The organism is Shouchella oshimensis (assembly GCF_004375095.1).
GTDB classification, from domain to species: domain Bacteria; phylum Bacillota; class Bacilli; order Bacillales; family Bacillaceae_D; genus Shouchella; species Shouchella oshimensis.
Genome location: NZ_SNUX01000004.1, coordinates 575,918 through 633,588 on the forward strand (window position 1 = coordinate 575,918; position 57,671 = coordinate 633,588).

55 protein-coding genes (2 of these 55 running past the window's edge) are annotated in these 57,671 nt (G+C 40.6%); 19 read left to right on the forward strand and 36 right to left on the reverse strand.

From position 1 onward, the window contains the following. On the forward strand, positions 1-96 hold the end of the coding sequence (locus E2L03_RS18405; RefSeq protein ID WP_124742837.1) for a hypothetical protein. It extends 732 nt beyond the left edge of the window; the window shows 96 of its 828 coding nt (coding positions 733-828); its start codon lies off the left edge, out of view; its stop codon occupies positions 94-96. 40 nt (positions 97-136) lie between these two features. Here E2L03_RS18405 and glnA read toward each other — a convergent pair whose 3' ends face one another. The 5 genes from glnA to E2L03_RS18430 all read right to left on the reverse strand — a co-directional run bounded on the left by glnA (position 137) and on the right by E2L03_RS18430 (position 5,253). Further along, positions 137-1,495, reverse strand: coding sequence for a type I glutamate--ammonia ligase (gene glnA, locus E2L03_RS18410; protein ID WP_038484251.1), 1,359 nt, complete (start codon positions 1,493-1,495; stop codon positions 137-139). A gap of 370 nt (positions 1,496-1,865) precedes the next feature. Continuing rightward, positions 1,866-2,345 (reverse strand): DUF4064 domain-containing protein, encoded by a 480-nt coding sequence (locus tag E2L03_RS18415; RefSeq protein WP_166740370.1) that lies wholly within the window; start codon positions 2,343-2,345, stop codon positions 1,866-1,868. A 121-nt stretch (positions 2,346-2,466) separates the two neighbouring features. Continuing rightward, positions 2,467-3,954 (reverse strand): degradosome RNA helicase CshA, encoded by a 1,488-nt coding sequence (cshA, locus tag E2L03_RS18420; protein ID WP_038484257.1) that lies wholly within the window; start codon positions 3,952-3,954, stop codon positions 2,467-2,469. Between the two features lie 400 nt (positions 3,955-4,354). Then, positions 4,355-4,828 (reverse strand): thioredoxin family protein, encoded by a 474-nt coding sequence (locus E2L03_RS18425; protein ID WP_038484260.1) that lies wholly within the window; start codon positions 4,826-4,828, stop codon positions 4,355-4,357. Then, entirely contained in the window at positions 4,825-5,253 is a 429-nt protein-coding gene (locus tag E2L03_RS18430; protein WP_038486311.1) for a disulfide oxidoreductase, read from the reverse strand. Before E2L03_RS18430 ends, E2L03_RS18425 begins: the two co-directional genes overlap by 4 nt. A gap of 186 nt (positions 5,254-5,439) precedes the next feature. On the opposite strand from E2L03_RS18430, the gene E2L03_RS18435 reads away from it, so the two are divergent. From E2L03_RS18435 to E2L03_RS18455, 5 genes are all read left to right on the forward strand, one after another. Continuing rightward, the gene (locus E2L03_RS18435) at positions 5,440-6,957 is read left to right on the forward strand and encodes an FAD-dependent oxidoreductase (protein WP_095150981.1); all 1,518 of its coding nucleotides are present in this window, start codon (positions 5,440-5,442) and stop codon (positions 6,955-6,957) included. A gap of 97 nt (positions 6,958-7,054) precedes the next feature. Then, positions 7,055-7,234, forward strand: a complete 180-nt coding sequence (locus tag E2L03_RS18440; RefSeq protein ID WP_038484267.1) for a hypothetical protein — start codon at positions 7,055-7,057, stop codon at positions 7,232-7,234. Positions 7,235-7,504: 270 nt separating this feature from the next. After that, positions 7,505-8,080: a histidine phosphatase family protein gene (locus E2L03_RS18445; RefSeq protein WP_134260033.1), complete on the forward strand. Its 576-nt coding sequence runs from the start codon at positions 7,505-7,507 to the stop codon at positions 8,078-8,080. A gap of 126 nt (positions 8,081-8,206) precedes the next feature. Then, positions 8,207-9,136 (forward strand): hypothetical protein, encoded by a 930-nt coding sequence (locus tag E2L03_RS18450; RefSeq protein WP_134260035.1) that lies wholly within the window; start codon positions 8,207-8,209, stop codon positions 9,134-9,136. Positions 9,137-9,234: 98 nt separating this feature from the next. Next, positions 9,235-10,248 carry a serine hydrolase domain-containing protein gene (locus tag E2L03_RS18455; RefSeq protein WP_134260037.1) on the forward strand — a complete coding sequence of 338 codons (1,014 nt, stop codon included), beginning with the start codon at positions 9,235-9,237 and terminating at the stop codon, positions 10,246-10,248. Between the two features lie 160 nt (positions 10,249-10,408). Here E2L03_RS18455 and E2L03_RS18460 read toward each other — a convergent pair whose 3' ends face one another. Continuing rightward, entirely contained in the window at positions 10,409-11,101 is a 693-nt protein-coding gene (locus E2L03_RS18460; RefSeq protein WP_166740371.1) for an RraA family protein, read from the reverse strand. Positions 11,102-11,115: 14 nt separating this feature from the next. Continuing rightward, complete coding sequence (locus E2L03_RS18465) at positions 11,116-12,045, reverse strand: hydroxyacid dehydrogenase (RefSeq protein ID WP_134260041.1); 930 nt, start codon at positions 12,043-12,045, stop codon at positions 11,116-11,118. Between the two features lie 121 nt (positions 12,046-12,166). On the opposite strand from E2L03_RS18465, the gene E2L03_RS18470 reads away from it, so the two are divergent. Continuing rightward, the gene (locus E2L03_RS18470; RefSeq protein WP_055735486.1) at positions 12,167-13,057 is read left to right on the forward strand and encodes a LysR family transcriptional regulator; all 891 of its coding nucleotides are present in this window, start codon (positions 12,167-12,169) and stop codon (positions 13,055-13,057) included. A gap of 40 nt (positions 13,058-13,097) precedes the next feature. Here E2L03_RS18470 and E2L03_RS18475 read toward each other — a convergent pair whose 3' ends face one another. Together E2L03_RS18475 and E2L03_RS18480 are read right to left on the reverse strand one after the other, a co-directional pair. Then, on the reverse strand, positions 13,098-14,417 hold the full coding sequence (locus E2L03_RS18475) for a 2-hydroxycarboxylate transporter family protein (protein WP_051667688.1): 1,320 nt from the start codon (positions 14,415-14,417) through the stop codon (positions 13,098-13,100). 740 nt (positions 14,418-15,157) lie between these two features. After that, on the reverse strand, positions 15,158-16,258 hold the full coding sequence (locus tag E2L03_RS18480; protein ID WP_134260043.1) for a response regulator aspartate phosphatase: 1,101 nt from the start codon (positions 16,256-16,258) through the stop codon (positions 15,158-15,160). Positions 16,259-16,723: 465 nt separating this feature from the next. Here E2L03_RS18480 and E2L03_RS18485 point away from each other — a divergent pair, with 465 nt between their 5' ends. Next, a complete protein-coding gene (locus E2L03_RS18485; protein ID WP_134260045.1) occupies positions 16,724-17,242 on the forward strand; it encodes an NfeD family membrane protein in 519 nt (172 codons plus the stop codon). A gap of 19 nt (positions 17,243-17,261) precedes the next feature. Then, positions 17,262-18,716 carry a flotillin lipid rafts scaffold protein FloT gene (gene floT / locus E2L03_RS18490; RefSeq protein ID WP_038484289.1) on the forward strand — a complete coding sequence of 485 codons (1,455 nt, stop codon included), beginning with the start codon at positions 17,262-17,264 and terminating at the stop codon, positions 18,714-18,716. A gap of 46 nt (positions 18,717-18,762) precedes the next feature. Here floT and E2L03_RS18495 read toward each other — a convergent pair whose 3' ends face one another. From E2L03_RS18495 to E2L03_RS18505, 3 genes are all read right to left on the reverse strand, one after another. After that, complete coding sequence (locus E2L03_RS18495) at positions 18,763-20,094, reverse strand: alkaline phosphatase (protein WP_134260047.1); 1,332 nt, start codon at positions 20,092-20,094, stop codon at positions 18,763-18,765. A 145-nt stretch (positions 20,095-20,239) separates the two neighbouring features. After that, complete coding sequence (locus tag E2L03_RS18500) at positions 20,240-22,420, reverse strand: DNA topoisomerase III (RefSeq protein WP_134260049.1); 2,181 nt, start codon at positions 22,418-22,420, stop codon at positions 20,240-20,242. 14 nt (positions 22,421-22,434) lie between these two features. Then, positions 22,435-23,631 carry a class I SAM-dependent rRNA methyltransferase gene (locus E2L03_RS18505; RefSeq protein ID WP_124742848.1) on the reverse strand — a complete coding sequence of 399 codons (1,197 nt, stop codon included), beginning with the start codon at positions 23,629-23,631 and terminating at the stop codon, positions 22,435-22,437. Positions 23,632-23,780: 149 nt separating this feature from the next. Between E2L03_RS18505 and E2L03_RS18510 the strand changes: the two genes are divergently transcribed. The 4 genes from E2L03_RS18510 (at position 23,781) to E2L03_RS18525 (ending at position 25,459) form a co-directional block, all read left to right on the forward strand. Beyond that, a complete protein-coding gene (locus E2L03_RS18510) occupies positions 23,781-23,960 on the forward strand; it encodes a hypothetical protein (RefSeq protein ID WP_055736452.1) in 180 nt (59 codons plus the stop codon). Positions 23,961-24,059: 99 nt separating this feature from the next. Beyond that, a complete protein-coding gene (locus E2L03_RS18515) occupies positions 24,060-24,347 on the forward strand; it encodes a DUF3817 domain-containing protein (RefSeq protein ID WP_038484299.1) in 288 nt (95 codons plus the stop codon). Positions 24,348-24,484: 137 nt separating this feature from the next. Continuing rightward, positions 24,485-24,829, forward strand: coding sequence for a YflT domain-containing protein (locus E2L03_RS18520; protein ID WP_038484302.1), 345 nt, complete (start codon positions 24,485-24,487; stop codon positions 24,827-24,829). A gap of 84 nt (positions 24,830-24,913) precedes the next feature. After that, positions 24,914-25,459 carry a YpiB family protein gene (locus E2L03_RS18525; protein WP_166740372.1) on the forward strand — a complete coding sequence of 182 codons (546 nt, stop codon included), beginning with the start codon at positions 24,914-24,916 and terminating at the stop codon, positions 25,457-25,459. A 17-nt stretch (positions 25,460-25,476) separates the two neighbouring features. Here the strand turns inward: E2L03_RS18525 and E2L03_RS18530 are convergent, their stop codons facing one another. The 6 genes from E2L03_RS18530 to E2L03_RS18555 form a co-directional block, all read right to left on the reverse strand. Next, positions 25,477-26,367, reverse strand: a complete 891-nt coding sequence (locus E2L03_RS18530) for a metal ABC transporter permease (protein ID WP_038486323.1) — start codon at positions 26,365-26,367, stop codon at positions 25,477-25,479. Further along, positions 26,367-27,290 (reverse strand): metal ABC transporter permease, encoded by a 924-nt coding sequence (locus E2L03_RS18535; protein WP_038484307.1) that lies wholly within the window; start codon positions 27,288-27,290, stop codon positions 26,367-26,369. The genes E2L03_RS18530 and E2L03_RS18535 overlap by 1 nt, the downstream gene beginning before the upstream one ends. Beyond that, positions 27,268-28,026, reverse strand: a complete 759-nt coding sequence (locus E2L03_RS18540) for a metal ABC transporter ATP-binding protein (RefSeq protein ID WP_095150993.1) — start codon at positions 28,024-28,026, stop codon at positions 27,268-27,270. The genes E2L03_RS18535 and E2L03_RS18540 overlap by 23 nt, the downstream gene beginning before the upstream one ends. A 40-nt stretch (positions 28,027-28,066) precedes the next feature. Next, a complete protein-coding gene (locus E2L03_RS18545; protein ID WP_095150994.1) occupies positions 28,067-29,008 on the reverse strand; it encodes a metal ABC transporter solute-binding protein, Zn/Mn family in 942 nt (313 codons plus the stop codon). A gap of 235 nt (positions 29,009-29,243) precedes the next feature. Continuing rightward, positions 29,244-30,038, reverse strand: coding sequence for a Cof-type HAD-IIB family hydrolase (locus E2L03_RS18550; protein ID WP_055736455.1), 795 nt, complete (start codon positions 30,036-30,038; stop codon positions 29,244-29,246). A gap of 143 nt (positions 30,039-30,181) precedes the next feature. Continuing rightward, positions 30,182-31,558, reverse strand: coding sequence for a dipeptidase (locus tag E2L03_RS18555; protein ID WP_124742851.1), 1,377 nt, complete (start codon positions 31,556-31,558; stop codon positions 30,182-30,184). Positions 31,559-31,654: 96 nt separating this feature from the next. On the opposite strand from E2L03_RS18555, the gene E2L03_RS18560 reads away from it, so the two are divergent. Further along, positions 31,655-32,809: a GNAT family N-acetyltransferase gene (locus tag E2L03_RS18560; RefSeq protein WP_166740373.1), complete on the forward strand. Its 1,155-nt coding sequence runs from the start codon at positions 31,655-31,657 to the stop codon at positions 32,807-32,809. A gap of 294 nt (positions 32,810-33,103) precedes the next feature. On the opposite strand, the gene E2L03_RS18565 is transcribed toward E2L03_RS18560, so the two are convergent. Both E2L03_RS18565 and E2L03_RS18570 read right to left on the reverse strand, forming a co-directional pair. Next, positions 33,104-33,388: a hypothetical protein gene (locus E2L03_RS18565; protein ID WP_124742852.1), complete on the reverse strand. Its 285-nt coding sequence runs from the start codon at positions 33,386-33,388 to the stop codon at positions 33,104-33,106. A gap of 84 nt (positions 33,389-33,472) precedes the next feature. Next, positions 33,473-35,473 (reverse strand): methyl-accepting chemotaxis protein, encoded by a 2,001-nt coding sequence (locus tag E2L03_RS18570; protein WP_038484327.1) that lies wholly within the window; start codon positions 35,471-35,473, stop codon positions 33,473-33,475. 136 nt (positions 35,474-35,609) lie between these two features. On the opposite strand from E2L03_RS18570, the gene E2L03_RS18575 reads away from it, so the two are divergent. Continuing rightward, entirely contained in the window at positions 35,610-37,373 is a 1,764-nt protein-coding gene (locus E2L03_RS18575; RefSeq protein WP_134260053.1) for a S9 family peptidase, read from the forward strand. A gap of 44 nt (positions 37,374-37,417) precedes the next feature. Here E2L03_RS18575 and E2L03_RS18580 read toward each other — a convergent pair whose 3' ends face one another. Then, the gene (locus E2L03_RS18580) at positions 37,418-39,085 is read right to left on the reverse strand and encodes a nicotinate phosphoribosyltransferase (RefSeq protein WP_241742063.1); all 1,668 of its coding nucleotides are present in this window, start codon (positions 39,083-39,085) and stop codon (positions 37,418-37,420) included. Between the two features lie 139 nt (positions 39,086-39,224). Then, positions 39,225-40,418: an ornithine--oxo-acid transaminase gene (locus tag E2L03_RS18585; protein WP_095150998.1), complete on the reverse strand. Its 1,194-nt coding sequence runs from the start codon at positions 40,416-40,418 to the stop codon at positions 39,225-39,227. Between the two features lie 118 nt (positions 40,419-40,536). Between E2L03_RS18585 and E2L03_RS18590 the strand changes: the two genes are divergently transcribed. Next, positions 40,537-41,760 carry an MFS transporter gene (locus E2L03_RS18590; protein ID WP_095150999.1) on the forward strand — a complete coding sequence of 408 codons (1,224 nt, stop codon included), beginning with the start codon at positions 40,537-40,539 and terminating at the stop codon, positions 41,758-41,760. A gap of 20 nt (positions 41,761-41,780) precedes the next feature. Here E2L03_RS18590 and E2L03_RS18595 read toward each other — a convergent pair whose 3' ends face one another. From E2L03_RS18595 to E2L03_RS18640, 10 genes are all read right to left on the reverse strand, one after another. Further along, a complete protein-coding gene (locus tag E2L03_RS18595; RefSeq protein ID WP_038484339.1) occupies positions 41,781-42,833 on the reverse strand; it encodes a hypothetical protein in 1,053 nt (350 codons plus the stop codon). 24 nt (positions 42,834-42,857) lie between these two features. Continuing rightward, positions 42,858-45,707 (reverse strand): glycosyl hydrolase family 18 protein, encoded by a 2,850-nt coding sequence (locus tag E2L03_RS18600; RefSeq protein ID WP_241742065.1) that lies wholly within the window; start codon positions 45,705-45,707, stop codon positions 42,858-42,860. Continuing rightward, positions 45,704-46,603, reverse strand: a complete 900-nt coding sequence (locus E2L03_RS18605; protein WP_243839549.1) for a hypothetical protein — start codon at positions 46,601-46,603, stop codon at positions 45,704-45,706. The genes E2L03_RS18600 and E2L03_RS18605 overlap by 4 nt, the downstream gene beginning before the upstream one ends. After that, complete coding sequence (locus tag E2L03_RS18610; protein WP_035398992.1) at positions 46,542-46,727, reverse strand: hypothetical protein; 186 nt, start codon at positions 46,725-46,727, stop codon at positions 46,542-46,544. Before E2L03_RS18610 ends, E2L03_RS18605 begins: the two co-directional genes overlap by 62 nt. 31 nt (positions 46,728-46,758) lie before the next feature. Beyond that, the gene (locus E2L03_RS18615; protein ID WP_038484346.1) at positions 46,759-48,252 is read right to left on the reverse strand and encodes a phage tail spike protein; all 1,494 of its coding nucleotides are present in this window, start codon (positions 48,250-48,252) and stop codon (positions 46,759-46,761) included. Between the two features lie 9 nt (positions 48,253-48,261). Further along, positions 48,262-49,011: a distal tail protein Dit gene (locus E2L03_RS18620; protein WP_038484349.1), complete on the reverse strand. Its 750-nt coding sequence runs from the start codon at positions 49,009-49,011 to the stop codon at positions 48,262-48,264. Position 49,012: 1 nt separating this feature from the next. Further along, positions 49,013-50,800 carry a phage tail protein gene (locus tag E2L03_RS18625; protein ID WP_134260059.1) on the reverse strand — a complete coding sequence of 596 codons (1,788 nt, stop codon included), beginning with the start codon at positions 50,798-50,800 and terminating at the stop codon, positions 49,013-49,015. Continuing rightward, on the reverse strand, positions 50,800-50,931 hold the full coding sequence (locus E2L03_RS20930) for a hypothetical protein (RefSeq protein ID WP_307188675.1): 132 nt from the start codon (positions 50,929-50,931) through the stop codon (positions 50,800-50,802). The genes E2L03_RS18625 and E2L03_RS20930 overlap by 1 nt, the downstream gene beginning before the upstream one ends. 104 nt (positions 50,932-51,035) lie before the next feature. Then, entirely contained in the window at positions 51,036-51,485 is a 450-nt protein-coding gene (locus tag E2L03_RS18635) for a hypothetical protein (protein ID WP_038484355.1), read from the reverse strand. Beyond that, a complete protein-coding gene (locus E2L03_RS18640; RefSeq protein ID WP_055736180.1) occupies positions 51,475-51,903 on the reverse strand; it encodes a hypothetical protein in 429 nt (142 codons plus the stop codon). Before E2L03_RS18640 ends, E2L03_RS18635 begins: the two co-directional genes overlap by 11 nt. 216 nt (positions 51,904-52,119) lie before the next feature. On the opposite strand from E2L03_RS18640, the gene E2L03_RS18645 reads away from it, so the two are divergent. From E2L03_RS18645 to E2L03_RS20795, 3 genes are all read left to right on the forward strand, one after another. Continuing rightward, the gene (locus E2L03_RS18645; RefSeq protein ID WP_124742859.1) at positions 52,120-52,980 is read left to right on the forward strand and encodes an SHOCT domain-containing protein; all 861 of its coding nucleotides are present in this window, start codon (positions 52,120-52,122) and stop codon (positions 52,978-52,980) included. Between the two features lie 135 nt (positions 52,981-53,115). Then, entirely contained in the window at positions 53,116-53,967 is an 852-nt protein-coding gene (locus E2L03_RS18650; RefSeq protein WP_241742068.1) for an SHOCT domain-containing protein, read from the forward strand. A gap of 25 nt (positions 53,968-53,992) precedes the next feature. Further along, positions 53,993-54,826 (forward strand): SHOCT domain-containing protein, encoded by an 834-nt coding sequence (locus E2L03_RS20795; RefSeq protein ID WP_055736177.1) that lies wholly within the window; start codon positions 53,993-53,995, stop codon positions 54,824-54,826. A 39-nt stretch (positions 54,827-54,865) separates the two neighbouring features. Here the strand turns inward: E2L03_RS20795 and E2L03_RS18660 are convergent, their stop codons facing one another. The 4 genes from E2L03_RS18660 to E2L03_RS18675 form a co-directional block, all read right to left on the reverse strand. Continuing rightward, entirely contained in the window at positions 54,866-55,258 is a 393-nt protein-coding gene (locus E2L03_RS18660) for an ArpU family phage packaging/lysis transcriptional regulator (protein WP_166740374.1), read from the reverse strand. A 78-nt stretch (positions 55,259-55,336) separates the two neighbouring features. Continuing rightward, positions 55,337-56,110, reverse strand: coding sequence for an N-acetylmuramoyl-L-alanine amidase (locus tag E2L03_RS18665; RefSeq protein ID WP_038484372.1), 774 nt, complete (start codon positions 56,108-56,110; stop codon positions 55,337-55,339). Between the two features lie 168 nt (positions 56,111-56,278). Beyond that, on the reverse strand, positions 56,279-57,442 hold the full coding sequence (locus E2L03_RS18670) for an NAD(P)-dependent malic enzyme (RefSeq protein WP_134260061.1): 1,164 nt from the start codon (positions 57,440-57,442) through the stop codon (positions 56,279-56,281). A 20-nt stretch (positions 57,443-57,462) separates the two neighbouring features. Further along, a protein-coding gene (locus tag E2L03_RS18675) for a 2-hydroxycarboxylate transporter family protein (RefSeq protein WP_095151005.1) crosses the window boundary here: on the reverse strand, positions 57,463-57,671 show its final stretch. The gene runs 1,150 nt beyond the window's last position; the window shows 209 of its 1,359 coding nt (coding positions 1,151-1,359); its start codon lies off the right edge, out of view — the gene reads right to left on this strand; the stop codon is at positions 57,463-57,465.

Below are 57,671 nucleotides of genomic sequence, written 5' to 3' on the forward strand. Positions count from 1 at the left end.
GAATACACCATTGTTCCGTATAACGGCGTATCAGCATCTTTGTATTCGTTTGATCCTGTCTCCTTAACTTCCGGAATTAAACCTCAGAGCGAATGAAAAAACCACTGACTCGGGTCAGTGGTTTTGTTACGCTGTCTTAAAACTTGCTTTGGTAAGCTGTAAGCTCCCATGCATGAACACTTGTGCGGAAATCATCCCACTCGCCACGTTTTAGCTCAATGTACTCACCAAACGCATGCTCACCAAATGTTTCCCGCCCAATGGAACCTGCTTCAAAACGATCAATAGCGGATTCAAGGCTTGTTGGTAGATTCTCAATTCCACGCTCACTAATTTCCGCCTCTGTCATGTTGAAAATATCTGCGTCAACAGAAGCAGGACACTCTTTTTCATTTTCCACACCATCTAAACCAGCTGCAGCTACAACAGCAAACGCAAGATACGGATTTGCAGATGGATCTGGACAACGAATTTCTACTCGCGTTCCCGCTCCTCTTGTCGCCGGGATACGCACTAACGCTGAACGGTTTGAAGCAGACCAAGCGATATAACAAGGCGCTTCGTAGCCAGGAACAAGACGTTTGTACGAGTTAACAAGCGGATTTGTTACCGCAACAAAATCTTTTACGTTGTCCAGCAATCCAGCAATAAAGTGATACGCTGTTTTGGATAGCGCAATTTTGTCGTCTTCGTTATAGAAGCTGTTCTCTTGCTTCTCGATATCAAATAGAGACATGTTCACGTGCATGCCGTTTCCATTTTCCCCACCAAGTGGTTTAGGCATAAACGTTGCATGTAAGCCGAACTGCTTTGCTACAGTTTTTACGACCCATTTATAAGTTGTCGCTGCATCGGCAGAGCCAAGAGCGTCAGAATATTTAAAATTAATTTCGTGCTGTCCAATCGCTACTTCGTGGTGAGACGCTTCAATTGTGAAGCCCATCATACGTAGAGCTTTATAAATGGCTAAACGAACTTTCTCCCCATCATCTTTAGGTGACGGTTCAAAATAACCACCGACATCCTGTGTGCGAAGCGTTGGTTGACCAAATTCATCTGTATCAAATAAGAAAAACTCTAGCTCAGGCCCGACACTGATTGAATATCCTTTGTCTGCTGCACGCTTAACCGTCTTCTTTAAAATGTTACGAGGATCTCCATCAAAGTCAGAGCCATCAGGCTTTTTTACACTACACAAAAATCTCGCTTCTGAATAGCCTTCTTCCTCTGTCCAAGGTAACACAGCAAATGTCGATAAATCAGGGTTTAAATAAAGATCTGACTGATTGATTGGTGTGAAACCCGTAATAGAAGAACCATCAAACATGGTTTGCCCATTTACAGCTTGGTCCAACTGATCCGCTGTAATGGTTACATGCTTTAGCATGCCTTCAATATCAACGAATTGCATATGAAGTAGCTCAACATTCTTCTTTTCAATTGTCTCCCGAATCGTCTCTAACAAACTTTCTCTCGTCGGCGCTTGAGTTGCCATCTCGAAACACTCCCCTAGATTAGTAGATGTTATGCTCATCTTTTTCTTACTACTACTCTATGACGGATATGACATGCGCGCAATCGTTTTGTTAGATAATCTGACACACTATTCGCTCTGTTAAGGTAAAGGATCGCTATTTAAAAAATTTATTCAATGCCCGTCATTACCGTTTTATTTAGACAATTTTATAGCTCGTGAACCTATGAATAAAGCCGAACGTTTCAAAAGGAAGAAATAAATATAAATAATCGTTCGTTCAAATCAGTTTTATGACTACTTATAAAGTTGACTCCTTTGCATTCAAAAAACGCTATAAGCCATTGGATTTTCAAAAAATCACCCGAGCTTATAGCGCTTTTTTCAAATATTAAACTTGATCTACTGGCTCTAACGGTTCTTTCGGCTTACGTACAAGCGCCATAATGCCGGCAATTAAATAAAGGATTAAAGGAATTGCTGGAAGAATTAACGCGATTAATAAGAAGCTCGTCGCTCCATAAAAAATTGCCGATCCTAAGAACAAAATACTGGCAACGATGGGCTTTTTCTTCACCATCACAACCGCTACGATACCAGCGATTGCTGGGATAAGAGATCCTGCCGTTAACAATCCGAAATTCACCATTTCAATCATTTCTAACATTTCATTTGCTTGCTCTTCATTTAATGGATCTTGACCAGGTTCTAGTAACTCACTATTTTCATTTGTTGCTTCTAAAACAATTTCCTCAAATAATCCCTGATCAGCTCCAACTGCTAAAACACCTAAAAACAATGTACCTAGAAAAAATAAAACGATCCCTATAATACCAAGAACTCTTTCACCTGTTCGTTTAATCACTGTCATCTCTCCTTTTTCGATCCCCATGCTTATGTATGATATAAATTATGCTTTTATGATCGTATCATAATTCTCTATTCCTATACAGAAAAAACCTGCCGAAAAGCGACAGGTTATTTTCATACTGTTAAGACGAGCGCTTTGCCCATTGGCGCTTTTGACCGCCTTTTGGCTGATCGCTTCTGCTACGCTTCTGGTTAAAAGCGTTACGACGATCTTTGCTACGTCCATCACGACGACGGTTTCCACCGTTTCCGCCATTTCCACCACGGCCATCATGACGCTTTTTCGAACGAAGTGGTGCTTCACTTGTTAGTGCAACAGGCGTTTCATTCGGCTCTTTTGTTAAAAGCTTTAATGCTGCTGATAAGGCAGTAACTGCGTCTGTTTCTTGTAATATTTCTTTTGCTTCCACACGGTAATGGTCCTGATCGCCTTCCGTTGTTAACTCACGAAGCTGGTTGAGTACAAGTTGTTTCTGTCCAGCTAACGCTTCATCATACGTAGGTTTCGGACGTGCCGTCATACGCTTTTTGGAAACTTTTTCAATTAATTTTACGTGGTCACGCTCTGGCTTCGTTGAAAGAGTAATCGCAATACCTGATCTTCCAGCACGACCTGTACGTCCAATTCTGTGTACGTAACTCTCAGGATCCTGTGGTAAATCAAAGTTAAATACGTGGGTTACACCGCTAATATCTAATCCACGGGCAGCCACATCTGTTGCAACTAAGATGTCAATTAAGCCACTCTTAAATTTACGCAAGACGCTGTTACGCTTCGCTTGATTTAAGTCACCATGTAAGCCCTCTGCACGGTAGCCACGCTTGATAAGTGCTTCTGAAAGCTCATCTACACGACGCTTCGTACGACCAAAAACGATTGAAAGTTCAGGTGTTTCTAAGTCAAGTAAACGACAGAACACATCAAACTTCTCACGCTCATGCACTTCAACATATTGCTGAGCAATATTTTCCATTGTTACTTCTTTTGCTTTAACCGCAATACGTTTCGGGTTTTTCATAAATTTGCTTGCTAGTGACTCCATACGGCGAGGCATTGTCGCTGAAAACAAAAGCGTTTGTCTTGTATCTTGTGGCGTTTCCGCTAAGATTGTTTCGATATCTTCAATGAAGCCCATGTTTAGCATTTCGTCTGCTTCGTCAAGCACAACCGTCTCAATCGTTTGCAAACGAACCGTACCTCTGCGCATATGGTCCATTAAACGACCTGGCGTTGCAACAATGACATGCGGCTTTGCTTTTAATGCGCGAATTTGCTTCCCAAAGTCTTCTCCACCGTATACAACAACGGTACGAACCCCTTTTTCACGTCCAAACTGACGAATCGACTGCTCTACTTGATTCGCAAGTTCACGAGTAGGTGCTAGCACAAGCCCTTGTAAAACTGGTTGCGATGCATCAATACGATCCACCATTGGAATACCGAATGCGCCTGTCTTTCCTGTTCCGGTTTGCGCTTGCCCGATGACATCCTCACCGTCTTTTACAAGTTCTATTGTTTGCTGTTGGATAGGCGTAGGCTCTGTAAAGCCCATATTTGTGATGGCTTGAACAACACGTGTGTCCAGACCAAATTGATCAAACTGTGTCAAGTGTTAAAAACTCCTCATTTTTTTATATTTAAGCGCCTTAAACGCATCGAAAAGGCTGTCTTGATGCAAAAAGCCAGTGAAGTCGGCTCGCTTTGAACATCGAGACAGCCTTAAAGCTCTCTTGATTGCTTAAAATCTACAACTATACATCATAGGCGCTCATCTGTACTCAAGCAAATATCTTACCATACTATTGAAGGTTCCGCAATAGCCGCTTTCCTTCTAATAATCAACTTTTACCGTTTGCGTGACTGATGTTTCCCTCGTACCATCGGTCCCTACACTTAGTTTAACCAATTGAAAAAAAATAATAACACGGTTTTACAGCACAAGCATAACAGCCACCACTTAACGGTTCATAAAAAAGCATGTGCAACGATAGCGCATGCTTTCTCAATTCTTATGAACTAGGGGCTTCCTCCCCATTTAAAAAGGCTCTGAATGTCTCTGGCGGCTGGTTTCCAACAACGCGACGTACTTCTTCACCATTTTCAAATGCAATTAATGTAGGTGTTGATTGAATGTTATACGCTGCTGAATCATATTCCAGCACGTTGTATTGGTCAACTGTTATGTCTTCGTCTCCTGCAACATCCATTAAGACTGGTGTTGCTTCTTTACAATAGCTACATACAGGAGAAAAGAAATAAACAATGGCATCTTCCCCATTTGCAAGTTTTTCTTCTAAATCATCTGGCATAATAATATTTTGATAGTTTGGATCATCAAGCTGATCAATCGTTGCTGAATCCAAATCGTCTGTGTCGTACTGGGTATTATTTTCAAGCTGCTGACTTTGCCCCATATTTTGGATGACAATCAAAATAATAAAGACGGCCACAACAGCGCCACCAATCCAAAGTAATTTCTTCACGCAACTTCCTCCTTACGTTTTTTAATCGTGTATAAACTTGTACTAAAAATAAGAATAAATGCGGTTCCTGCAAGAAATGGAATCGTAATAAAGCCTAACCAGTTTATATATTCTCCTGAACAAGAGACAAGACCACAACCAAGCACATCGTCTTCATTTACCGGAAGTTTCTGAATGGCGTAATGGTAAATCGAAATGACCATACCGATTCCAGATAAAATAGCTGAATAGATGGCAACCCCTGTATCTTTACGAATAATGCCGACACCAATCAGAAGAACAAGTGGATACATAAAAATTCGCTGGTACCAACATAGCGCACAAGGCTCGAACCCTTTAATTTCAGAAAAATAAAGCGATCCAAGTGTTGCGACGAACGATACAAGCCATGCAAACAAAAGACTGTTTTCAATCTTCTTACTCACAAACATTCCGCCTCCCACGAACCAAACTTTCGTACAATTGTACTCCAATTAAAGCCACTATAACATGTCAAAATCCCGAACATTGAATTAGAATTCACTTTCCTCTACTGTTTTTCTTCTGTTTCATGTCTAAAATTAGTCAGACTGGTCAATTGTAATAAGAGAAAAAACTTTGGAGGCTCGAATATGAGTGAAATGAAACAACCATTAACATCCATTTGGCAACTTTCTTCTCACGATAAACCTTACCCCCATTTGGATCACAATATTGAAGTCGATATTGCGATTGTCGGTGGTGGCATAACCGGTTTAACCTCAGCTTATTTACTTGCTGAGGCCGGAAAGCAAGTGGCGGTTCTTGACGCCACCTCGTTCGGACGAGGTACTACGGGCCATAGCACAGCCAAATTAACTGTTCAACACGACTTCATTTACGACGAACTTCTTTCACATGTAGGAAAAGAAAAAGCACAGCAATACTACCAATCTCAAAACGACGCACTTGCATACGTTCGTAAGCTTGTGAAAGACAAGCAACTAGAGTGTGGATTCTCAGATGAAGACACGTATCTTTATGCAACTACACACCATGGCGAGCATCGGTTGAAACGTGAGAAAAAGGCATATGAACAGTTGGACATTCCACACGAATGGGTGACTGAATTACCAATCAATCTTACCATACGCGCTGCTTTAAAAATACCAAATCAAGCTCAATTTCACCCACTCGCTTACGTGTCCTTCCTATGCGATGAGCTGAACAAAAAAGGGGCCCAACTGTTTGAACACACCGTTTGTCAAAAAGTGACCCATGACAACGGTTCCGTTATCATACACACAAAAGATGGTCATACGGTAACCGCCAAAAAAGTCATTGCAGCTACACATTTCCCGTTTATTGATGGTGGCGGGCTTTATATGACACGATTGAAAGCGGATCGCTCATACGTGGTAGCCGGCACCACAAACGAACCGTGGGCCGGTGGCATGTACTTAAGTGCAGAACAGCCGAAACGATCCCTTCGTAGCGTAGAATTGCATGGAAAAACCTACATTTTAGTAGGCGGTGATCATCATAAAGCAGGTCAAGGAATGGATGCCCGAAATCATTACGACGCTTTGCGCACCTTTGCAGATGAGCAATTTAGCCATTTCACAGCCGAGCAGGAGTGGTCTGCACAGGATTTAACGACTCTAGATAATATTCCATACATTGGTCAACTTTCCTCCTTGCAAAAGAATGTATTTGTCGCAACAGGTTATCGAAAATGGGGGATGACAGGCGGCATATGCGCAGCACAAGTACTCACTGATTTAATTGTCGATGGAAACAGCCTATATTCAGACTTATACAAACCAATGCGCTTCCATTCCGATCCAAGCATTAAGCACTTTCTGACTGAAAACGCAGATGTTGCCAAACACTTAATCCAAGGGAAAGTACAAAATGATTATGAAAACATCGCTGAATTAGAAAACGGCCAAGGGGCAGTCGTTAAACACGACGGCAAACGAGCTGGAGCGTTTAAAGATGAGCGAGGTGATCTTCACCTAGTCGATACAACGTGTACTCATATGGGATGTGAATGCAACTGGAATCATGCCGACCTTACATGGGATTGTCCATGCCACGGTTCCCGCTTTTCCTATAAAGGAGAGGTTATTGAAGGCCCCGCAAAGGAACCACTAAAAAAACTAGATTAAGCTGTGTTGCCAGTGGCACACGGTTTTTTCTTTTTTGCTTTTATTTACAATCTAAGTAGGGTATGGAAAACTACAATTAAAAAGGAAGGTGCTCTCTATGTCCATTGGCGCTATCATACTGTCATTCTTATATTGGATTTGGCTGATCGCACTTGCAATTACCGTTATTGCAGTAGGTGTTTATGTTGGCATGCAGACTCATTACCGAAAAGTTAAAAAGATCGAAGCACAAGAGCGTCACACTTCACTTTTGCGTTCCGAAGGGGGAGAAAATTGAAAGCAAAAAAGCCTTGTGCCTTGAGACAGCTTTAATGAACATTCTCGAAGATAAACGAATAGGGATGAAAATCGTTATGGATATAGAAACTTGTTTCTGAAGATCATCTAGTGCGGTAAGTAGACACTGCGCTGTTTTTCTCCAACTAGAAAACTGCGTATGTCTCTATTCATAACCATTTTAATAGCACCCTTTACAACCATTTTCGAAACCAGGTACAGTGGAAACGACTTAAAATGTTTGTCTAATGAATTCATAGGAGTGCTCATTTTGGAAACGCATATTTACATGATAAGACATTGTGAATCACCAAAACTAGGTGGTAGTGAAGAAAGAAGAGGTCTAACTCGAAAAGGAAAAATGGATGCTAGTAAGTTAACTACATTGTTAAGGAATGAAGATATAGAGGTTTTTATTTCAAGTCCTTATACTCGTGCTCTTCTTTCAATAGAGGAATTAGCTACTGAATCTGGAAAGGAAATACTACTATGCGAAAACTTTAAAGAGTGTATATTTTCAAAAGGGGACAAAGTTGTACCTAATGAGCAAGTTTACCCTCTTGTAAAAAAAATGTTCTCGAACCATGAATACGCAATATTAGGCGGCGAAACGTATGATCAGTGTCTAGATAGAGCGATATTTGGATTAGAAAGAGTACGAAGAAACTTTGAAGGAAAAAGAATTGCGATTAGTACTCATGGATTTGTAATGACAATAATGATTCGCAATTTCATTAAACATATCGGTTTTGACTTTCTCATGGAGACTACAAAGCCTGATGTCTTTCTATTGAAATTCGATGGAATGACAGTAACTGAGTTTACTAGAATTTGGCGAGAAGTTTAATGGAGTGGTAACTGTTTTTAAAAAATTATTTAATTTATTTTTGGTCTAGTCTCAAATAAACGATTCCAGTTATTGGTTCATGAGGCATGATAGAATAGTTTTATCACAAATGAAAGGTTGGATTAGATGAGAAAGTTCTTGGTTTTATCTTTTGCATGCGGCTTTTTAGTTGCTTGCGGCGGAAATGCAAGTGAAGAAACAAACAGCGACAATGAAGAACGCTCCCATTCTACTGTTCGTGGATCAGAGGAAGAAGAGGTTACAAACGATTCAAATCAATCAGACTCACAAACAACCACCGAAGATGATGAGAAAGAACCGACAGATGCATCAGATGAAGAGCTTAGTGAGAGTGAATTGGAAGCGCTTCGAATTCTAACAGTTCCGATGGACTCCCCCTATGATGAGGATGGCAACATGAAACACGAGCATACTCAAATTGAGATTGTAGAGGACTATATGGACGATGACGGTCGTATTTATTTTGATTTAGACGAAGATCCGGTTCGAAACATTACAAACCCCGAGGACGAGAATATCGTCCATGTCACCAATTATGCCGATGTTTTTATAAATATAATAGAAGCAGAGGCTTTTCAATTGGATGAGGAATTGCGTGAAGAAGCCTACAAATTCATCATGCTTTCACCACCACAAGAGCTTGAAGGAAAAGATCCATCAGAATACCGAACATGGGAGGAAGCGTCAAACTTAGAGAGAGGCGTCATGCAAATGATTTACCTCACCGCTGCACCTATTCATAACATAGACTATATCGTTCAGGAAGATCTGTATAACCATGATGCCCTCCCCATTCTATTAGAAGAATTTGAAAAGCTTGGCTCTCCGATGGTTCTCTTCCCTGCACCTCAAACGGCGTATGACATGCAATTATTTGAACTTATACAAGACCTGCATCAAATGTGGGGACAATTAGGGCAATTCGAAAACCCAGCAGAGAACAAAGAAGAATTTGAAGAGCTTTACTTTCAAGTTAGACAAGAAACGAACGACTTAATTGTCCGAATGAATTTCTTACTGAGTGAAGAAATGTAAGACAACGAATCACGTATTGTCCCTCGCTTTTTACATTTGCCGAGTTCTCTTTAGTTAAAATCTTTGAATAGAAAAGAAAGAAGGGGGGTTTTTAATATATGTCTTTGTTATCGCAAAACAACTTCTTGATCGTTCGAAATTCAGTAATAAAATCATTTAAAAATCTTGATTGCAGTGGGGCCGCCCTCATGATTCTACACAATAATGAGCTAGTTGTAGAAGAATACTGGGGAACACACTCTAAACAAGAGAAAGCTCGATTAACTCAAGCAGATTCAAAGTTTCACCTTGCATCGTGTAGAAAAAGTTACATAGGCTTTGCAGTTGCTTATGCTACTCATCATGGCTTTATTCAATCTATCGATGAAGAAATTACTTGTTATCTTCCTACTGCACAACGAAAAGCTGTGTTTGAAGGAACGACGATTCGTCACCTATTAACGCATTCACATGGTTTAATGCAGCGTAATAACCAGATAGATCGGGAATTTCCAGCTGGCACTGGGTGGGCATATCGGGGAATCAATATTGAATTATTATCTACAATCGTTAACTATACTACAGGGAAAACAATTGCAGCTATTGTAAATGATGAAGTTTTTCGACCATTAAACCTAACAGAAACAAATTGGTATAATCAATTTGACAACACTTTCGTAGAAGTCATACGTAAACCTAAAGATAAAAACTGGTCCGCAGACAAGCATATAGATGGCAGTAAAATGAATATGTATGCTTCTGTTCGTGAACTAGCAACATGGGGACAATTGCATTTGAATAAAGGAGTTGTAAAAGGGAAACAACTTGTAAACCCTAACATACTTGAATTAGCTACATCGTTGCAAAGTCCAAGGTTTAAAAATCAAGATTTCCCTCAAAATGGCTTTTTGTGGTTTGTCAAAGATTCTTCAGCAAAACATTCAGAAATAGGTCCATTAGTACCTAAAGGGGCGTTTCAGATTCTAGGGTATACGGGTGTTACCTTACTAGTTATACCGGAAAAGAAGATTGTGGCTGTAAGAGCATTTAATAGCTTTGGGTCTCCTGAAGGATATCATTACTTAGAGGATGTTAGAGGTTTCGGGAATGCTATTATGCAATCCTTTAATTGAACAAATAAACCCGATTGAACGGAAACGTCAATCGGGTTTTCTACATTCTAAGTAGCTTTATGGTTAGTTACCTATTCATTGCAAACCGGATAGAGCTCACTAATAAATTCGAAAGCAACGTATATCATCGGCCTTCATCAATTAGTGAATTGACGACCTCCTATTCATGAATAAATTTATACCCATTCTCTTCAAGGTGTTTTTCAATATTTTTTGCGAGCGCACTCTCTTCCCAATTGCCACTTTGTATGATTTCCATTGATTGGTTCTCGTTATTAAGTAACGTTTCAACTTTTGCCAAGATACCTTCAGCCTCTTGAGGTGGAATAACCACAATGCCATCTTCATCCCCGAGTATGATGTCTCCGGGATGTACAACCTGCCCCCCGCAAGAAATATCTACATTTACTTCACCGGGTCCATTTTTATAAGGTCCTCTTCCTGTTACACCGGCAGCAAACACAGGGAAATCTTCTTTTTGAAGGTAATCAACATCACGAATACACCCATCAACAACGAATCCGGCAATGTTTTTACTTTTTGCAATCGAATACATAATATCTCCACATATACTATGATTCATATCTCTTCCAGCCTCCACTACAATGACATCACCAGGCTGCGCCATAAGGAGTGCTTGGTGAAATAACATATTATCAGCAATGGATGCTTTGACAGTTAAAGCCTGACCTAATAGCCTTTTTTGTTTGCCGAATGGCTTTATATAGGCATTCATGCTATACAACCGTTCCATACAATCAGATACATTTGCTGAAGGATATTCCCTAAAGCAATCCACTAAAGCCGGATTCAAATTCTCTCTATTTGTGTAAATTCGCTTCCCTACGCTCATAAACATTCTCCTTTTTAAAGAACACTATAATTTGGTTTTTCATCCCTCAATACAAGAAGCACTTCGTTCACTACGGTAGACCCCATAAGAGCCATTGCTTCATGGGTGTTGGCTCCAATATGAGGTGTAGCAACAAAATTTTCCAAGCTTAAAAGCTTGTTCTCACTCGTTGGTGGTTCTTTTACAAAAACATCACTTGCTGCAGCGTAAATATGTTTATGAATTAAAGCGTTATAAAGAGCTTCCTCGTCAACTACTCCACCCCTAGATGTGTTGATAAGAATTGCACTTGGTTTCATTAATTGAAGCTTCGATTCATTTATTAAGTGCTTTGTATTCTCCGTCAATGGAACACTAATCGAAACGAAATCTGCTGAAGTCATCAATAAATCTAAATCAACTTTTTGAATGCCTAATTGATCACACTCTTCTCTAGAAATATATGGATCATAGGCAAGGACTTCCATATTAAATCCTTGTTTTGCAATCGTAGCTGCTATTCTACTAATTTTACCCGCACCCACAATACCAAATGTTTTTTTACTTAATTGATACCCCGTTAGTTCTTTTGGCGCGATTGTTTTATTTTTGTCTTGCTTTCCTCTTTCGAAGCTCAAACTCACATTACGAGCCATATTCATGGCTAACGCAATAATTAATTCACCTACAGATTGAATATTCGCTTGTGGGGTGTATACAACGTTGATGCCATATTCTTTTGCTGCTTTAATGTCAATGGAATCGTATCCAACACCATGTTTTCCAATGACTTTTAAGTTTTTTGCTTTAGCAATCATATCCCGAGTGACTTTTTCAGCTCTAATGATAATACCGTCCACAACATCAATCTCATTAACATCCTGTGTAATGGTACAATATTCTTCAAGTGTTTTCATTGCGTTTACGTCAATATGCTCCGTTAAGAGTATTTTAAATGGTTTCACCTGTACACCTCGTCATCTTGATAGCGTTATCATTGTATTAAGTTTATCTAGTAGGTTTATTAATGTAAAATAGGTATTAAGCTTATTAAATAACGATAAATATGTTATAAGGTGGTCTGTTATGAATTTAAATTTTATAGAAACATTTTTAGCAGTTGTTAAAAAGAAGTCATTAAGTGCGGCAGCAAAAGAGCTGCATATCGCACAAACCACCATTAGCCAAAGACTGATGATCGCTGAGACAGAATTAGGATTTAAGTTAATAGAACGAGGAAAAGGTGTTAAAGAAATTAAGCTAACGCCTGCTGGAGAGGAATTCCTGAGATTAGCAGAACAATGGGATCACATTGATAAAGAAATGGATTTATTAAAGAAGCGTGGTCCTAAATCGGTTTTAAGCGTAGGTTCAGTTGATAGCTTCAATACTTTTTTTCTTCCAGAAGTTTATAAAGAGATTAGTACCCTCACATCTTCCTTGTTTTTATCAACGCATACCTTACATTCAAAAGAACTCTACGATGAAATTGAAAACCGTTCCATTGATGTTGGTTTTTCTCTCGCCATTAGAAACAGCCCGAACGTCAATGTAAGTAAATATTTCGAATCACCACTTGTTGTTATAAGCGCGAAGAAATACCTAGGTGGGAAAAGTTTAAATATTAGCGAGCTAGATTCGAAATATGAACTCTATATGCCGTGGGGGGAAGACTATAGAATGTGGCACGAATATTGGTGCGGGGAAATGATTCACCAGCAGTTCAAATTAGATAACATGAACATCCTACTCGGTGTACTGGAAAACTCAAAATATTGGGCGGTTGTTCCTGAATGGATAGCCCATAAGATCGCTATGGAAAGAAAGCTTTATAGCTATCAGTTGGAAAACAATCCGCCACCCTATATTTGTTATCAATTAACTCATAAAAAACCGTTCATCTCTAAAAAACATTCTCTTGAGCTATTTACTTATGTGTCTAAAAAAAACCTTGAAGAAACGAACATTCACAGGTAAAACAACACCCCCTGTCACAAAACAGGGGGTGTTTATTAAACTACGTTGCAGATAATAAACTCATAACGACAATGGTGAGAACGCCACCTATTCTCGTGGTAATCTGAAGAAATGGGAAGAGCTGCATTCGTTCACTTGCTTTTAACACTGCTACATCTCCTACTCCACCCATGTCTGCTAAAGCTAATCCTGAGATAATGGACGATTCCACGAAGTAGAAACCAATAATCCACCCTGCAAAACCTGCAATGGTTGCAATAATTACCACGACCATTACCGTTACAAACATATTTGTTGGATTCGTTATTAAATCTAGTACACGATTTACGTCTATTAGGCTGGCACTTATCGCTACAAGGACGGCAGGAACCCATACTCTACTAATAAAATTAAACCACACTTCGGCCCCACTATTAATTTGATTCGGTAGCAAGTTCGTCAGTTTTAAAATGGCAGCTAAAACAATTAACCATACAAAGGTATGGAAGAAAGGAAAAAGCCCGTTTAGTAGGACACCTGACATGTAAAGACCGCCAGCTACCATTATGCCTATTCCTATATTTTTAATGGATTCAACTAAACGATTTCCTTCTTCCACTTTAAAAGAATCGTTTTTTACTCTTAATGGATTCCCATTTCCTGAGAAACCTTTAAAAGGTGTTTTCTTTCTTTTTCCGAGGAAATTAAGAATGGATGCTAATAAAATACAAATAATATTGGAGACCATGACGGCAGGTGCCAGAATATCAAAGAAATCAGAAGGTACACCACCCATATTGTCTGCATATATTTGCGATAATGGAATGGCACCCGTCGTTAAACCACTTGCCATAATGGGAGCGACAATCAATAATATTGTGTATTTAAAACCTAAACCAAATAACTGACCTAATAACCCACCTACTAATGCACCTAATAAAATGGTTGTCATAAGAGGAATAAGCATCTTCAAACCAACTGTTATCAGAACTTCTCTTTTAATACTTAAAATACTCCCAACAATTAATCCAGCTACGATAAAATCTTGAAATCCAAATCCACTATAAAAATTTTGAGCAATCTCTGACATTGATTCTGGCAAGACCCCAACAAATATGAGCACCGCAGGTAAAAAAATGCAGAGTAATGTACCTCCCCCAAACTCTGAAAATTTAGGAATCGAATCTCCAATCCATAGAAAAAGCCCACCTAATCCCATGGTAATCATTAATCCTGTAATAATATTTATTGGTAAAATATTTAAATACAAACAAAGAATTGCTGGAATCAATAGAGCCAAATATAAAGGCAACCTTATACCATAGATCTCGTCCGTTAAGAATCGATTCCGTCCTGTTTCTTTTAATTTCAAATCACTCATTCCATATTCCCCCTGATTGGTAGCGCTTTCTTTATTGATAACTTATTCTAAGGATAATATTATTTTTCTTATTGTAAAGTAGCAAATTCACCTATTAAATAGCACAAATATAGATATTAAATGGATTTATTCCACTCTACGTATACATGATCAAAATCAAAAAAGCAGCCCTAATGGCTGCTCTCCATCCCTATCATGGTAACATTTACCTCTCAGTCTTTTAGATCATTGCTCCTGTTAGTAGGTTCTTGTTTGGAGATAGTCAAGTTCATCACAACTATAACTACAAGAACAGGGTTCTAACAAGTAAGCAACCACAAGAAAGTATCCTAAGCGTCTATTTTTACATCAAAAAAAGACTGGAGCCTTTTACAAGGTGCAGTCTTTGATAAATTAAATACTTCTATAATTTATTGAATATTAGTGACCAGCCACAGGTTGTACATATATTTCAATGTCACCATCTGCTACTGGTTGATTCGTTGCTGACAATAAAGCAATAGATCCCACCATCATCAAAGCTATTAGAAATTTCTTCAATCCAAACCAACTCCTAACGTTAACGATTTTTGTTTGGCACTGCAGGAATGTACAGGTACATTGTGAGCTTTAAATCATTTTGTTTTAGTAACCACCAACTGGTTGGGTATGTGTATCAATTTCTCCATCAACTAAAGCTTGGCTTGCTGTGGGAGATACAACAATTATTCCTATCACAGTCATTGCTATCAACCATTTCTTCAATCCAAACCAACTCCTAACGTTAGCGTTTTTTGTTTCACACGATAGGCACGCTTCATAAAATTAAGCGCTCTTTCCACATCATGCTGTTCATGAAAAATAACTGATAACTCTAAAGAGAGCTCTTCACATGTATATAACATATTCTGTTCTTCTAATAAGGTTAAATCTTTTTCAATGCCCTCATAATCTATTTCTAAAAATAATTTCTTCAAAATACTGCATTTTATTAAAAACTCTTCGTTATTATGCTTTTTCAAATCACGGATCGCTCTTTCAAGCTCTTTTTTCGCTTCTTCCTTAATTCCTAACATAAAGAGAGCTCTAGCTAAACAGTAACGAGCTTGTGCCGTCACAGAATAATCTTGAAAATCGTTAGACAAGGTGTTTTGCTCAAGAAATTTTTTAGCACTATTATAATCTTTTTCTCGATATGCGTTAATTCCCATTGTGAAGATAACCAGATGCTTTGAATAGGGAAATCCTTCACTCAATAAAAGATTCTCATCAAGAATTTCTTTTGCCTCTTCATGCATATCTGATATTGAATAAATACCTGCTAAGATGTTAGTCGAGAAAATAATTCGCTCTGTATAGCCTAATCGCTTAAACGTCACAATGGCTTCTTCTAAGTATGAGCAGGCGTAAGCATTGTGATTTATTCTCATTAGTGCCATGCCCATGAAATATTGAAATTCAGCCTCTTCTGCCTCATCTTTCACATATTCGAGCAATCGCTCGGCTTTACGAAATAAGCGAATGGCAGAACGATAGCGATGGTGCATAAACTCATGTTGACCGCTTACAAAATAGTACATATACCTTAACAGATGGTCAAGTGATTCACTTACTGCTGGAGATACACGTTCAATCATCTCATCTCCAGCTTTTTCATCAGTCGTTTGATCTCTCATCATCGTATACCGGTACTCTACAAGCGAATAATAAGCCAAAATGCTGTCACTAGGCTCCATCCTTTTTAGCATCTGCTTAATTTCCTCATGTAATAGAATGGCTTCATCCGTTGATCGTGCAATAATGCAACTATACCATTCTACAATTTTGGCACCGACTTCCTCTGATGGTATCGTTATTTGCATCCTACCACCTCCTTTTTGTTATTATGGTTCTATTTTACTGGTAAAATAGAACAAATGTAAGATAAGTTAGATATTTCCCAATATACATTTTGTTAATTTTTGTAACTATTTATGTTATCTGGTCTTCTACTTTTTCCATTCGTCATGTTTCTACAGAATTCCTGTTTTTCTATACATTTGTATCTGATAGAAGATTGGCTCACAAAATGTGGTGAAGAATGTTTCAGTCAATTTTAAGAAATACCCAATCATGATCATCGTCTTATGTTCGTACTCGTCGCGCTAAACTGCCGGCACTCCTTTATCACTCCTCCATTTTACTTTTACCTCTTCATTATTTGTTTTTCTTTTTTTATAGTTTTTGCTGTTGTCTTTATTCTCTACGAAATTTTAATTCATTTTCTTGAAACTTCTTCCCCTACTGGAGGCGTATATAAAGTAGACTTAGGTAAAGGAGGAATTTATATGGAGCTCACAACGATTTACTTCACAATCCTTCTAGTTAGTGGTGGGTTGACCGTTTTATATGTCTTGTTGTCAGATATATTGGATGGCATTTTTGACATTTTTGATGGCTGGCTCTCACCGACGTTAATCCTTTCTACACTTGCTTTCTTTGGGGCTTCTGCTTACATATTGGAGCGATTTTCACCGTTTGATAGCCTTGTAGCCGGTCTTATTGCTGCTGCAATCGCGTTAGGTTTGGCGACATTATTTAATTTGTTTATTTTGACGCCTTTGCAGCATACAGAAGAGTCTGTTGCTTATAGTGATGAAGACTTGGAAGGAAAGCAGGGCGAGGTAATTTTGACGGTTCCAGCAGATGGTTTCGGAGAGGTTGTCATTCGTAGCGACAGCGGAACCATTGCGAAAACAGCAGCCTGTCTGGATAATCAAGTTATTCCATCAGGTACTGAAGTTGTCATTGTCAAGATGGAGAATGGGATTGCCTATGTCACAATGTTGGCACTCGATGATCTTTAATTTTTAAGGGGGATTTGTTTTGGGTATGGAAATTATCATTATTGTTGGAATTGTCGTTGTCATTCTAGCTGTACTTGTAGGGGTATTTGTTACAAGATACCGTACGGCAGGACCAGATGAAGCACTTATTGTAACAGGAAGTTATTTAGGTGGTAAAAATGTAAACATGGACGATGCAGGTAACCGTATCAAAATCGTTCGTGGTGGCGGTACGTTTGTAATGCCGGTTTTTCAACAAGCAAAGCCATTGTCATTACTATCAAGTAAATTGGATGTCCAAACACCAGAAGTGTACACAGAGCAAGGCGTTCCAGTTATTGCCGATGGTACAGCCATTATTAAAATCGGTGGTTCCATTGGTGAAATCGCGACAGCAGCAGAGCAATTTTTAGGAAAATCAAGAGAAGATCGGGAACAAGAAGCGAAAGAAGTGCTAGAAGGTCACCTTCGTTCGATTCTCGGTTCTATGACAGTAGAAGAGATTTACAAAAACCGTGAGCGCTTTTCTCAAGAGGTACAAAAAGTGGCTTCACAAGATTTAGCAAAAATGGGTCTTGTCATTGTTTCCTTTACTATTAAAGATTTACGAGATACGAATGGATACTTAGAATCTCTTGGTAAGCCAAGAATTGCGCAAGTAAAACGTGACGCAGATATTGCCACAGCTGAAGCGGAAAAAGAAACGCGTATTCGTCAAGCGGATGCGAACACGCAAGCGAAACGTTCTGAAATTGAGCGGGCTACAGAAATTGCTGAATCTGAAAAGAATAATCAGTTAAAGGTAGCGGCTTATCGTAGTGAGCAAGAGCAAGCGAAAGCCCAAGCTGACCAAGCGTACCACTTACAAGAAGCACGCTCGAAACAAGAAGTAACTGAACAACAAATGCAAATTCAAATTATTGAGCGTCAAAAGCAAATTGAATTAGAAGAAAAAGAAATTGCGCGTCGTGAGCGTCAATATGATGCAGAAGTGAAAAAGAAAGCCGATGCGGACCGTTATTCTGTTGAACAATCAGCGGAAGCAGAGAAAAGTAGACACTTCGCAGAAGCCGATGCAGATAAATACCGGGTGGAAGCGATGGCAAAAGCGGAAGCGGAGAAAGTTCGTGTTGATGGTCTTGCTGAAGCCGAAGCGGTTCGTGCCCGCGGGGAATCAGAAGCGGATGTTATTCGTCTGAAAGGTCTTGCTGAAGCGGAAGCAAAAGAAAAGATTGCCGAAGCATTCGAGAAATATGGCGAAGCAGCCAAGCTCAGCATGATTATCGACATGCTACCTGAGTACGCAAGAGAAGTTTCTTCTCCATTATCTAATATTGATAAAATTACCGTTGTGGATACTGGATCTGGTGAAAATGGTGGTGCGAATCGTGTCACTGGTTACGCAACAGATCTCATGGCTGGCTTGCAAGAATCATTAAAGGCATCTAGCGGCATTGATATTAAAGAGCTTGTTGAAAATATATCGAAAAAATAATAATGATGAAAACCGCCTCTCCTAACAGACAGGCGGTTTCTTTCTTTTATAGTCCAGATAGACCAAGGGCTTCAAGCATTTTTTTCGGAACATCGGTGTTGTCCATTGTGCCGTTGAATGATGCTGCTCCTGCCCCATAAGCGAAAAGTGGTACATCTATACCAGTGTGATCGTAGGAAGACCAACCCAAGCCTGTCTTCTCGCTGATCGCCCCGTTAATGGCAAGCTTTAACGATTCCGCTTCTTTTAAGTCATCCATTTCTTCTTCCGTCCATTCAAATGCTGTTTTCTCTTTAAGAACGTCCTCTAGATTAGCGTAATCGTGGGTAACTGCTTCAGCCATATCCTTACCTAATGCATGGACTTGGTTTAACATCGTTGGGTGTGCTTCTTCAGAGGCATGAACAGCCATTCCACCTGTATCGTGGTCGCCTACCATGACAACTAACGTATCTTCATGGGTGTCTGCATAGTCTACCGCTATCTTTACGGCTTCTTCAAAGGCTTCTGTATCCGTCATCGCATAGAGAGGATCGTTGTCGTGACCAGCCCAGTCAATTTGGCTGCCTTCCACCATTAAGAAGAATCCCTCTTCATCTTTTGATAAGAAATCAATGGCTGTGTTCGTCATCTCCGCTAGGCTTGGCTCGTCCGTTCGTTGGTTAAGAGACGGCTCTAATGCTTCCTCTGCAAATAATCCGAGTACTTTATCACCTTCGCCCTCCCATTGCATAAGCTGTCTTCGGGTTTCTAAGTATGTATAGCCACTTTCCTCTGCATAGGTCACTAAGTTTCGATCATCGTCACGAATACCCCCTTCGCTCTCCGGTAAAAATTCGGTTCTCCCCCCACCGAATAGTAAATCAACGTTTTCGTTTTCCATCATTTGTTTCGCAATCTCTGTGTAGCTTCCTCGAGATTCTACTTTTGCTGCAAAGGCAGCGGGGGTCGCATGGGTAATCGTTGATGTTGCTACTAGACCTGTACGTTTTCCATTTTCCTTTGCTATATCGAGAATGGTCGGGAATGACTCGCCATTTGGCCCTAACCCAATCACACCATTATCTGTTTTATGACCTGTCGCTAAAGCTGTTCCTGCTGCAGCAGAATCTGTAATGGCCGCATTATTAGACCCCGTTTTTACCATAGCAGCAAACATCTCTTTTTCTTCCCATATCGGAAGAGCATCTTCTTTATAGAACCTGTAGCTACTTGCATAACTTTGGGAGAAACCATCGGGTATTAAGAAAATGACATTTTTGGCGGGTCCGTGACTTGGTATACTTCCATCGTCACTGGCAGAAACACCTGTTGTTGTAGCGATTAACCCGATTGTCATTGCGCCAACTAAACCATATGTAATGAACTGTTTTTTCATTTATCATCCACCCCTTGTCCAATTTTATTTCCTACACTTTTACCTTATAGGAAAATTGTAAAGCGCACATTATGCTCCGATGAAGGTTTATAAACAAAATGTAAACGGCGCAAAAAGCCCACTGATGTGATCAGTGGACTGTGACCTACTTCTCTTTATTTAACCCTAATTTCGCTAATTGATCTGCTAGTGCAGAGTTTGCAAAATCGTCTTGCTTGTTTTGTTTCTTCATATAATTATTTACTTCACGCTTCGAAACATTTTTGTTTTTACTTTGTTTACGGCGTTCCTCAAATTGAGCTTTCTTTTCTCGATGGCCACACACACAAGCGAAAACTTGAGCGTCTCCCTGCCCACGAAGTTCCAATTTCTTTTTACATTTTGGACAGCGTGCATTTGTCGTCATCGCAATATTTTTACGGTAGCCGCATTCACGATCTTGGCACACACGCATTTTGCCTTTCTTCCCGTTCACTTCAAGCAAGAATTTACCACACTCTGGGCACTTTTCCCCTGTTTTATTATCATGACGGAATTTCGTTGTGTCGGCTTTTACTTGTCCAACAACGGAGTGAGCATATTTCTTCATATCGGCAATAAACGCACTTTTCTGCTCTTTCCCTTGCACAATTTTCTCAAGACGTTGCTCCCATTCAGCAGTTAGCGCTGGCGATTTGAGCTCTTCTGGTACAAGATCAAGTAGCTGCTTCCCTTTTGACGTCACATAAAGGTCTTTGCCTTTTTTCTCAATTAAGAAGCTAGAAAAGAGCTTCTCAATGATGTCTGCTCGGGTTGCTACCGTACCAATTCCACCAGCTTCCGCAAGGGTTTTAGAGATTGTTGCGTCTTTTTCTTCCATAAATTGAGCTGGCTTTTCCATTGCCGTCAACAAGGTTGCTTCATTAAAACGTGCAGGTGGCGTTGTTTCACCTCGCTTTAAATCTGTATGGTTAACCGACAACTTCTCTCCTTCAGTTAATTTAGGAAGCTTGCTTTCTTTTGCTTGATCTTCGTCTTCATTTTGACGCCAGCCAAGAGAAATCATACGCTCTCCTTTTGTACGGAGTGTTTCGTTTGCAATCTCTGCTTCTACAACCGTTTGCTCTGATTCACTTGCCGGGAAAAAGTTTGCTAAAAAGCGTCGCACAATCAAGTAATAAAGCTTCGTTTCTTTATCATTCATAGCGCTTATTGGTGGTGCTTGTTCGGTTGGAATTAACGCGTGATGATCCGATACTTTCGCGTCGTTAACCATTTGTTTTTTCGCATGATGTGTGCCTAGCTTTGATGCTTCAAGCACTGTTTTGCGGAATGGCTGCACATCAATGGCTTTTAAACGGTCTTTGAATGTATCAACAAGATCAGAAGAAAGAAAGCGCGAATCGGTTCTTGGATACGTGACTGCTTTATGCTGTTCGTACAGCTTCTGTAAAGCACCGAGAGTTTCTTTTGCCGAGTAACCGTAACGTTTATTCGCTTCACGCTGCAACTCTGTTAAATCGTAGAGGTGAGGTGCAGGGGTAAATTTTTTCTTCGCTTTCACGCTTGTAATAGCGACGGCTTTTCCTTTTATCTTCTCTTTCAAGGCTTTCGCTTCTGCTTCATCGAAAATCCGCTCATCACCAGATTTCTGATTATACCAGCGGAACATTGCACCACCATCTACACTTACTTGCAGCGTGTGATAAGGCACCGGCTTAAAGGATTGAATAGCTTTTTCTCGTGCCGCCAGAATCGCAAGGGTTGGCGTCTGAACGCGACCACAAGAGAGCTGTGCATTATGCTTTGTTGTGAGTGCGCGTGTACCGTTAATGCCTACATACCAGTCGGCTTCTGCTCGGGCTTCTGCTGCGGCAAACAAGTTCTCATACTGGCGACCATCTTTCAGCTTCTTAAAACCGTCTTTTATCGCTTTATCTGTAACAGATGAAATCCATAATCGTTTAATTGGCTTTTTCACATGGGCTTTTGCAAGAATCCAACGAGCTACAAGCTCCCCTTCTCTTCCTGCATCGGTTGCGATAATCACTTCACCAACATCTTGACGATTCAATACTTTTTTCACCGTATGGAATTGCTTAGAGGTTTGTTTAATGACAACGAGATCAAGGCGCTTCGGTAGCATCGGTAGCTCCTCTAATCGCCACGTTTTATACTGCTCTCCATAATGCTCAGGATCAGCATGCGTGACAAGATGCCCTAATCCCCACGTCACAATAACATCTTTGCCTTCAAAAAATCCGTTTCCTTTTTGGTTTGCGCCTAGAACGCGGGCAATGTCGCGACCAACAGACGGTTTTTCTGCTAAAATTGCTTTTTTCTTCATCTAATCATCCTTTTTTATTTACGTACTTGTATCATTAAGACCTTTAAATAACTTCCTTTTGGATAGGCACGGGTTGTTGCAAAGTCTGCTGGTACCCGGTGCTCTTCTATCACCTCATAGTGGACCCCCGTCGCTTCAAATGCCTCATCTACAAAGCGCTTAAATTGCTTCGTTGTAACATTTGCAGCATTGGTAGAAGCGATAATAACACCGTCTTTACTTACTAACGGAATGGCTTCTTCTAAAAGCTTCGAATAGTCTTTTGCTGCACGGAACGTTATCTTCTTAGACCGTGCAAAGCTCGGTGGGTCTAACACGATTAAGTCATATTCTAGCTCTTTCTTTTTCGCATAAGAAAAGTAGCGAAACGCATCCATTACAACGATTCGCTGTTCTTTTGGATCGAGTCCATTAACCGCAAATTGTTCTTCTGTTTTTTCCCTACTGCGGTTGGCTAGATCAACACTTGTTGTTTCACTTGCGCCTCCCATTGCGGCTGCAACTGAAAACGCACCAGTGTAGGAAAAAAGATTTAATACACGTTTTCCAACAGCATACTGATCCATAATTCGTTTACGCACGAGACGTTGATCTAAAAAGATTCCAGTCATTGGACCATCATTCAAGTAAGTAGCATATGTGATTCCATTCTCTTTAATAAGAAGCGGAAACTCGCCTCGCTTTCCTTCCACGTAATCATCTTCACCTGTATAAGACCCATCTTCTGCGAATCGCTTCTTTTCATATATGCCTTCATAAGACACTAGCTTCCTAACGCTGTCTAACACCCATTCTCGAAACGTATAAATACCCTCACTATACCAAGTAATGACAATGTAACCAGCATAATAATCGATTTGTAATCCACCTATTCCATCACCTTCACTATTAAATAAACGAAAAGCTGTCGTATCTTCTGACCGAAAATAAGCCTGACGTTTTTCAATAGCCTCTGTCAGCTTCCCCTTAAAAAAAGCAAGATCGATTGGCTCTTGTTGATCTGTTGATAGAACCCAACCGTTTCCTACATTCTGCTTGCCGACATACGCTTTGGCAATAAAACGATTGGAATGATCCTCTATGGTTAAAAGTGTCCCTTCTTGCAGGTCCTCTGTAGAAAACCAGTCTTTTTCAAGAAGTGGATAGCCGTTCTTTAGTTGTTTAGAAACCTTCTCATTCACTACTTGTTTGCTTTCCGTACGATTGTGCATGCTTTCACCTCAACAGTAGTATAGCATATCGTTTTTTCAACAGTGAAATGAGCTATGGTCCCGTTGATTCACGGGGAGAATAGATGAAATCTCTATCTATTTATTTATAAAAAGCGCATAATAAAAAAAAGTCCCTTAGGAGTGATGACATGTTTAAATTGATCTGTACAATAAATGGAATAACGAAAACTCTTAAGGTCGACAATAGTGAAGAGGATGCCATTTTCAACGATTTATTCGAGGCCGAACTGTATGCAGAACAATTAAATAAAGATCGTTCCTACTCATGTCATTGGATACCTGAACCACTTTCAACCCAACAATTGTGAAGAACCTTTGACTTTTGCTTTTAACGAGCTGAAAATGTACGCTTCCCCCACATATTGTATAGAAAGATTGCTATACTAGAGAGGGAAGGTGGGATAAGAATGTTTAAATGGGTTAGCTATATTGAAGGAATATCTTTACTATTATTACTTTTTCTTGCGATGCCACTTAAGTATATCTGGAACATTCCAGAGTTTGTTAGTGTGATTGGAATGGCCCATGGTGTACTCTTTATTATGTACATGCTTTTCGTTGCAAATTTCTTCTTTAGTAAACAGTGGAATTTAAAAACATCGGTCTTTGCTACGATTGCATCAATCGTACCATTCGGACCATTTATTTTAGAAAAACGGATCATTAATCAGAACGAACGCCCTCCAGCTGTTTAATAGGCTTGGGGGTTTTTTCATGAATAAAGCAGCTAGTACATCTTTTATTGATAAAATTTTTTGATTCTTATGACCTATTTATTGGATGTTTCATTCAAAATTGTCCAGGGTACTTAAGTACACAGGAGGCGATATCAATGAAACCTGTATACAGAGAATTTTATAACGATGAAGAAGTCGTGAATGTAGTGAAGGCATTAAAGCAAAAGAACATCATGGAAGACGATATTTACGTTATCACCCACGATGATGATCGTACAGATCGTGTGGCTGATAATGCAGACGCTAATACGATTACAGCATCCGAAACAGGTCTTGGTACATCCATAAAGAACACGTTCCGCAGTAAAGGGGACGAGCTTCGTTCTAAGTTTGAGGAGTTAGGATTCTCCGAGCCTGAAGCAGAACAGCTCGAAGAAGAACTAGACCAAGGAAAAATCATAGTCGCTGTTACCAATCAAAATGAAAGCTTCACATTTTAATCATCTTACAAACAGCCGCCCTCTTCACTAGAGATGCGGCTGTTTTCGTGTTTTAATAGAGAGAGGAGAGGAGGGTTACGCTACATGAGTGATCTCATAAAGAAGCAATTTTTGCAATGGTTTGTGAATCATCATTATTTAAAGAATCGTAGTGCACGAGCGCTTCTTGTTCACATTCAGTCGTCACCGCATTTGTTAGCCAAGTTACGGTTTACAGAAACAATTGATCCAAAAAGACGAACACTCATTGTTGCGAGTACCCAGTCGGATGAAGTTGGATTTCTATACGTGAATCAAGGAAAAAAGACCGAGGATGTAGCAAAAGCACTTGATGACATAATGACCCACCCCTCAAACCCTATTTACCTGATTGTTCATTTTTATGGACGAGACATTCATCACACGTATCGCCAGCTCGTTGAGACACCTGTTCATAAATCCTACCGTCAATACAAACAAAATCAAAAAGACGAACAAGAAACAAACGCTTTTCTTCAGTATATCGACACCGAGAATGAAAGATCTCGTTTACGAGCGGCTATTGACAAAGCCCTTGATGATCGTAACCATGATGAATTCGCCAGGCTTTCTAAAGAGTTGCGCCAGCTTCAAGAAAAGCTAGCCCAATAAAAAAGAAAAAGCTCACGTTACGCATGAGCTTTTTCATCGTTTTTCTTCTTATTTGGCCGAATCCATTTCGCCACCAACCCATGTGTAGGCGAGAAAAGGAAACTAAGCAGAAACACAACACCAGTCATCATTGCCATCGACCCCGAAATCGAACTGTCGATCCAATACGCTACATAATAGCCACTGATTGCTGAAAGAGCACCAAACGATGCACTTAGCATAATCATCACGGACAGTCGTTCCGTCCATAAATAGGCTGAAGCGGCTGGCGTTACTAACATCGCTACGACCATAATGGCTCCAACAGCGTCGAATGAGGCAACCGTTGTAATGGAGACTAACCCCATAAACAAATAATGCAGAAATAACACAGGCAATCCAAGGCTTAACGCAAGTCCCGCATCAAAGGCTAATAGCTTCCATTCTTTATAGAGAAGGAGAATAAATCCAAGTACAATGACAAAGACAACAACTAACATCAATGTAGCTACTGGTATCTCCAAACCAAAAAGATTCGTTGTATTAAAAGGAATAAACGCAATTTCCCCCATTAAAGTGTGTTGAACGTCTAAATGAACATTTCCGACTGAAGTAGAAATTAAAATAACCCCAATCGCGAACAGTGAAGTGAAGACGACTCCAATGGACGCATCATGCTGTACCCCTTTTGAATGAAACCATTGTACAAGGAATGTTGTTAATAAACCTGCAAGTGCAGCACCGATTAGCATATGAATGCCATCTAATCGTTGAGTAACGAGAAATGCAAGTACGATACCTAATAAAACCGTATGACTAATGGCATCAGCCATCATCGCCATTCGTCGTAAAATTAAATATGCACCTACAATTCCACAGGTCATACCAACTAACGCACCGGTAATAAGAATCCAGCCTTCATATGAAATCATTTATGGCCACCTTCTTTCAATACGCCAGGTGCTTCATTCTCACTAAGTGCTTGCCGTTGCTGAGCACGAAACTCCATTTTTTCTGCAATGAACCCTTTTTCTTTTCCAAAGAACAAAGAAAAAACAAAGAAGATAGACGCAGATAAAACGATAAACGGTCCAGTCGGCCAACCTGCACCTTGCGCACTTAGGAAAGTACCAATGGCACCAGACAATCCTCCGAATATCCCTGACAAGAGCAACATAATTTTAAACGATTGCGTCCAGTATCTTGCACTCACAGCCGGAATAATTAACAATGCCGCCATTAAGATGACCCCTACAGCTTGAATTCCGATAACAATAGTCGTCACAAGCCCAATCATATAAGCAATATCCATCCCTCTAGACGATAAACCAATGCCTCTTGCAAATTCAGGGTCGAATAAAAATAGCTTCCATTCTTTATACGCAAAAGTAATGAGAACAATAATCGCAGTTGCAAGGATCACCATTGTATACACATCTAAGCGCACCATGCTTGCCGCCTGACCAAAGATAAATGTGTCTAACCCACTTTGGCTTCCGCTACCAGACCGATTAACAAGTGTCAGTAGAACAATTCCTGCTCCAAAAAAGACAGAAAGAATAATCCCCATAGCTGTATCTTCTTTAATCCTAGACGAAGAACGGATTACGTAAATAAACCACGCGCCTAATAATGCACTAAGAGCAGCCCCTAAAATAAGGATAAAGAAATTTTTCTCATTAATGATCATAAACGCAATCACAACACCAGGGAGAGCGGCGTGAGAGAGCGCGTCACTCATCAGGCTCTGTCGTTTCCAATATGCAAGGGTACCAAACATTCCGGCCGCTATTCCTAAGAATGTCGCACTTAGGAGCACCCACTGGAAGTTAATCGACGCTAGAATCGCCATCGACAAGCGCCTCCTCTTTTATGATGTGCACAGCTCCCCCATACGCTTTCGTAATGTTGCTTGCCGTGAAGATTTCTTCTGTTTTACCATGTGCAATAATGGTTTTGTTTAGAAACAGTACGTGGTCAAAATAATCCTTAACTGTCTGCAAATCATGATGCACAACAAGAACCGTTTTTCCATCTGCTCGTAATTGCTTTAAAATGGTCATGATCGCTCTCTCTGTTGCAGCATCGACCCCGGCAAATGGCTCATCCATAAAATAAAGGTCTGCATCCTGCACAAGTGCACGTGCTAGAAAAACACGCTGTTGTTGCCCACCAGAAAGCTGGCTAATCTGTCTTTTTGCATAATCTTCCATACCAACTTTTCTTAAAGCGTCCATTGCTTTTTCTTTATGTTTCTTTTTCGGCCACTTCAGCCAACCGATACGGCGGTAAAGTCCCATTAACACAACATCGAGCGCATTTGTTGGAAAATCCCAATCTACTGAGCCTCTTTGCGGTACATAGCCTACGCGAGATTTTTGTCTTTTCAATGAAGAATCGAAAAAATATACTTGGCCACTTAAAGGTGGGTGCAGGTTAAGCAATGTTTTAATTAACGTTGACTTACCTGCACCGTTTGGTCCAACAATCCCTGTCAATGAACCTTTTTCTACAGTAAAGCTTACATTTTTCAAGACTGTATTTCTGCGATAGGCTGCACTGATGTTTTCGACATGCAGTACGCTCATGGTCATTCATCTCCTTGTTCTGCCTTACACGTCATCGAAGTTATTCGGAGGCTGTTAATGCTGAGTAAATCGTATCAACATTATGTCGATACATTCCAATGTACGTTCCTTCTTCTGTACCTGCATCACCCATAGCGTCTGAATACAGCTCGCCGCCTAATTCAATGGAATGCCCGGCTTGATTAGCGCCTTCAATGACTGCTTGAATCGTTGAATCGTTCACACTACTTTCAACAAAGACAGCCGGAACTTCTTTTTCTACAATCGTATTAATTGTTGACTGGATATCTGATATACCTGCCTCAGACTCTGTACTTAAACCTTGTATGCCCATTACGTCTATATTGTTCATTTCACCAAAATATTGAAATGCATCATGTGCCGTTACTAAAATACGCTGTTCTTCTGGAATTTGTGCTAACGTATCTACAGCATACATGTGTAATTCTTCTAATTCAGCAAAATAGGCTTGTTTATTTTCTTCTATTTCATCTGCGTGATCAGGAAGTAATACTTTTAATTCCTCAACTGCAGCATCTAATGCTTGTTCCCATAATACTACATCAAACCAGATATGTGGATCATCCATACCTGCATCTTCTTCATCCTCTAACAGACTTCCTGCATCTACTTTTTCACCAATTGCATGGGCGTTTGTCTCTACACTATTAAATACATCTGAAAGCTGGGCCTCTAAATGTAATCCGTTGTAAAAGATAATATCCGCCTGTTGAAATAAACGAATATCTCCTTGAGATGCCTCGTAAATATGGGGATCCACTCCTGGACCCATTAACGTCTCGACGTTTGCAAAGTCACCAGCGATAACAGATAGAGGCTCCCCAATTTGAGCAATCGTTGCTACAACGTCAATTGATCCATCTGTTGACTCTCCTCCACCAGTTTCATTCCCGCTATCATTACAGGCAGAGAGTAACACGGCTGCAGAGACAGCTGTCAATCCGAGAGTATGCTTTTTCATGTTTTGTTCCTCCTTCATCCACTCATTATCTTTATTTGTATGCATCAAACAGGATTTATTTCCTGTCCACAATAAAGTTTCTCTAATGCAACTTTAATTCCCTTGTCCAATATTGTCAAGAATTTTTCCTCGTTCCTTTTTTCGTCCCACTACCCTCTCTTAGCTTTTCGATTCTCTCTTACATTTATGTAAAAAAAACGTCACGCTGATCAATGAGCGTGACGTTTTCTTTCGTTTACATACCATTTTCATTTGGCTTCTCTCGCGTTCCTTCTTTTCTCGGCAATGTGACCCATCGATGAATGGCTGCAGCAACACCGTCATTTGCGTTTGTAGCTGTTATCCAGTCAGCTTTACGCTTAACAAGGTCTTGGGCATTTCCCATCGCAACCCCTATTCCAGCTTCTTGTATCATGGCAATATCATTCAAGCTGTCTCCAACAGCCATCACATGCTTCATATCAATGTCCAGCTCATCACAAACCATTTTTATCGCATTTGCTTTATTAATTCCGATTGCATTAACTTCAATGTTTGTGGGACTCGAATTTGTAATTTCTGTAAGACCATGTTCTGTTAGCTCAGCAATAATGTCTTTACGCACTTGATCGTCAGTCGTATCGAAACCAAATTTCAACCAATTGTAATTATGACGATCTTCGGGCAAATCTCCACGAAAAAGTCCATTAGAGGAAGCTGCCCATACATGAGCGCCATATCGTTCTCTTAATTCATAAACATGATCCACAGCATCTTCGTGTAAGTGGGTTGCGTGTATTAACACACCGTCTTTATTATAAATTTCTCCACCATTTGCAGTGACTAAAAATGTCTGTAAACCTAATGACTGAGCGTAACTTCCGCACGTTGCCCGCGTTCGTCCAGTCGCAATCATAACAGGAACATTTAATTCTCGCGCTTCCATAATGGCTTCTCGATTCCCAGCAGATATCTCATGATTTTCGTTTAATAATGTACCGTCCATATCAAGAGCAATTAACTTAATGACTGGTCTTTCTACCGTTGACATGATACCTGACCCCTTCCAGAATGCACTCTTTCCTTTCTTAGTGTACTACAAAATGAAATGTCGTGTCATGAATATTCAGCTTGCATTCCTATCGTTGCCAATCAACAGATGAAAAAAGGAGGGGGCTATCCCCATCCCTTTTACTAGCTTAATTGACTGTATTCTTGCCAAAAAGCCAAAATCGTTTCGAGTCCCTTGTCAAAATTTTCTAGATGGAAATGTTCATTAGGCGCGTGGAAGTTTTCACTTGGCAGGCCAAAGCCCATTAGCACAATCGGAACATGAAGCTGAGCATCAAATGTTTCCACAACTGGAATCGATCCTCCCATACGTGTATAAGCAACTTCTGTTTTATACACCTTTTCATACGCTCGTGCAGCCGCCGCAAAGGCAGGATCTGTCACAGGAGCCGCAAATGGTTTACCAGTGTCATGACGATGTGTAGTGACCGTCACTCCTTTTGGTGTATGGGCATTAATGTGTTTCTCGATTTTGTTTAAAATATCATCTGGGTCTTGTCCTGGGACGAGGCGGCAAGAAATCTTTGCTGTAGCTTCCGCTGGAATGACTGTTTTGACGCCTTCTCCTTGAAAGCCTCCGAATACACCATTTAGCTCAAGAGTAGGACGAATCCACGTCCGCTCACGGGATGTATATCCTTCTTCACCTACAAGTGCGGATACACCGGTCTCTGACTTCATACTGTCATCGCCGCTTCCGAGAGCCGCTAAACTCTCTTTCTCTTCATCAGCTAGCGCTTCAATGCCATCATAAAAGCCCGAAATCGCAATCTCACCAGCCTCATTTCGAAAACTAGCTAAAAGCTCAACTAATGCGTGAAGGGAATTAGGAACGGCTCCCCCATATAAACCGGAATGCAAGTCCCCTTTTGCGCCTCTTACTGTAAGCTCCATTGCAGCTAACCCTCTTAAGCCAGTACAGATAGCAGGTCGTCCAGCTTCTAGCATCGGTGTGTCTGAAATGACTAGTACATCTGCTGCCAATCGCTCTTTTTCTTTCTCGACAAACGCATCTAAATTAGGCGAACCGATTTCCTCTTCACCTTCAATAAGAAATTTGATATTAAACGGTAGCGCCCCTTCTGATTTGAGCATCGCTTCAACTGCTTTTATATGCATAAAGGTTTGACCTTTATCGTCACTCGCTCCTCTTGCATAAAGCTTGTTTTCTCGAATCGTTGGTTCGAATGGGTCTGTTTCCCATAAATGAACCGGATCTACAGGCTGCACGTCATAATGACCATACACTAAAATGGTTTTCGCATCGTTTCCTGCCTTTAACCACTCTCCATAGACAACTGGATGTTTAGCAGTTGGGATAATCTCTACTTTTTCTAACCCAGCATGAAGCAATTGCCCCTCTAACCAGCTTGCCGCTTCCGCAACATCTTGTTTATGTTCAGACAGGGAACTAATGCTTTTAATTTTCAAAAACTCATTTAATTCATTTAACATTGCCTCTCGATGAGCTTGTACATAATCAACCGCTTTACTTGTCAACTTCATCACTCCAAATTATTCTTTTTTTGATTGTATCATAGTCTCCTATTCATCACGACTCATGGTACACTTAATAGAAAAAAGGGAGGGAATCATGTGGTCATTCAGACATTGGACGCTCGTCATTTTGATGAGGCGTTCGCATTAAGCTGTTATGCCTTTCAAGCAAAACCTACTAGTGAACAAACAGAAACCGCTCGAACACACTGGTCTCATCATAATGCTACGCATTTTGCTTTAATGGATGATAACCAGCTTGCATCGAAACTAACGTTACTGTCTTTATCTATTCAGTTATTTGGAAGAACTGTACCCATGGGTGGGATTGCTAGCGTTGCCTCTTATCCTGAAGCGAGACGCCAAGGCGGTGTTCGAAAGCTGCTTCACCATAGCTTAGAAACTATGAAAGAAAAAGGACAAGTCCTTTCTTATTTGGCCCCCTTTTCAGTATCCTTTTATCGGAAATTCGGCTGGGAGATATTATGTGATGAAGTGACTTATACCCTTGAAAAAAATCAACTCCCCCGTCCTCTAGCAACGCTTGAAGGTACTTTAACCCGTGTCCCCTATCAAGATAACCGCATAAAAGATGTCTATACTAACTGTTTACGTCACGGGATGTTAGAACGAGATGACGAGTGGTGGGGGAGAAAACAAGAAGAAAACAAAGAGTACCACACAGTGCTTTACGAAGATGCTGAAGGTACTCCAAAGGCGTATATGGTTTATCGCTTTTCTGAATCAAAATGGACCACTCAAGAAATGATCTATTACGATCAATCTGCCTTAAAAGCATTGTTACACTTTGTTGGGCAACATGATTCTATGCTAGATGAAGCAACCATAACGGTTCCTGGTTCTAGTGCGCTTCATTACTTCTTACCAGATCCACTCACAAAAGCGACAACAAAACCCTATTTCATGGCGCGAATTGTTGATTTTCAAGCCTTTGTCGAGACTCATCCTTTTCTTGCAGATGGACAGTTTACAATCCGTATTCAAGATGACTTCGCAACGTGGAACAATACTATATTTGCCCTGTCAATTAAAGACGGGCATGCCCAATGCGTTCCAACAACGGATCCACCTTCTCTTTTTATGACGATTCAGACGGCTTCCAGCTTATTCATGGGTTATAAGCGTCCAACTTTTTATAAGCACGCAGACCTTGTGACTGGAAACGAAGAAGCAATTGACCAGTTTTTAAGAACACTCCCTGATCAAGAGCCTACGCTACATGACTTTTTCTAACATAAAGAGGCTGGGACATAACGAAAAGTAGTATTTGAAAAGACGAATAGTCTAAAATATGCTGAGTAGCACCGCTACAGGAGAATCCTTCGCTTTCCGGGGACACGGCCTCAGCCTCCTCCGTGGAAAACCGCCACTTCAGAGTCTTCAGACACGTGCCGATCCCCTAGGAGTCTTCGGGTTCTCCTTCCGCTCATTTTCATATAAAACAAACGACGAACGTTCCTATTTTCAGGAATGTTCGTCATTTTGGACTGTCTATCTACTTTTGTCCCAGCTCTTTGTTTATACTTTTTAATTCACTCGTTTCTTCAAAACGTGAACAACATTTTCTTGTTGTTCGCCTTTTAAAGTAATGTCCCGAAGGTACGTGTGAGGTTCTTCTCCATCGACTGGTTCAAGCTTTAACGTAATATGAGGTTCATTCTTTTCCTCTGCTTCTACTTTATACTCATCAAATTCAGCTGCAATGGCTTCAAACGTCGTATTGTTTTCTTCGTCGCTGGCTTCCCCACCAACCCAAATTTCCTTTGGTTGGGTTAATTCCTCATCTTTGTACACGAGTACTAGTTTATTCATTGTCTACGTACCTCTTTTCAAAAGGATATAGGGTACCATTCCTTTTTCAGCGAATCCTTAAACGTCTTACCTTCGTTAGCTGATCTAGTCGTTCCATTCGAACTTCGCAATCATTTCTTCTAATTCATCTGCTAGTTGTGCAAGATTCGTTGTTGAACTTAAAATTTCTTCCATAGATGCAAGTTGTTCCTCAGTCGAAGCCGATACATTTTGAATACTGGCAGATGTCGTTTCACTTGCTGTTGCGATTTGCTCATACGACAGCATAAATTGCTCGGTTTGATTGGCCATTGCCTTTACTTCATCTGTCACACGCTGGATTTTTTCGGTGACGTCATTCATATGATTTTGAATGAAAGCGAAGGATTGGCCCGTTTCTTCAATGATCGTAACCCCTTTTTTTACCTCTCCTTCCCCTACATTCATTTCTTTCACAACGACTTTCGTTTCGTTCTGAACAGTATTAATTTGCTCTTGTACGGTTTTTGCAGCATTATTTGATTGCTCTGCAAGCTTTCGTACTTCGTCAGCAACGACAGCAAACCCACGTCCATGTTCTCCAGCTCTAGCAGCTTCAATAGAAGCATTGAGTGCTAGTAGATTCGTTTGTTCCGCTATATCGGAAATCATTTGACTGACTTGATTAATTGTTGCTGCCTGCTTTTCTAGGCTCTCCACCGTTGTGGCAATAGAAGATACTTTATGTTGAATCGCATTCATTTGTTGAACACTGCTTTTAATCCCTTGTTGACCAGTTTGTACAGCAACTACAGCATTTTTTATTGCTTTTGTTACTTGTTGCGTCGACTGCTGCACATCCATAATTCCACTAGAAACCGTTGTCGCAGCTGCTTTACCTTGATCCATACTCGTCGTTTGTTCATCTACACTGCCAGATACTTCTTGAATGGCTAATGTAATTTGTTCAGTTGCCTGCATATTTTGCTCGGTACTTGCCTGTAATTGTTCAGATGACGCAGCTAAATAGGTGGATTTATCTCGAATCCCTCTAATCGTTTGAATGAGAGATTGTCGCATGTCTTCAAATGAATCAGCTAACTGACCGACTTCATCTTTAAAAGTAGATTTTACATTGTATGTTGAACTTAAATTCCCTTGACTGATAACCGTTGCAACGTTCGACAGTCCTGAAATAGGGCGTACAATCGCCCGAACAATAGCAAAAATAATAACGGATCCAATCAGTAATGTGACGATAATTACGATTAACATCGAGTAAAGAATAGGTTGAACGAGTTGACTCACTTCATTTGGTAACATCGCTCCAGCAAGCACCCAATTCGTTGGTAAAACAGTATCATATGTGATTTGTCGTGGATCTTCACCATCTACTTGAAACTCAAACTGTCCTGATTCTCCACCCTCTACAAACTGGGCACTGAGGGTTGCTGGGACGTACTCTCCAGAATTTAAAACAGGATGATAGACTACTCTCGAAAGATGGTCGACTAAAAACAAATAGCCTGTGCTTCCAATCGAAGCATCTGCTACATAGGATAGAATTGGGTTAAAATCGACTCGCATGGCTAAAACGTTACCCCGATCGCTTGTTAAGGATGCAAAGAGAATATCAGTCTCGTCCTCGTTCGAAAAGATTGGTTCACTAACCGCTACATCCGTTTGTCTTCCAAAAAGATCTCGTAACCAAGTGAATTCTATTACACCATACTGATCAGAAAGTTCTTCTGTACCTGCTACTGATTCAATTGAACCGTCCGCTTGATAAACCGTTCCCTCACCCTTATTGTTGACAATGTATACTTCACGTAGACGATTATCTTCTCCAAATAAAACGTCCAATTGATCAGCTATGTCATCAGATGAAGCATTTGCATCAATAGTATCGCCGGTAAAAGCAGCTAATTCGGTTTGCAACCCCATGTATTGTTGCAATGATGCATGAACATTGGCTGTCATTTGCTCTGCTTGAGCATTCATTGTACTCTCCACATTTTCCCTTGTTGATAAATAAGAAAATACCCCAATGACTAAACTTGGTACGACAAGCATTAAACCAAAAGCCAGCATTAATTTCCATTTTAAGCTTACCTTTTTTTGTTTCATCCATTTTCACCTCAATCTTCTACTTTTTATTTCGGCTCGTTTATTGCTTTTCTAAAGGCTCTAGATTGAGATTTGAAGAATTGTGCGAAAAAAGTTATCATTTTACCTAAACAGAAAATGAAAGGGTGACTTTTTGATGCAACTTACTGACTTTTTAAAAGTGGATACAGCAACAAATCCACACTTTCACCCACATCACTCAACAAAGCTTGTCTATCTAAACAATGCTACTGGCTTTCCCCAAGCGTATGAGTATGATCGTGATTCGCAACAAGCGACTCGTCTAGTTGAAACATCAGAACGAATCATGCTCGCTACCTATATTGAGAATGACCTCCTCATTGGAATGGATTATGGGGTAAATGAAAAACAGCAATTGTATTTATGGAAAAATAATGAAGACCTTGTTCCGCTAACAAATGATCCTGCACATATACACCATTACGGAGGGGTATCACCTAATAAAGAATGGATTGCTTGGAGTAGTAATCGCAGGCATGAACAATTTTTTGACGTGTATATTCAACATGTATCCACACGTGACATTCAGTGTGTATATAAAGATGATGCTCGCTATGACCCTGTCTGTTTTCATCCAGATGGTCATCACTTGTTAATAAAGAAAACGAATACAAATTTAGATAATGACTTAGGTCTATTACATTTAGAAACAAAAGAACTAGAATGGTTAACGCCACACGAAAGCGAAGCTTCTTTCACAGATGCGGCTTTTAGCAACGATGGCAAATCTCTTTATCTTTTAACGAATGTTGGTCGAGATCACACTGGCATTGCTCGCTTACAGCTACAATCGAAAGAATTGGAATGGCTCTACACAGGAGATTGGGATTACGAAGCCTTAACCCTCAGTCATGACGGTACCTATTTAGCTTATGCAGTGAATGAAGGTGGCGTATCACATGCTTTTCTCACGCATCTTCCGTCCCAAACAGAGAAAAAGCTTCCTATTCAGTCAGGGGTTGTGACAAGTTTCACCTTTTCTCATGACGTAACTCAACTCGTTTTCTCTCTCGATGGAGCTGCAAACCCCGCTGCACTATGGTGTTACCATTTAAAGGAGCAGACTGTAACAAAACTGGCAAACAGCACACGGAAACATACTGTCCAAGAGATACTACGAGAGCCTGAACAACTTTCATTCACAAGCTCTGATGGTGAGACCATTCCATCTTTTTATTACAAACCAGATGGGGATGGGCCTTACCCAACCGTTATTTTTGTACATGGCGGTCCCGAAAGCCAAATTCGTTCTGTCTACAACCCTTTTTTACAGTACTTTGTATCACAAGGCTTCGCCGTATGCACGCCGAATGTGCGAGGAAGTACAGGCTATGGGAAACGCTACCATCACTTAGATGATAAGCGAAAACGTATGGATGCTGTTAGAGATTTAAATGAGCTTGCAGAATGGTTAAAAACAGAAGGATTCGCTCATCCTAACAAAATCGCTGTAATGGGCAGAAGCTATGGAGGGTTTATGGTGCTTGCTGCCATTACTCATTACCCAACACAGTGGGCAGCTGCCATCGATATTGTTGGCATTTCTAGCTTTAAATCGTTTCTCGAAAACACAAGTATTTGGCGACGAAAAGTACGAGAAGATGAGTACGGGTCCCTTGAAGAAGATCGTGACTTTTTTGATGAAATTGATCCCATTCATAAAGTCGATGATATTCAAGCTCCCCTTCTTGTGCTGCACGGACGAAACGATCCACGTGTACCGATTTCAGAGGCTGAGCAAATCGTTGAACAACTAAAGCACCGTCATCATCCAGTTGATTCGCTTTACTTTGAAAATGAAGGGCACTTCTTCGTTCGCTATGAAAACAACCTCGCGGCATACGAAAAGTCATTTTCATTTTTAAGGAAGTGGCTTTAACGAACGAAAACACCTCCGCCTTGGTCAAGGCGGAGGTGTTTCATTTACCCTTCCCGTTTTTCATGAATCAACTGATTTTTCATATCCGTTAATTCGTCTGACAGTGAAACGGGATAGACTTCTGGTACTTCTAAGCGTAAGTACTCTTCCCAAAACGATTGCTTTTGATACGCATGGTAGTCTCGCACATCTTTCAATGAAGGCACATCATAGACGAGTCTTCCATTCTCAAATATCGGCTTTAGCAGTTCAACCGCTTTAAAATCTCGAATTCGTTTCGCTTTTAATGGGTTACGTGGGTGCTTTAAGAGTATTTCATCTTTTCCTTCTAACGTTTCATGATCCAAGCAAACATAATCGCCCTTTGCCATACCATCGTCGCCAAAAAGGCGGTACACTTTTTTGCGTCCAGGATTTAGAATCTTTTCAATACTTTCCGAGATCTTAATCAGAGCGACCCAATCTTCTTTTTGATAGCTACCAGATTCAATCTCTGAATCAAGAGGTCGTCTAGCTACAATTTTATGGACGCCTCCTAATGCTGGGTTATCATAGGCTGTAATAAACTTTGTTCCAACACCCCAAATATCTACTTTTGCCCCTTGTTGCTTTAGAGAAGCAATTGTATATTCATCAAGATCGTTTGTCGCAGCAATTTTTACGTGTTCTAAACCTTCTTCATCAAGACGCTTACGCACTTTTTTAGATAAATAGGCTAAATCTCCACTGTCTAATCGGACAGCCGTCATTTCATAACCTTTCTCCTTTAGACGGTGCGCTGTTTCAATTGCATGAGGCAGACCACTTCCAAGTGTATCCGTTGTATCAAGAAGAGGAATGGTTTTTTGCGGAAAAACATCTGCATACGCAAGAAACGCTTCTAATTCAGATGGGTGGAACATAATAAACACATGTGCTTGCGTGCCTGTAATTGGCATAGAAAATTTCTTTCCTGCCTTCACGTTGCTAGTAGCGTCAAATCCAGCAATATAAGCCATTTTCGCCCCGTACACACTCGCATCTCTACCTTGGGCACGTCTTTTTCCCATTTCAAGCAAACCATCCTCCCCTGCGATGGTTTTAATACGGGCGCCCTTTGTCAGGACTAGAGATTCTGCATTCACAATGTTTAACAACATCGCTTCAATCCAAATACATTCCCAAACAGGGGCTTCAATACGAATGAGAGGCGTATTAGGAAAGACTAAATTTCCTTCTTCAACTGCATGCAAATCTCCACTAAAACGTAATGAACGCAAGTCATCTAAAAACGCTTCGTCAAAGCCCTCTGATTGCTCTCTTAAATAGCGGATGTCACTTTCATTAAAGTATAAGTTCTGTATCGTATCAATCAAATGGCCAAGTCCGCCAAACGCGACATAACCGCCTAATTCCGTGCTAAATTCACCAACGCCGCGAACAAAAGGGGCTTTCCGATAGAAATCATCAAAAACAACTTGAGTTTGATGAAGTCCTTCTTTCCATAAGGCGTACATCATAGTAATGGCATAATAATCCACATCAAGCCCATAATCCTCTGAAGGATTGTAGTACGGGGTCACATGATGAGCGTTTCCACCACATCGGATGCACACTTCTTCACTGGAAGACTCGTTTGAAAAACTTGGTTGGTCACACTCTTTACATATATGTACATAGCGATAACGAGTAGGCTTTACAAAATCAAAGATTGTTTTCATGTGTTCAGACATCTTTCTGCTCCTTTGCGATCTACGCTTTTCACGCATATAAGTCCTCAAAAGTATACTCTTGTTTTGTCTTCATTTCAAATCCATCGTACCTGTATACAAAAAAACGCCCTGCATTCCGCTAGAGCGTTTCCATATACAATTAAGCAGAGAGAACGTCTTTAATTTGTTCCAAGGCATGTTCCAGCTCTTCTTTTGTAATGATTAAAGGTGGTGCGAAGCGAATAACATTCTCATGTGTTTCTTTACATAATAATCCTCGCTCCTTTAATTGTTCACAATAAGGTCGAGCTGATTCTGTTAATTCAATTCCAATAAATAAGCCACGTCCCCGGACCTCTTTAATTGAAGGGTGTGTTAACGTTTTTAATTCGGTAATAAAATAATCACCGAGCTCTTGGGCATTCCTTACTAAGTCTTCTTCTTCTAAAATTTCTAACGCAGCAACAGAAACCGCACAAGCAAGTGGATTACCGCCAAATGTTGATCCATGGGAACCAGGTTCAAATACACCTAACACATCTTTATTCGCCGCAACAGCTGAAATCGGTAAAATCCCTCCACCAAGAGCCTTACCGAGAATGTACATATCTGGTTCCACGTTTTCATGATCGCATGCAAACCACTTGCCTGTTCGACCAAGACCAGCTTGTATCTCGTCTGCTATAAAAAGAATCTCATTCTCTGTACAGATGTCTCGCACTTGCTGCAAGTACCCATTAGGTGGTATGAGAATCCCTGCCTCTCCTTGAATAGGTTCAACAAGAAAGGCTACCGTATGTTCGGAAATGGCTTCTTTAAGTGCCTCTGCGTCGCCATACGGAATCACTTTTATGCCTGGCAACAACGGACCAAAGCCACGCTTGTATTCTTCACTAGAAGACAGGGAGACAGCAGCTAATGTTCGTCCATGAAAATTATTTGAGCAAACAATGATTTCGGCTTTATTGGTCACAATTTTTTTGTTTTCATATCCCCATCGTCGCGCCGCTTTTAAAGCGGTTTCAACAGCTTCTGCACCTGTATTCATTGGCAATATCATCTCTTTATTCGTAAGTGAAGCTACTTTTTCATAAAAAGGCGCCAGCTGATCATTGTGAAACGCCCGGGATGTTAACGTGACTCGCTCCGCCTGATCCTTTAAGGTTTGAATTAGTTTTGGATGGCAATGACCTTGATTTAGGGCTGAATAGGCACTTAACATATCAAGATAGCGATTGCCTTCTGCATCCCATACCCATACTCCTTTTGCTTTAGAAATGACGATTGGCAATGGATGATAGTTATTTGCACCGTATTGCTCTGTTTTCTTAATAATCTCTGTTGACTTAGACATAGTCATCCTCCTTCAGTTCTGTGCTTCCACTTATGTCTCTTCGCTCTAAAGAAATGAATTCCTGCTACATTTGTCAGGAAAAAAGGTGTTAAGATGAGATAAGTAGGAGGTACAGCGTATGAATTCTGATATAAGACGCGTGCACCATATTATTTTTTTGGCTTCTGTTTTTTGTTTTTGGCTTGCTACATATAGTTACGTACCGATCTTTAGCCTTTATTTAGAATCCATTCCGTTTAGCTACGGGTCAATTGGCATCATTTTAGGAAGTTACGGTGTAACACAAGTGCTACTTCGCTTTCCATTAGGTGTGTTACTCGATAAACTCGCCACGCTTCGTAAGCATTTTTACGTTGGTGGGTTTGTTGTAGCCATTGTGAGTGGCTTTATCCTTTTATTCTCAAGCTCTTTTCTATGGATATTGACCGGTCGCCTCCTCGCAGGAGTGACTGCTGCCATGTGGGTTATGGCTACCATCATGTACGCAGAGTATTTTCAATCGAACCACACGAGTAAAGCAATGGGCTTACTGCAATTTTCTACAGTCATGCCCCAATTTCTAAGCATGTTAACAGCGGGGTTACTCGTTGAATGGATGGGCTTTGCTCTTCCATTTTGGGCTGGTATTGTGGCTGCCTCCGTCGGTCTCTTACTCGCTTTGTCAATAAAAGTTGTACCCAGTCATATGGAGACAAGACAACCATTATCTACCGTTTCCATTATTCGTTCTACCGTTACTATGAGGTCATTACTACCTATTACCCTTGTTTCTCTTTTTGCACATGCCTTGCTCTTTATTTCTATTTTTGGCTTTACCCCTGTGTATGCTGGTTCTCAAGGCATAGGTGAAGGTGCCATGGTATGGATTATGACTGCTTTTTTCGTGCCTCATGCAGCGGCATCCATCTTCATCGCGCTGATCAACTTGCCGCCTACATTAGAGCAGCTACTAATGATTAGTAGTTTAATGGTTACAACCATTACATTCCTATTCCTACCGTTGGCTACTGGAATTCTTTCCATTAGTCTTCTGCACGCCATCATCGGCTTAACTATTGGAATTCTTTTACCCCTTTTATTATCGCAAATTGCAAGCTTACCACCGGCTTCATTAAAGACATCGGTCATGGGATTTTATCAATCGGTTTACGCTATTGGCATTTTTATTGGTCCCTATCTAGCTGGTTTTGCTGCAGAACAGTTTGGTCTAAAGCACGTGTTTACGTTGGCAGCCATTATTTCTTTCATCGCATTAGCCATTGCAGTACTTACAAGATTAAGAGAAGGACAACGACAAATGACCGATGATGCGTCTAAAAACAAAAAGCTGAATCACCTTTAATGGATGATTCAGCTTTTCCTTTATCCTGTTACGACCCAAGGTGAAGCATAAAAATCTCGTCTAAAAAGTTCCCCAGATTCCGGGAAAGAAGGAGGCATTTGACCATAAGGAATATTGGTTGCTCGATACCCGCCGAAGACCGTGTGAGGATTAGGACGTTCAGCTAAATTCCGCAAAAATACTTCTCCATTGAACCGGACAATGGGAATAACACTTCTTTGATGAAATCCATTCCAATAAGCCGTACCACGATCATGACGCGCAATCCAATATAAGCCTTCTTCAAGTTCTTCATCTAGGGTTACATAGCCCCAACCGCCATCTGAAGAAATTTCGATTTGATCCGATTCAAAAAGCAAGTCTTTTGGTCTGCCAGTGCCGTCGTCTGTATAAATGCCTACTCTTGCTGCAGCCGTATTCCCTGCACTTCCTAAGCTCATTCCTGCACGTACAATCTTTGTTTTTCTCGTAACAGGAAATGGAAACGCGTCTAGTGTATCTCCATAGACAAGAATACTAAATGCAGGTACATGACTATTCACGTTGTAGCCTTCTGCTGTGAAAGGATTATAGTCTCGTCGGAAATGAGACAAATACGTCCCTGCCGTTGGATAAAATGGCTCCACTCCTCCACCTGCACTTGCCATTGCATCAATTTTATCTTTTAAATCCTCAAGGCTTTGTTTTGTTTGAAGGACATCATCTGAAAGCTGGGCTGTATTGGCTATCGCTTCGTAGTCTGCAGTAATGACGGTATCGGCATGTTGTTGTGCTGCAAATACTACCGCTCCATAAGCAGGATACAGTTCATACTCACCTGCATCAATGACCTCTCCGTCACGATAAAGAACAGGCACAGGTTGGTCTAGCCAGTTGCGCTCTTCCCCTTCATAAATCCGAAAGCGAAGGGTTGGGTCTGTTTGATCACTAACTGGCGTTAAAGATGCATTGCTTCTTGCAGTCGACCTCATGTTTAGAACTTGTTGAATTTTATTAATGTCCTGCTGCACTCCTGATAGATGTGCAGATAATATTGCTTCACTTTTTAAATCCTTATAAGGCGTTTGTGCCATTTTTTTCACATCCTTTTCGTTTTTTTACGCTCGCGGTAAATACGTAAAGACCGTTGGATCTTCTTGCCCTAGCGTCCACATCGCAACACCTTTACACTCCGCCTCTTCAATTAGTTGTAATGTCGTAATAAACCCTTCAATATCACTATTCCATGCAAGGGAATAGCCCTCGGCATCCCCAATATAGAAGTTTCTTAGCCAAACTCCTGCATCCACCACTCGAAGCTGAATCGTCTTAGCGCCTTCCCATGAGTCCACAACCGCAACCGTTAAATTTTCATAGTCATTGCTTATGCCATAAGAAGTACCGGCGTCAGGGTTCAGCCCCGCATACATCAAATACCCAAACTCATCGTAGTCATAGGGACGGTCTTCCTCTAATGCAATTGGTTGAGGTTCTCCATCTACTATCGCCTGCACCTTTTCCATAGGTTCATAACGATTGAGTGTTGCAATATGAAGACGGTGACATCTCACTCTAGCTCCTTGTGCGAAAACGCCATGTGCGCCTTGCACTCTGTTTCCTTGTACCCTGTGACTGAACACTTGTGTTGTGCCATTAAAGCAAAGAATCTGCCCTTCAAAAAAACGTACTCGGAGAGAATACCTTGTACCTAAATAGATTGTAGCTGGAACAGAAGCCAACACTTGCCTTTCACCATTTTCCTCTGATAGTAGTAGGAACTGTTGTTGCACTGCGTCTAGTAAAAACAAATATCCATCATTCGTCGCTCCTACATTGGAAGCCATAAACCGAATGCCAGCACTTCCTCGATCCCATAATGAAAGATCCGCTTCTAAATGAGGGAAGAAGTGTAGCCGCTTATTTAACAGCAATTGATTTTGTCTTCCTCTGGCGTCTGTTTCGACAAAATTTTCACGGTATGGTACCCATTCTCCAGAAGAATAACCGACCGCTTTTCTACTTGATATACATTGCCTATTCTCATAGTTTCCACCATGAACCACCTGGGTTCCCGCTTGTAAATAATAATTCGTCTCCGCTAAATTAACTTTCTCTTGATTCCCACTTTCATCGTACACAACATGAGAGCCAAATAGATCTTCCCAAAAAATAGCAGGACGAGGGGGTCTGCGGAGCAATTCAGCTGTTAAAGCCATTTTCTTAGGCATTTTAGCCTCCACTTGATTGACAATACCTTCTGTTACTGTGCCTCTCTTTTTAGGCGGCTGTAAATTGACATTGTATTGCACCATCCCACCGCTCATATTGTGAGAAAAGCCTGTACTTAAAACCAAACCGAGTAGTTGTGCAGAATCTTCTGTTCCTGTAACAACAATTTCATTCTCCCCTTCTGTAAAAGAGAATGTTCCACAATGGTAAAAATGTCGATCTGGGTTTACTAAGAACGGATACCAACTTGGAATCCCTTCTCCTATCACATACGGTGTACCGTTAACGAGCAAATGAATTTTTGGATTTAAATAAGGGAAGTAAACAGGTGCAATTAATTCATAGATCCCTGCGGCTGGCAGGGTAAAACGATAAACCGCTCTTCCCTCATCAACATCTTTTACACAACGCTCCAAATCATGGTCTGCCAAATAGCGAGCACCTCCAACTGCCACCCCCTGAAATGTTTGCGGAAATTGTTCTGCACGCCATGTCGTATTGGTCCTCGTTGCGTTTCCTGTTAACTGGGTAGGTTGATGTAGAACGGCGTGTACGTGTTCAAAAGTTGCCCGCTGATGCTTACTATAGCTTGTAATATACTCTGTCCCTTGGTAAGTTGATCGATAAATAACAGGACGATTATTGTACGGAAGCAAGTCAGCATACGCCACGCGAAAGCGATCATAACAATGAGAGAATGTTTGCTGGTAGCCGGACTCTTCATCATGTAGACCCGTATAAGGAACGTAAGATTGATCGACCCATGTAAAAGCATCTGTCTCTGGATCTCGCCCAATATGGTGTTTAAAAATGCCATTTTGCCACATGAGCATTTGCCAGTACCGAACAGCCGTACCAGATCGTTTGCTTTCCAGAGGCCAACGTCGTCCATAAGCAGCATTTCCAATCCAAACCGACTCGGACGGAAACACATTTTGCACATGGGCTAAAACTTGTTTAAGCCACCAAACAGGTGTAGATGGACCTGGAGCAGAATTGTTATGAGCAAAATCATAGGACATGATTTGCCATTCATCACAAATCATTTGTCCTCTTTCATCTCTACCTTCAGCCAGCGTACGGTAATCGGTCCATTGATACCAATATGGTGCAAAATCACCTGTCATGGCATGCAAATTAACACGTACTTTTAATTGAAGAGGAATGGCAATTTCATTTTTCACTCGCGCTAAAAAATCTCGGTATTTTTCAGCTTCCCGAGCCTCTCTAGGTCGAGAGCTCGATTTCTCAAAATCAATCTCAATTCCTTTTATCCTACCAGGAAAACGCGTCATGTATTGAGAGACAATTGATCGGAATTGCCGTATAAAAGTCGATTGATTTTCCTCTTGATCAAGCATGGTTTCAACTGGACTTCCAAAACAAATGGCTTGTAAAAACCATTCAACGTTTGGATAGTGGTCCATTAAATAGAGAAGACTATTCCGTGCCCAATATTGGATGGCGCCATCCTGATTCAAAACAGGATAAGAGGTCCCTGCTTTATAGTGATAAACTGTACCATTTTCACGCACACCAAAATCATGTAACCCAAAGGAGGCAATTTTTTCATTGTGTTCCTGAAACGCCGTCCAAAAGTTTCGTTGATCACCTGGCCAGTCTAAGTATGCATCGCGGTTAATGATCGTCCATTCTCCAGCTTCATCTTCTTTCGCAAACTCCAAAAACTGTGCGTTGGATGGCTCATTTAAACTCCACGACATAAACTGCATGCTCATAACAACGACCTCCCTTCTTTCCAACGTATAAGCTCGGCTACACCATAATAGCCAATCCCGACATCTTGAAGTGTATCGATGACTTCTATTTCACCAAATTCATTTTGTCGCCGTATTTGTGCAAATTTATACCACTCCAGTCGTATCCTCCCCGAACCCATTGGAATACCAAATAGTTGTTGTTTTCCTGTTTGAATGGGTATAGAACCGATCGTTAATGTTCGTGCTTGACGGTCTAACAAAACACCATTCTTTGTAGCTTTATTGAGCGAAGCATGAAGATGAATCTCGTCTCCCGCTTTGCCAGCTGGAACATAGAATTCTCTCGTATATGTTTTGTTTAATGGATGCTCTTCTTCATTCGGAAATGGCATTGTGAAAGTGTCTCTTTTTTCTCCTATATTTGTTGATACACGCAATAAATCAAAATCATCTTTTGGGATAAGTGTTATATCCACAGGAGTTACAAATGTTTGTCGATCAAATCGTTTTTCGTCAAGATTAGGAATCGTGATAATCTCGTTTCCACGACCTACTAGATTGTAAAAGCGATTTTTTAACTCAGGGAACCTTCTCGGTTGATCACCCTTTATAAGCAACGGTTCAGCAACGCCTTCAGTTGAATCTCGTTCATCCAACTCTCTTAACACCGGAGACAGCCACTCACTTGTGTGAGCCACTGTCCCTGTCACCTGTTCACCGCCCTGTAGCTGTAGATCGGTTATATTTAATTGTCCACTAATCTTTTCAGCGATTACATGAAGATCTACTTGTTTCACTTTTTTTGTTTGATCTTTCTGTATTGGTTGTGCAACGAAGCGAGACCAGTCTAATTTACTCATTAGACCAGCGATGTTCACTTGGATGGCCTGTCCAATTGGTACTTGTCGTACCACCTTGCAACATAGCATCGGTTATTGAAGCTTGACCTGAAAAGTTTGACGCTACAAACCGTACCTCTACTTCAGAAACCGATTTCGACGAATCGGTTTCGACCAATACTGATTTAGCAGAAAACATACGCACCCCTCCCTTCGTTTTGAATCACGATTTAGGTTAACGATATAAAGGTCGGTTCTTCTTCTGTCCCATCTTCGTAACGAACGATTACTTCCACACCAACCCTACCGTTTTCATTTACAGAAAAGTTTTGGACGGCGCTACGAAAAGAGAGAACATAATGATCACGATTTGCCGGATAGACAGTTTGGCTTAAACGTTTTACACCTGATGTTGTCTCTGCTTTAAACGATGCGCTACCGCTAAAACCATTAACTGGGTCCACTTCCCATCCACTATTAGACCAATAGCGGAATCCATCATCTGCTCTGCTGTTAAGCAATAAGTTAAATACAGAGAGCTCTAGCATATCGCTTGAATCAATGGTATCTTCTGATCGTAAAAAACTTGTGCCATCTTGGACGCCTGTAAGCAAGTCAGAAAGTGTAGGTGCCTTAGACTCTAGTACGATTTCTGTTTCCCAAGGCTCAACTAGGTTATAGCGCCAAGCGAGAATGCGTGTTTGCCGATCAATACCTAGCTCTTTATCGTACACTCTAACTAGATCGCCAAGCTTAAATTGTTCATGTTCCATTCCGGATAAAATGGATAAATCAGATGCTTTAATTTGATAGGATGTACGCGGTAAACTAAGACTTTCCAATGCAGCTTGCGCTTGCTCTTTTAAATGAAATGGATTTGTAAACCGATCATCCTTTAGCACCTTTGCTCGCAGTTTTGTCGTGAATGTGTAGTTGGGATCGTCTCGAATATCTAAATAGGGAACTTGGTCATTCACTGAATCAATGGAAAGATTCTCTCTCCCATAAGGATACAGTCGTGTAATGAGTTCATCTGTATCATACGTAGCTTCAATCGATTGGATGTTCTTCTCATAGACAATAGCTGCCCCAGACACTCGACCGATCGGTTCAATGAAATCAATCGTCATCGTATCAGAGTGGTAAACTAATTCACCACCGTACACATCTGGCAATTGTGTTAACGCCTGCAACCTGTTCGTTAGTCCAGATTCAACACTAACGTTACGTGTTGGAAAATTTGAAACGACCCCTAACCGCCATTCTGTTCCTTGTAAAATGTCCGACAAAACGACCACAACACTTTTATCTTCCCATTCAGAAACAGATAAAGGGTCGGAAAATTGCAAATCATACCAAAGTGCTTCAGCAAACACTTCTGTTTCTGGGACACCACTTCCTCCGCGACTATACGTAATGCGTCGAATAATATAGAGCTCATCAACAATTTGAATTAAATGTTCATTTTGTAAGTGCTCGTTTTTTTGATCAGAGAAAGGTAAGACAAACGAAAGTGTATCAATACCGTTTACTTCCTGTTCAAGCAAAATATCATAGGCATTATCTAAGACAGCAAGCTGCTCTCTTTCAGGCGAAAGAACGACTGGTCGAGCCCCTGGTAAACGGGAGAAAATAGCTCTCTGCATTCTACTGTAAGAATGGTTATAAAAAACCGTATGCAACTGGTTATATTGGGATTCATTCACATTGTTATATTGAATCATACAACCACCCTATACCCAGCGACTTCTTGCTTGTATTGTAAGTTCTTCCACTTCACCAGTTCCTTCAAATGCAAGAGATAATTGATTCGCTCCAGGTTGTAAAACAGGAAACTCAATACTGCTTAAATGGTTTAATGCTGAAACTCGTTCACCATTCGGCTTTATCGTATACGCCGTCACATATTGGCTATCCAAACGTAACTGCTCCCCTGATTCAAGCGTCCCGTCGTAAACCATTTCCGTGTCGTTAAGAGTGAGTCGAATCAAACCGTTTTGCAACTGCCCTTTTACTTGTATTAAAGGAAAGGAGTGGATGCTGCCTTTTTCTCTTGTGAAATGATGGGTTCCTTCTGAATGGTAGATAAAAAATTCATCTTCAATCGCATAATAGTAAGGATCGGGACAATAGAAGATTAAATCGCCTCTACCTGAAGCTGCTAATTCGTCTAGCTCTGATTCTTCTGCCAAAAGCCCGTATATCACCTTGTCTCGTTCATCATGAAAAATAAGAGGCTTAGGCTCAGCACGATTGAGTAATCGAGCAATCTCCCTTACCTTTTCACGAAAATCAGTACGATTTGCACCAGCAATCGTAACCGAAATGGTAATCATCAACGCTGCATCTTGTTTTCCGAAAAAAAAGGAGCCATTTCTACCGAATATAGACATGGAACGAATTTCACGAGCTGGCAAAATAGGCCTTTGAATGTGATGAACGATTAAAGACTGACTAAAATCGAATCCGTCATACGTAAACATATTACCGGCCTCCTTTTGCTCTCATCGTAGACACATGTCTCCGACCAAGTTCTGTGTCCATAAATGGAGCTGTAATTCTTGCAATCTGTTTTCCTTCTAGATGTACCGGAACCTCGACAGTTAACCTATCTTGTAAAGAGGATCGGTTTAGAAAATCTGGCTGTTGACGAGCCATTAAATGTTGTTCTAATCGCTCTACTCCACGACCTAAGAAGTTCCCCCCTTGAATCGTAGGTAACGCCAAAGCATTCGTTAACGCTCGCTCAATAACAGGTAAGTCCCCTTCTACAGAGTCTTTAATTGGCCCTCCAAAATTTAAGCGGTGAATGTCTTGCAGAGGCCCTTCCTTTGCAGGAGAAAACGGGAGAAAATCACGAATCTTTCCTGCTACATTTGAAATGGCACTCGTGACCGACCCAATGGCACTAGTAATCCCTTGGGCAATACTTGTGACAATGTTACGGCCTGCATCCCGGAACCGACCGATAAAGCCCATGACCGTTTGAAATGCACTTTGAATGCCATTTGAGATCGCACTTCGTATCGCTGTCATGGCCGCCGTTACACTCGTACGAACCGCATTAAATATGGACATAAAGGTCGTTCTGATTGCATTAAGACCCGCTGACACTGCAGAGCTTGCAGCAGAAATACCTGTCGTAATAAAGTTTCGAATAAACGAAATAACTGACGTCACGACTGAGCGAACTGCATTGAATACCGTCATGAAGATCGTTCGAATCGTGGTTAAGATCGTCATGACAACCGTTTGTACAGCTGTCATCCCAGTCCATATAAGATTCCGTATAAATGTCATCACGGTCGTAACAACTAGCTGCACAGCTTCAAAGCCCCTCTGGAAAAAAGCTTGAATGTTCCTTAAAGCTGTGGAAAAGAGAGTTGAAATGGAACTCCACATATTTGTAAAAATTGTACGTAAACCTGTAAACAAGGAGCCTGCAATTTTAATAATTTTGCCGAACAATAGAAGCTGTACTAAATTCCAAATCGCTTCTAACGCACCAAAGAATAATTGTTTGATCCCTTCCCACATTAAGGAGAAATCCCCCGTAAATAAGCCAGCAAAAGTTTTAATTAATCCCATAATGATATCGAGTGCACCAGAGATAACGCCTTTAATATTTCCCCACACTTGTTGAATCAACGCGGCCACAAACGGCCACACAAACTTCATTAAGGCTAATATTCCGTTCATGATAGGTTCAATAATACTGAGTATAAAGTTAAATACATTTGAAACAGCTTCCATGACTTGTGCACCATGCTCATCCCAAAACTGCTTAATTGTTGCCAGTTTTTCGGCTACAAACGAAGCAATCACGCTAACGACCGTTTGAATAACAGACTGAATCGTCTGCCACACTTGAATGACGCCGTTTTTAAATGTTTCATTCGTATTCCATAAATACATGAAGCCTGCGGCAAGAGCGGCAATGGCGGAAATGATTAGTCCGATAGGTCCTAAAAATCTTAAAAAAGTAGCTATCACGTTCTTATTTAAGAGAGAAGAAACTGCTTCAAAAATGCTCTTAAGCGTTGTAAAAGACATTGCAATTTGTGAGATACCAACTAGTAATAAACCTGCTGCAGTCATAACCCCTAACAGTGATGAAACAATATTTGCACTAGAAAATGAAGACATAAGCAAGTCAACTTCCGTTCTAATTGACTCTATTGTTCCTTTTATGCCGCTTAACGCTTTTCCACCTTTTTCAATTTTATCAAGATCAAACGTAATATTCGCAGACTCTCCAATTTGAACTGCCATTATATTCCTCCTTTCCATTTTTTCGATTCTTCATTCATTTTGTCTTGATCCCATTCAGCCATGCTTCGATTCTTTTTATCTTGTAAGAACCGTTGAAATGCACTATCTTCAGGTAATCCTCTAACAAACACTAAGAACCGTCTCCATGAGAGACGGTTCTCAAATCCCTCTTGAGTTAAATGAATGCGATAAAACCTGTAAAAGTCAGCCTCTAATGCGGCCCACCCCCAAATAATTATCCGTGAATCTTGGTTTTTTTTTGTGTTTTTGATGATTGAGCACTTGTACCTTTAACGTCATAGCCCCATAGTTTCATAATGTCTGGAACGATATGTTGAAACACAAAATTCACTCCAGCTTTTGATTGTTCTAAGTGGCTGAGAAAAGCTTTTCCAAGCATCAGTTCAATAAACTCATACATCTTTTCTTCTGGTACCGACATTTGTGTTTTTCCTTTTACCTTCTGCACACAATAACGGAAATAGAAGGTAGCAAATTGGAAAGGCATTTCTGTTGGGATCTCAAAATACTCACCAGCAAATTTGACGTATTGATGCTTTTGTTCATTTAACTGTTCAGCCAGTGCATCATCATAGTCAGCTACTAATTGCTCTTGTTGGATTTCCGCTAGCTCTTCCACCTTTTGATCTAGAAGTTCTAAGCGTTCTTCTCTATTATTCGCCACCAGGAGCACTCTCCTCCGTAATCGCTTCTTTTGTATTTACACGGAATTCGCCTGAAAAAGTATATACCCCCTCAGATACTGAACCCTCTTCTTCATAGGTAGTAAAAAATCCAGTAAGCGCATAGCCTGAACCAGTAGAGTCAGTGTGCTTAATAACCGCTTCTTGACCTAGTTCCGAGACGCGTTTTAATTCGGATTGTCCATCATCATCTAGAAGCGCAATCCCTTCCATTGATACGGTTTCACCTACAGAAGCGGCAATAAATTTTTGACGAAAAACGCCCCCACCATCAACAGTGTCACCTAAACCTGTCACATCCGCTTCTTCAACTTCTAGTGAATGTGTAAAGGACGTTAGCTTTGCCACCACTTGTTCATTTACTTCTACTCGTGTTCCTGCAAACTTCTTTTCAGCCATGTTAACTCCTCCATAATAAGTGAAATACTATTCGTTATTGTTGGTGTGCCGGCACGAACGCATATTTAACGAATAATGTAGCTAGATACTAGTTGTTTGCTACAACTCAATCTTAATACAGGAACACCTGTTCCTAATTGCCGATTTTCTGCCACGTTTATGCAGCTTATCTATGTTAAACTCTTAAGTAAAGATATTTAGAAAGGACAATTCTTCATGTCACAAGTTTTTAAATTCCTTGAATCCTCATTAATTGTTGAAGAAGATTGCGTAATACTTCGACATGGAAGAATAAAATCTTTGAATGGAGGTGCAAAAAAAGAAGTAATACTCCCATATTCTGAAATTGAAGAAATTATTTTTCAAAAGCCTGGATTCTCAGCAGGTTATTGCTACTTTAAACGACCCGGTGCTTCAATAATTACGACTAAACATCAAGCGGTATACGATGAACATTCTATTTTGTTACACTTTCGATACCACTACAAACGATTTTTGAAAGCGAAGAAAATAATTGAAACACGTTTAGAAAATGTTGAGATAGTTTCAGAGTCAGAACTGGACCGTATTTATCACTCTCTTATTTTGGATTCAAATCAATCCATTACGTATAAAGGCTATGATGGAAGTTTAGAAGTTACAAGAGATAAGATTACGATTTTATACAACGGATTTCTTCATAGTGGAGGACGCGGTCAAAAAACCATTCAAATAAAAGAAATTAACAGTATTTCACTTTCTAAAAACACCTTTGTTAGTGGGAAAATTCAGCTTCACTACAATGGGTTTCAAGATAGAAGGAATGGAATACTTGCTTCTGCAGCAAATGAACTAAGTATTACAAACATTAACGAGTACAATCGTTTCTTACAGGCAAAAGAACTTATTGAACGGATTAAACATTACCATGACTCATATAATGAAACTGGTTATGACAATAGCTACAACCAATATGCCGAACCTGTGCATACTCCCCGCTCTACCGCAGACGAACTTCGAGAGTTTAAATCGCTTTTAGACGAAGGTATTATTACGGAAGAAGAATTTGAACAAAAGAAAGCGCAGTTACTTCGCTAATGAATTGAGCCCCTCTTATAGATACGAGGGGCTTTTTTACAACAAGTGTCCAGATGTATTCAACCTCGTCTTTAAAGATTAGATTTATGTTAAACTACTTTAAACAATAACCTTATTGAGAAAGGACGACTCATCATGCCACACGTTTTTAAGGGAGCTCGATCGACCCTAACCATTGAGGATAACAGACTAGTTATTCGTCATAACAAAATAAAAACATTTGCTGGTGGTGCTCGTAAGGAAGTTACCATTCCCCTAAATGAACTTGAAGGAATGATCTTTCAAAAACCTGGTCTATTATCTGGTTTTTGCTATTTTCAATTACGGGGAGCTTCGCCATCTATAACAAGGTTTCAAGCAGCAAATGATGAACATTCTATCATGCTAAATTTCTTCTACCATTACAAACGTTTTCAAAAAGCCAATCAGATTATTATGAACAAACTAGCGACTATTGAACCTTCTTTAGAAGTAGAAATTGATCGAACTTTGAATGACCTTATTTCTATTCCTTCCCATATTGTTAAATTCGATGGTGTTGACGGTACCTTAGAGTTGACTAAAGATACTGTAACGATCTACTACAAACGGTTTCTACATACAGGTGGTAGCGGGAAGCAATCCATATACATAAACGATATTAGTGCCATTACGCTCTCACCTCAAACATTGGTGAATGGGAAATTTGAAATTCATCATGGTAACTATTCTTCGAGGAAATTAAATCCACTTGCTTTAGGATCAAACGAAATTAGTATTGGTAACATCAACGAGTACAATCGTTTCTTACAGGCAAAAGAACTTATTGAACGGATTAAACATTACCATGACTCACATAATGATTTTGAAAACAGCTATAACCAATATGCCGAACTTGCGCATACTCCCCGCTCTACCGCTGATGAACTTCGGGAGTTTAAAGCCCTTTTAGACGAAGGTATTATTTCAGAAGAGGAGTTTGAAAAGAAAAAGATGGAGCTACTGTAAGAATATCTTTTAAGGAGGAGCTAACATGACTATGGCTACTTTTCAATCAATGGGTACGACCTTAATTATTTCTGAAGATCGGATAACCTTAGAACATAACCGCAAAATTGGTAACTTAAGAAAAACAATAGAGATAGCCTTTACTGAATTAGAAAAAATTGAAGAGAGAAAACCTACTCTTTTTTCCGGGTATGTTTATTTCAGACGAAACCACGATCCTTCTATTGATGATAAAGAAGCGATGATTCATGAACAGGCGATGATTATTCGTTCTAAGAAAAAGTATAAAGAATATGAAAAAGTTAGCGAACTGATAAAACAAAGAATAGTAGAAAACGCTCAGCAAACTGGTACACCAGATGATCGAATCGATTCTTTAGTAAAACAACTGACCTCTAATCCACATGAATCATTACGTTATGAAGCTCATCAGGGCCATTTAATCATAAGCGCCCACACGGTTTCTATACATCATAAAACGTTGCACCGTGGTGGAAATGGACAAAGAGAATTTTCCATTTCTTCTATTAATAGCATTCATTTATCTAAAAGCGGGTTAAAAGCTGGTCGTATTCGCTTTTTTACAGAATCTACGAATAGCAGAGAGAAATATAAAGCCTATTTAGCATCTGAAAATGAACTTCTTATAACAGGTATTGATGACTACCATCGTATGTACGAAGCTAAACTGCTCATTGAGCGATTACGTGTTTACCACGCAGATAAACACGATCCGTCCGTTATACCACCTTCTCCCCGCTCTACCGCTGATGAACTTCGAGAGTTTAAAGCCCTTTTAGACGAGGGTATTATTACAGAAGAAGAGTTTGAACAGAAGAAAGCCCAGTTACTTCGCTAATGAAATGAGCCCCTCGTTTGGATACGAGGGGCTTGCTTTTCACACGATGTAACCAGCTACGCCCATTAAATAATGAAGTTTCGCTAATGCTTTTGTTTTCAACCTGTAATACTGCCTCTCACTAATCATCATTTCCATGTATACTTGATAATCAAAACGGTCCTCTTCTAAGTAACGTCGAACGATTAATTCTCTTTCTACTTCGGAAAGTCGGTTAATGCATTGCTGGATAACATCCAAAAATGCGTGACGTTCTGTTTGTTCTTGCTTCATTTCATCTTCTTGCTGCGTGAAAAAAGGTTTACTACTCCCTGTTGAAAGTAGCGTGTACTGTGCAGTCACTTTTGGCATCTCGTCGTATGCAAGCGTAAGCTTATCTAAGTTATATTGTGCTAGCACTTGTTCTACTTTCTGCTTCTCTTCCTTTTGCAACGCAAGCCCCCCTTTACTTAGCAAAGAGAACCAATTCGTTAAAAATCAAAAAAGACGAGGTCATCACCTCGTCTTTTTTTAACTACTTATAACAACCGCATCATATCCACGCCCACGCAGTTCATTCGCCAATGCATCCGCATTTGCTCTCACAGAAAAAGCACCTGCCTGTACAAGGAAAAGAGAACCACTTTGGACAATAATGGATTCATATCCATCTGCACGTAAGCGAGCCTGCTGTTGATCAGCATTGGCACGAACCGAAAAAGCACCAACTTGAACACGATATATGGTGCCACCACCACCGCCGCCGCTTCGCTGTAAATTAAACGCTTGCGCCAATCCGTTGACATGGCCTCTTGCTACACGATCCAAGAACGCTGGACTTCTTAACAAGTCTGCATCTGCAGCTCGATCAATAAATAGGTTTTCTGTTAATATCGCAGGCATAGTAGACGTGCGTAATACTGCGAAGTTGGCTCTTTTTTGGCCTCGGTTCGTCACGTTTAGTTGCTGCATAATCGCTGGATGGACAATCCCCTGTATACGTGCTGTTTCAGCCCCTGCATTCGTATGAATAAAGGATTCAAACCCTGTTCCACCACCTGCATTAATGTGAATAGACATAAAGTAGTTCGCATTCCAAGCATTTGCCTGCTGGGTACGATCACTTAAACTGACAAACACATCGCTTGTTCGACTCATACGCACTTCTACACCTTGATACTCACTTAGTAAAATGTCGCGAATACGCGTGGCTATTGAAAGGTTTAACGTCTTTTCCTGTAGGCCATTCCCTACTGCACCTGGGTCACTTCCACCATGTCCTGGATCTAAAAATATTCTTGTCATTTGTACATCCCCCTTATCAATTAGGTGCTCGTCCACATTCTCACTCGAATTGCGAAAAAGCATGCAGCGCTATACGCCACATGCTATTCTTATTCAAAATCTATTGATGTGTAAGGGTGTTTGCTAGACTATTCATAAAAACAGGCATTTCACTGCTAGACTAATAGCTTAGTATGAGGGATGCATCTCTTTAGCCTCGTTAGCAACAGCTTCCGCCACAACGGTTGCAATTCTTTTATCAAACACAGAGGGTAGTATCTGTTCGGCTTCTACTGTTTCAACTAATCCTGCGATGGCTGTTGCAGCTGCAAGCTTCATAGACGTCGTAATTGCCCCTGCCCGGCTATCCAATGCCCCCCGAAAGATTCCAGGGAATGCGAGCACATTGTTAATCTGATTCGCAAAATCTGAACGGCCTGTTCCGACCACCGCAGCTCCGGCAGCTTTTGCCTCCTCTGGATATATCTCTGGTACTGGATTCGCTAAAGCAAAAACAACAGCATCTGCATTCATCATGCTCACATGATTTTTAGAAAGGGCCTTTGGTCCAGAAACACCAATAAAGACGTCTGCTCCATTTATGGCTTCATTTAACCCACCAGTTAGCTGCTTTGGATTTGTTTTTTGTGCTACTTCTCGTTGGCGAGGGTTTAGCCACGTTTCTTCTTGTTGAATAATCCCTTCTAAGCTTACGAGTGTGACATTGCTGTAGCCTGCTTCAAGTAAGAGTGAAGCTATGGATAAGCCTGCTGCACCTGCTCCATTAATGACAATCTGAGCTGATGCATCTTTTCGAACATATTGCAGTGCATTTATTACTGCCGCTAGCACAACAATGGCTGTACCATGCTGATCATCATGAAACACAGGAATGTTCAGCTCATCTTGTAATCTTTTTTCAATCTCAAAGCAGCGCGGTGCAGCAATATCCTCTAAGTTAATGCCGCCAAATGTTGGGGCAACCGCCTTTACAGTCTGAATAATCTCCTCGACATTCTTTGTATCGAGACAAAGAGGAACAGCATCTACACCAGCAAATTCTTTAAACAGAACCGCTTTTCCTTCCATTACAGGTAGCGCTGCTTCAGGGCCAATATCTCCTAAACCAAGGACGGCAGAGCCGTCTGTCACAATAGCCACTAAATTTCCTTTAATGGTTTGGTCATATACAGCAGATTTATCTTCTGCAATAAGCTTGCAAGGCTCTGCTACACCAGGTGTATACGCAAGACTCATATCGTATTCCGTTGTTAAAGGAACCGTACTCTTTAGCTCCATTTTCCCTTTTCTATGCAAAGCAATGGCTTCTTGCTTTAATTGACGTGTTTGCATGAAACACTCACTCCTTTTCTTTATAAACCTAACCAGCGTAAAATAAATGTTGCTAAGATGACCGTACCTGCTCCTCCAAGACGTGTAGCGACTTGGGCAAACGGCATAAGACTCATCCGATCAGATGCAGACAAGATCGCCACATCTCCTGTTCCCCCTAGCCCACTGTGGCAACCTGTCACAATAGCCGAGTCAACAGGATGCATATTCATCCATTTTCCAACAATAT

Bases quoted from the DNA above. Each gene is read 5' to 3' on its own strand.
- E2L03_RS18580 (WP_241742063.1), bottom strand. From the start codon at position 39,085: ATGTCTGAACACATGAAAACAATCTTTGATTTTGTAAAGCCTACTCGT.
- E2L03_RS18485 (WP_134260045.1), top strand. From the start codon at position 16,724: ATGGAGCTCACAACGATTTACTTCACAATCCTTCTAGTTAGTGGTGGG.
- E2L03_RS18615 (WP_038484346.1), bottom strand. From the start codon at position 48,252: ATGATTCAATATAACAATGTGAATGAATCCCAATATAACCAGTTGCAT.
- E2L03_RS18620 (WP_038484349.1), bottom strand. From the start codon at position 49,011: ATGTTTACGTATGACGGATTCGATTTTAGTCAGTCTTTAATCGTTCAT.
- E2L03_RS18640 (WP_055736180.1), bottom strand. From the start codon at position 51,903: ATGGCTGAAAAGAAGTTTGCAGGAACACGAGTAGAAGTAAATGAACAA.
- E2L03_RS18455 (WP_134260037.1), top strand. From the start codon at position 9,235: ATGTCTTTGTTATCGCAAAACAACTTCTTGATCGTTCGAAATTCAGTA.
- E2L03_RS18495 (WP_134260047.1), bottom strand. From the start codon at position 20,094: ATGAAAAAACAGTTCATTACATATGGTTTAGTTGGCGCAATGACAATC.
- E2L03_RS18565 (WP_124742852.1), bottom strand. From the start codon at position 33,388: ATGAATAAACTAGTACTCGTGTACAAAGATGAGGAATTAACCCAACCA.
- E2L03_RS20795 (WP_055736177.1), top strand. From the start codon at position 53,993: ATGACTATGGCTACTTTTCAATCAATGGGTACGACCTTAATTATTTCT.
- E2L03_RS18535 (WP_038484307.1), bottom strand. From the start codon at position 27,290: ATGGCGATTCTAGCGTCGATTAACTTCCAGTGGGTGCTCCTAAGTGCG.
- E2L03_RS18570 (WP_038484327.1), bottom strand. From the start codon at position 35,473: ATGAAACAAAAAAAGGTAAGCTTAAAATGGAAATTAATGCTGGCTTTT.
- E2L03_RS18600 (WP_241742065.1), bottom strand. From the start codon at position 45,707: ATGAGCATGCAGTTTATGTCGTGGAGTTTAAATGAGCCATCCAACGCA.
- E2L03_RS18520 (WP_038484302.1), top strand. From the start codon at position 24,485: ATGAAACCTGTATACAGAGAATTTTATAACGATGAAGAAGTCGTGAAT.
- E2L03_RS18590 (WP_095150999.1), top strand. From the start codon at position 40,537: ATGAATTCTGATATAAGACGCGTGCACCATATTATTTTTTTGGCTTCT.
- E2L03_RS18575 (WP_134260053.1), top strand. From the start codon at position 35,610: ATGCAACTTACTGACTTTTTAAAAGTGGATACAGCAACAAATCCACAC.
- E2L03_RS18670 (WP_134260061.1), bottom strand. From the start codon at position 57,442: ATGCAAACACGTCAATTAAAGCAAGAAGCCATTGCTTTGCATAGAAAA.
- E2L03_RS18645 (WP_124742859.1), top strand. From the start codon at position 52,120: ATGTCACAAGTTTTTAAATTCCTTGAATCCTCATTAATTGTTGAAGAA.
- E2L03_RS18435 (WP_095150981.1), top strand. From the start codon at position 5,440: ATGAGTGAAATGAAACAACCATTAACATCCATTTGGCAACTTTCTTCT.
- E2L03_RS18515 (WP_038484299.1), top strand. From the start codon at position 24,060: ATGTTTAAATGGGTTAGCTATATTGAAGGAATATCTTTACTATTATTA.
- E2L03_RS18480 (WP_134260043.1), bottom strand. From the start codon at position 16,258: ATGCAAATAACGATACCATCAGAGGAAGTCGGTGCCAAAATTGTAGAA.
- E2L03_RS18595 (WP_038484339.1), bottom strand. From the start codon at position 42,833: ATGGCACAAACGCCTTATAAGGATTTAAAAAGTGAAGCAATATTATCT.
- E2L03_RS18505 (WP_124742848.1), bottom strand. From the start codon at position 23,631: ATGCACAATCGTACGGAAAGCAAACAAGTAGTGAATGAGAAGGTTTCT.
- E2L03_RS18610 (WP_035398992.1), bottom strand. From the start codon at position 46,727: ATGTTTTCTGCTAAATCAGTATTGGTCGAAACCGATTCGTCGAAATCG.
- E2L03_RS18525 (WP_166740372.1), top strand. From the start codon at position 24,914: ATGAGTGATCTCATAAAGAAGCAATTTTTGCAATGGTTTGTGAATCAT.
- E2L03_RS18415 (WP_166740370.1), bottom strand. From the start codon at position 2,345: ATGACAGTGATTAAACGAACAGGTGAAAGAGTTCTTGGTATTATAGGG.
- E2L03_RS18440 (WP_038484267.1), top strand. From the start codon at position 7,055: ATGTCCATTGGCGCTATCATACTGTCATTCTTATATTGGATTTGGCTG.
- E2L03_RS18475 (WP_051667688.1), bottom strand. From the start codon at position 14,417: ATGAGTGATTTGAAATTAAAAGAAACAGGACGGAATCGATTCTTAACG.
- glnA (WP_038484251.1), bottom strand. From the start codon at position 1,495: ATGGCAACTCAAGCGCCGACGAGAGAAAGTTTGTTAGAGACGATTCGG.
- E2L03_RS18450 (WP_134260035.1), top strand. From the start codon at position 8,207: ATGAGAAAGTTCTTGGTTTTATCTTTTGCATGCGGCTTTTTAGTTGCT.
- E2L03_RS18665 (WP_038484372.1), bottom strand. From the start codon at position 56,110: ATGACAAGAATATTTTTAGATCCAGGACATGGTGGAAGTGACCCAGGT.
- E2L03_RS18545 (WP_095150994.1), bottom strand. From the start codon at position 29,008: ATGAAAAAGCATACTCTCGGATTGACAGCTGTCTCTGCAGCCGTGTTA.
- E2L03_RS18460 (WP_166740371.1), bottom strand. From the start codon at position 11,101: ATGAGCGTAGGGAAGCGAATTTACACAAATAGAGAGAATTTGAATCCG.
- E2L03_RS18550 (WP_055736455.1), bottom strand. From the start codon at position 30,038: ATGTCAACGGTAGAAAGACCAGTCATTAAGTTAATTGCTCTTGATATG.
- E2L03_RS18585 (WP_095150998.1), bottom strand. From the start codon at position 40,418: ATGTCTAAGTCAACAGAGATTATTAAGAAAACAGAGCAATACGGTGCA.
- E2L03_RS18510 (WP_055736452.1), top strand. From the start codon at position 23,781: ATGTTTAAATTGATCTGTACAATAAATGGAATAACGAAAACTCTTAAG.
- E2L03_RS18625 (WP_134260059.1), bottom strand. From the start codon at position 50,800: ATGGCAGTTCAAATTGGAGAGTCTGCGAATATTACGTTTGATCTTGAT.
- E2L03_RS18500 (WP_134260049.1), bottom strand. From the start codon at position 22,420: ATGAAGAAAAAAGCAATTTTAGCAGAAAAACCGTCTGTTGGTCGCGAC.
- E2L03_RS18540 (WP_095150993.1), bottom strand. From the start codon at position 28,026: ATGAGCGTACTGCATGTCGAAAACATCAGTGCAGCCTATCGCAGAAAT.
- E2L03_RS18650 (WP_241742068.1), top strand. From the start codon at position 53,116: ATGCCACACGTTTTTAAGGGAGCTCGATCGACCCTAACCATTGAGGAT.
- E2L03_RS18470 (WP_055735486.1), top strand. From the start codon at position 12,167: ATGAATTTAAATTTTATAGAAACATTTTTAGCAGTTGTTAAAAAGAAG.